The sequence below is a fragment of the Lactobacillus sp. OTU4228 genome (genome assembly GCF_001006945.1).
GTDB classification, from domain to species: Bacteria; Bacillota; Bacilli; order Lactobacillales; family Lactobacillaceae; genus Lactobacillus; species Lactobacillus amylovorus.
This window is the reverse complement of record NZ_CDLD01000038.1, coordinates 1-57,671: the sequence shown is the minus strand read 5'-3', so window position 1 is coordinate 57,671 and position 57,671 is coordinate 1. Positions and strand designations below refer to the sequence as shown.

Here is a 57,671-nt window from a genome sequence, read left to right as displayed (position 1 = left end):
CCGAGTGCGCGCGACGAAGTTTCGATGCTTGGGCGGTCGGTGAAAACCAACGACATGCTGTTTGTGATTTCGTTTGGCGGCTTTAACAAGACGATTCTGGAAGAGCTAAAGAAAATCGATGCGGTCAATAACCAATTGAAGCTGGTTTCTTTGACTAGTTGGCAGCCAGGAAAGATTGCCTCACTGAGTAATTACAGCTTTTTCTTTAAAACGACGCCATTTCAGTTTAGCAATCAGAATGCGGTCACGTTCAGCTCAGCCTATGTTTTGATCGATTTGTTGATGAATGAGTACGGCAAGCATTGCGGTTTGTAAAAAATAGAGGATATGGATTATGAAGAAATTATTATTGCTATCAACAGGGGGCACGATTGCTTCTGTAGCATCTAACGCTGGTTTGGTACCTAAGGAAACTGGCGAAGAGTTAATCAAGATGCTGGGTAAATTGCCTTATGACATTCACGTCGAGGATATCTTGCAGCTGGATTCATCCAACATTCAGCCGGAAGAATGGAAGTTTATCGCACAAAATATCTATAAATACCGCAATGATTATGATGGCATCGTCGTTTCACACGGTACGGATACGATGGCATATACCGCTTCAATGCTGTCTTTTATGTTGAAGAATATTAATATCCCGGTCGTTTTAACGGGGAGTCAGGTGCCAATTAACATCGTCTTAAGTGACGCCCACGACAATTTGCGTTTGGCCTTTGCGGCTGCCGCTACTTGTCCGCCTGATATTTATTTGGCCTTCCACAACAAGGTAATGTTGGGTTGTCGCTCAGTGAAGGTGCGGACAACCAACTTCGATGCCTTCGAAAGTGTGAATGTGCCACCTGTAGCCACTGTTTCTTCTGATGGTTTGGTCTTCAATACTGACGACCATTTTCAAAAGAAGCACGATGGCGAGCCGGTTTTGAATACCAAGATCAATTCACACGTTTCTTTGGTCAAATTGTTCCCTGGTTTTGATCCGAATTTACTGTTTGCGATGGTAAATAGCGGCTGTCGCGGGATCGTTATTGAGGCCTATGGTTTGGGTGGGATGAACTTTATTCGCCGCAATATGGTAGCCGCAATCGGTAAGTTAATCCGTCGCGGCATCCCCGTCGTCGCCAGCAGCCAATGTTTATATGAACGTAGCGATTTAACCAAGTACGAAGTAGGACGTGAGGCCTTGCTTGAAGGTGCGATCAGCGCCTGCGATATGACGTCTGAGAGTGCGATCACTAAGTTGATGTGGGCTTTAGGCCAAGGCATGGATGTCCACGAAATCGATGATTTCTTCAATACTAATGTCGCTGGCGAAGTAACTCTTAAGTAAGTTTAAAAATTGTTACAATTCGGTTAAATGTAAGCGTACCCATTCCCGCGATGGCAAGCTCCGTGTATAATATAGAGATAAAAGGAGCGGTGCCCGGATGAAGAGTAAAGTTTTAGAAAAAATATGGATTATTCTGGCAGCATTAGGTATTGGCGTTTCCCTTTTTATCAATAATTCCAACAAGCTAATCGAGTCTAATGCATCAAACTTTTCCAACGCAATAATTAGTAAAAAGTAAATTAATTCAGTCACGCAAGTGGCTGTTTTTTATATAATAAAGAAAAACATGAAATGGACGTGAATGAATTGGATAATTTTGAAGAAGTTAGAAACAATTTGCAAATGATTGAAGAAATGCTTAACCGCATGCCACTTGAACACGGTGGTGAGAATGATGTTTTTGCAGTGACTGCTAAGGATATGGACGATTTGCTCAGCAATGTAACCCCAGACATGAACGGCAAAGATGTTGTGGAAAAGGCTAAGCCAATTTTACACACTTGCCACAAGGTTTTGGAATTGCGCAAGAAGGAAAATCGTTTGACTCCAGAACAAGAATCTTTGCTTGAAGACATCGAAAAGCTTGACTAAGAGTTTAATTGGAAAAAAATTATAAAACGGCCTGAAACAGGTACTGCGTGAGCTTCTGTGTTAAAATGTAAGTATAGAAATCGCTTACATTTAATACAAAAAAGAGGTAAAAATTATGGAACTTTTAATTGCAACTCATGAGGGCCTTGCTTCAGGCCTTGTTTCTGCACATGACATGCTGGTAGGCAAAAACGATCAAATTATGACAATTGAACTTAACGACAGCGGCATCAGAGACTTCCGCAGACGTTTTGCTGAATTGATGGACAGACATCAATCAGGTCAAGTTTTGATTTTGACTGATTTAAGAAATGGTACGCCACACTTGGTAGCTAAGGAATATGAAGAAGCTCACCCGGACAGCGTAAGAGTGGTTAGTGGTGCTAACTTGCCAATGGTTTTGGAATTAGGCCACAATTTAATTAGCGCTAATTTAGATGATGTCGCAAGAAGAGCCATCCAAGTTGGTCGCGGCGACATCGAAGTTGATAAAATGCAATTGGCATAAAGAAAAGACGGTATTTCTACCGTCTATTTTTTTGCAAAAAAGTGTTTGATTTTAGTGAAGATATTTTCTGGTTTTTGATTAGAATCATCAATGTTAGTAGGTTGAGTATTATTCTCCTTATTTTCTTGTTTAGTAGAAGAATAATATTTAGCCTTTTTTAGATTCTTATTTTGATGATGATTAGTCTTTTTCTTAGTACTTTTATGATCAGATAAGCGAATATGCTGGGTGGTTATGCTCTTTGATTTTCGATTGAAATAATGCTTTTCATCGGTCTGAGCTTCCATTGCAATATCAGGTCTGATGTAGTAAAGATCCCTACTTTCATAGCTGTTGATCAAGAAGACCAAAATATCATGCAGGTCGCAAATGCAGTGCCAGGCCTGCTTTTTATCAGGTTCTAACTTGCTATCATGAATGGCGGCGTTACCCATACGGCGGACTTCGTCGAATAAATCCATGATGCTAAGCGGATAATTGACCTCTGAGCGTAAGTAATGTGTATCGTTTCGCAAATTGCGGTATTCGCCATCGCGGATCGGATAATACTGGTTTAAATTTTCTAGCTTAAAAATCTTCTTCACGATCGTTTCAAGCAGCAGGCGTGCATTACTGATAACATCGCGATAGTCATCGATCGTATATAACTTATAAATTTTTTCTGCAGCAGGATATTGTTCATTGAAGTACTTGCTGTCTTTTAAAAAATCAAAATTAATTTCCATTATGTTTCCCTTTGATTAATTCAAAAAAGATATTTGCTATTTTAGCTCAACTTGGTACCCTAGTAAAAAAAGGTATTTTCAAATAGGGTGTAAACATGAAAAAACATAAAAAAACTTGGGCAACGGGGATCATTATTGTCTTAATCGGTATTCTCGCTGCCGCTGGTAATTTTTATTATACAAAAGATCGGCAAATTAACCGTATTGTAACGAATTTACGCAATCCAAAAACTGGAATGGCAAAATACGTAACAGCTTCAACGCCAGATATGAACGTCACCGATAGCAGTTTAAAACCGCTCCAAAGCTATTTTAAAGAGCACAAGCAAGCTGCTAACCGTTTAGCTTATAACTTGCGTCACAACCGTGATAGCGGCGAAATTCAGTTGGTAGAATCCGGCAGATACTTCCTGTTCTTTCCAAAATACACGCTGCGTGTGCAAGTCTATCGTCCGCAGATTAAGACCAACCACGCTGGTTCAACTTTGATGATTAACCACAAAAATTATGGTCAAATGGAAGGTGGCAACCAGAACTACTACCAAGATTTAGGCATGGTTTTCCCAGGACGCTACCACATTTCAGTTAAATCAACGGTTAACGGCCGCAAGCTTGATGCCGATTCAATCGTCAATATTTGGTCCAACAAGACCGTCGATATGAATATCAAGACGGCTACGTTCCAAATCCGCAGCGTGCCTAACGGCGTCATCTACGTCAACGACCGTAAGGTAGGTAAGCTCAACAAGTACGGTAATTATACTTTTAAAGACTATCCAATTGCTAAGCGCATGGAAATCTACATCCAAAGCACCGTTAACGGCAAGAAGATCAAGTCCGAAACGGTTAGAGACTTGTCACAATCAATCAGCTCAGAATTTAGCGATAGTGAAGATGATGTGACCGACTACGACAATACCGCAGATACTTACCAAGGCAACAGCGAAAAGGACGTCTACCAAGATGAGGAAGGCGACTACATTGTCAATCCGATCTGGCCTGGTTTGATTCAGGCGGGGGATGCCGCTAGAATGCTCTACAACAACTTCAAGGAGCCAGACGCCGAAGCCTTTGAAAATGGTGAAGATAATGCCGACTACAAGAAGATTGCTAAGCAAGTTAAGGCTTGGAAGAAGAAAAAGAATCTTAAGAAGTACAGCGTGAAGGTGAAGGTAATCTCAGTCTTGCCAGGCGAACGCAATTACAGCAATGTGAACTATGAAGTAACCTTTATCAGAAAGTTTAAGGACAAGAGCAAAAAGAAAGAGAAGTTGTCATACCAGAACGCTATTTTCCATCAAGTCGATGGTCAACAAGAGATTCAAACTTTAGGAAAGTGCAGATTAATCAAAACAAAAACTAGCAATTAAAGCTTGATGTTATAGGCTTTTCCACTTGTTAAAAAGTGGGAAAGCTTTTTTTGTGCCAAAAACAGATTGACAAAATTGTAATATCATATTACTGTATTAATTGAATAATACAGTAAAACAAAAAGCAGAAAAATGAGGTTTTTAAAATGAATGAAATTCTTGTGGTGGACAATATCACCAAGACTTACGGGAAAAAAAGCGAAAAACAATACCAAGCTTTGAAAGGCATCAACTTCAAGGTCACCTCAGGCGAATTCGTCGCAATCATGGGTGCTTCAGGCTCTGGTAAGACTACCTTGTTAAACATTCTTTCAACGCTTGATAAGCCAACTACCGGCCAAGTTTTTATCAACGGTAAAGACATCAGCAATTTAAATGCCAACCAAATGGCTGACTTCCGTAGTAAGGAAATTGGATTTATCTTCCAAGACTTCAACTTATTGGAAAATTTGACCAACCGTGAAAATATTGCGTTGCCACTCAGCTTGCGCGGTATTTCAACTAATCGCATTAATCCACTTGTGGATAAAATTGCAGTTAAGTTGGGGATTAAAGAAATTTTGGACAAATATCCAGCTGAAATTTCTGGTGGTCAAAAGCAGCGTGTTGCTTCAGCTCGCGCACTTGTTCACGAACCAGCCATGCTGTTAGCCGATGAACCAACCGGTGCGCTGGACTCTAAGAGTGCCCGTGAACTTTTAAATACAATGGAAAACTTAAACAAAAACGATGGCGTAACTACTTTGATGGTTACCCACGATCCATTTTCCGCCAGCTTTGCCAACCGCATTTTATTTATCAAAGACGGTAAGATCGGTGAGCAAATGGTAAAGGGTAACAAGAGCAGAACTGATTTCTACCATGAATTAATTGCTCACTTAGGAACCGAAGAATAGGAGGTGAGAAGCATGATTTGGAAGCTATCCTTAACTGGGATTAAAAGCCGGTTAAAAGACTACACGGTGCTGTTTTCAGGGCTAGTTGTAGCCAGCATGATTTTCTACATGTTCTTGTCTTTGGCCATTAATCCCGGTTTTATGAGTCACGACGTTAACGCACCGGGAAATTACTTAAGCTTTATTTTCGGCTTTGGTATTGTCCTGCTCGCAATTATCACATTTGTTTATCTGGTTTACGCCAATTCGTTTTTGCTGAGCATGCGTCAGCACGACTACGGCATGTTTATGATGCTGGGGGCAAAGAGTTCCAGGATCGGTTTATTGATCTTCTGTGAAACTTTGCTTACAGGAATTATTGCAGCCGTACTTGGTATTTTTATTGGGTTTGGCTTAACTGCACTTATTTCTAAATTATTAATTGCTAACCTTGGTCTTAAAATTACACACTTCCAAGTAATTTTGCCTAGTGCGATTATTTGGACCTTGATCTTCTTTGTTGCAATTTTCTTCCTTGCTGCTTTAAGAAACGCGCATAAACTCGTTAGAAGTAAAGTCATTGACTTGCTTCACGAAAGTCAAAAGCCAATTAAACTTAGCCGTAAAAATGGTTTAAGAGTTTTTGAGGCAATTTTAGGTATTGTACTTTTAGCAGCTGGTTACTACATCATGAGGATGCCAGCTAGCGCAATTTTCTTCATCATTCCAGCTGCTTTAATCACTATTGTTGCTGGTACCTACTTCACTTTCGACTCTCTTTTCACTCTCATTATTAATTTCCTACTTAAAAGAAAGAACTTCGCTTACCGCGGTATTCGTATCTTCACTCTAGGTCAATTAAAATTCAGAATTCGCGATTACACCCGTATTCTTTCAGTTATCTCACTACTTTTCGCATTAGCACTTGGTGCCATTACTGTTGGTCTTAACTTCAACTCTTTGAATGACCAAGCTGTAAAAAGCACATACTATGACGCAACAATCATTGAAAACAGTCCGGCTGTTCAAAAGAATGTGGATAAAATAGACATCAAAACCAGATCGACATATCACTATGTTGAAACTAAAAAAGACGTTTACTTCGATAAAAGTGAATTTGAAAAGACACCATTAAGAGACGTTAAGTTTAAACAAAACGGTAATAACTTCCCGATTTATAAACCAGTTACGCTTAAAACTAGCGAACTCACTATGAAAGACAGTTACGCTGGCAATGTTTTGAGAATTCAAACTAATACTTTAGGTAAGACAGTCAAATTAGTTTCATCCAATCAGTTAAAGAATATCCAAGGACAAAAGAAGTTTATTACTTTAATTACAGTAAAAGACTTTGTTAAGGATTACCTAACTTTGATGAAATTGGAGAAGGTGCAACTGGCATCTAATCCAGCCATGGCTCAAGCTTTGTCACGAACCAAACCATTCTCATACCAAATGATTTTGGGTTTTACCAGTGGTTTCGAATTCATGGGGTTCTTCCTGGGAATCGCATTCCTCACCATGCTTGCATCCACATTGATGTTCAAAGTTTTGAGCGGCGCCGCCAGCGACAAGATGCGCTACGAAATGCTTTATAAGATTGGTACTAGAAGAAAGGGGCTCAAGCAATCCATTAGACACGAAATTGGCGTGTTATTCCTTCTTCCTGGGATCCTCGGTGTGATCGACGTCTTGTTTGGACTCAGATTATTTACAGCACTTTTGCCACATCCATACATGGGCTTCTGGGTACCATTCTCAATCTTCATTGTTCTCTACTTCATCTACTATGCCGTTACAGTTAAACTGTATGAAAACCTTGTTTTGCAAAAATAGATAAAAATAAAAAAAGCAGTTTTCCAATTGGAAATCTGCTTTCTTTTTGGCTATAAATGCATCTTGTTCCAGCTAGGGATCTTAATCTCGCCCTTGGCACTCATTGTCATAATGGTGATTGAAGCGTTTCTAGGACCCGGTACAAGAGGGATGTTATCACCGTAGCGGTACCACAAACTTCTAATAGTAAAGCCGTGTGTTACAAGCAAAATATTTTCGGCACCATCAAGTTGGCTGATCAACTTAAAACCTTTATCAAGACGTGCCCAATATTCTTCAGCGTTTTCTGCATCGTGGTATGGGTCGGCATCCTTAATCCAGTCCTTGATCGTATCGATACTTTCGTGGGCAAATAGTTCTTGTCTAGTTGCGTAGCCGTGGCTGCCACCGATCATGCGCCAGGCCATTTCAGAATCGAGGCCTTCGAAGTAGCCATAGAATTGTTCTCTAAAGAATGGGCTAGCAAGGTGTTGCAATTCATCCTTGTTGACGTTGTGCTTCATGATGATTTCACAGGTATCGCTAGCTCTCTTTAAGTCACTAGACAAAGCAATATCGAATGGGACGTCCTTTAAAGCTTCACCGGCCTTTTCAGCACCTTCAATGCCTGGTTCAGTTAATGGAGTATCGCACCAACCTTGCATCTTGTTGTAACGGTTAATATAAGTTTGACCATGTCGAACGACGTAAATTCTCTTCATTTCTGTCTCCTTATAAAAATAAAAAACTCACCGTTTATTTTATTTAAAAAAGGTGAGCAGATAAAGCTAATTATTTTTCATGATAAATTTTTCTGACGTTCTGAATATCTTGTGGTTGAATTGTGTAGATCGAACCTTTAGGATACATGACTGACACGGAATTGGTGTGGTTTAAACCAATTGCGTGGCCCAATTCGTGTTCAGCCGTGTTGACGATGCGTTTGTTGCTGTAGCCGTACCACTCGTTTTGCAAGTAGTAGCGGTTCAAGTGTACGTCGGCTTTTAACAAATGACCCGTTGATGGGTTATAAGTCGTTGCCGTTTCACCGGCTGCATTGGTATCGCTGTCGTCAACCGTGCTGATCACGATCTGGGCGCGACTTTTATCATCAGTTTGGTAGAAAGTGAAAGCACCCGTTCTGTTCCAGGCGTTCATCGCATCGATTGCGGCCGAACGCAACTGGAGGTTGTTTTTAATATCAACATAGACATTGGCTTCAGGCTTTGACCAAACACGAGTCTCAGAAGAATTATCATTTTCAGTTTTATCAGTATTAGTTTTTGTATTTGAATTAATGCCATTTTTGGGCGCTGTTGCCGTTCCCGTCGTGAGCAACTGGTTGATGCGATAGCTGAGTGTCACTAAGGAATCATTGGTTGCTATTTGGAAGTCAGGATTATTTTTATAAGTCCAAACACCAAAGGCGAGAAGAGCAAGCAAGAAAATATTTCGAATAAATCTAAAAAATGTTCTCATACTTTATTTTCAACTCCAATGCTGAAATTATAATCTTTAGAACTTAAATTTTCACTGATTTTTACTTATATTTTGGTTACGAGCATGAAAACTATCATGAAAGCGCTATTTATGGTAAAATAGATAGCAAATTTTTATGGGAAAGGTGATTAAATGGCTACAGCCAAAACTGAAAATAATGAAAAAGAACTTGAACAAAAGCACCTTGATAACATAATGGAACAAATCAAGGAACGCGAAAAGTCCTTAAAGAAATCTATCAAATCAGCTGAAGGCGAAGCAAGAGAGCTTAATTCACACTTTTTTGACGATGTGAAATTGGACTACGATGGCTATTCCACTTCAATGGAAACTGCCTTGTCAATTCACCAACAGCAACAATTATTAAGTGAACGTGAACATGCCTGGCAACATTCAGCTAAGCAGCTCGACACGGTAGAACGCCTTGAGAAGCGGCCATACTTTGCACGTGTAGATTTCAAGGAAAACGGCGAAGAAAAGCCTGAAACCATCTATATTGGCTTAGGTTCCTTTGCAGATAAAGATGATCATTTCTTGATTTACGATTGGCGTGCACCTATTTCTTCAATTTATTATGATGGAAAACTAGGCAAGGTTACTTATAATTCGCCAGAAGGCGAAATCACCGTTGATATGACCAAGAAACGTCAATTCATGATTGAAGACGGCAAGATCATCAACATGTTTGACACCAACGAATCAATCGGCGACCAAATGCTTTTGTCTGTTTTATCTGAAAAATCCAGTACGAAGATGAAGTCGATTGTAACGACGATTCAACGTGAACAAAACAAGATCATTAGAAATACGAGTGCTGACTTGTTGTTTGTTCAAGGTGCAGCTGGTTCTGGTAAGACTAGTGCTATTTTGCAAAGAATTGCCTTTCTTTTGTACCGTTACCGTGGCAACCTGACTTCAAGCGACGTCATCATGTTTAGTCCAAACCAATTGTTTAACGACTACATCAAGAACGTTTTGCCTGAAATGGGTGAACAAAACATGGTTCAAATGACCTACTGGCAATTTGTGGCTCGTCGTTTGCCAGGGATGAACGTTGAGAACTTGTTCAAGCAATTCGAAGATCAAACTGCCGATACCAACATCAGCAAGTTCAAGGATTCAGTTAACTTCTTTAACTTGCTTACCCGTTATGCAAAACGCCTTAATAAGCGCGGCGTGATCTTTAAAAACATCTACTTCCGCGACAAGAAGAAGCCATACTTTGATAAAGACAAGATCAAAGAAATCTACTACTCATTCAATGAAAATTATAATTTGGCTAACCGTATCGATGCTACGCGTGAAGAATTGATCAAGATACTTAACCGCAAGATTACGCCTGAAACTAAGAAGGCTTGGGTAGCTCACACCATTGAAGGGATGAGCCAACAAGAATTGAACGACTTGTACGATCGTCCTGACCAAGAATTCGAATCTGAAGCCAAAGAAGAGGCCTTCTTGGGTAGAAAGATTGTTTTAGCCGCTTTAAAGGGCGTACACAAGCGTATTTTGCACAACCACTTCTTTAACATGCGTGCACAATACCTGAGCTTTTTGCGTGCCGTGCCTAAGATGGTTGATTTAAGCAAGTGGGACATCGACGAAGACGAATGGATGAAGCACGTTGAAGAGGTAAAGAACAACTTCAAGAGTCATGATATTGCGATGAGCGACGTTTCCGCATACTTGTACCTCTACGACTTAGTTACTGGCCGCAGAACCGACTACGAGATGCGTTATGCCTTTATCGATGAAATTCAAGACTACACGCCATTCCAATTGGCTTACCTGAAGTACAACTTCCCACGGGCTAAGTTCACCATGTTGGGTGACTTAAACCAGGCTATTTTTACCAAGGACGAAAGCCGCAGCTTGCTTAAGCAGATTTCTGGTTTGTTTGATCCAGAAAAGACCGACGTAGTGCAGCTTACTAAGTCATACCGTTCAACTAAGGAATTGACCAACTTCACCAAGCAAATTTTGCGTCAAGGTGAGAAGATCGAAGCCTTTAACAGAAAGGGACCTAAGCCAGTTATCTGGGGCAGAAAGACTGACGAAGAAGCCGTCGCCGTTTTGAGCAATGTTTTGCGTGATAATGAAAAGCATAAGATGACAACTGCAGTCATCACCAAGGATTTAGCTAGTGCTGAATTTGTTCACAAGATGTTAGCTGACCGCGGTGAAAAGGCTACTTTAATTGCGACCGCTAACCAGCGTTTGGTTGATGGGACTTTGATTATTCCATCATACTTGGCTAAGGGGCTAGAATTCGACGCTGTCATCATGTGGGGCGCTTCAAAAGAAAACTACCACCGCGTCGATGAAACGCAATTGGTTTACACAATTACTTCACGTGCTATGTACAAGCTGGACATTATTTACACCGGTGAAAAGAGTCCATTACTCGATGCAGACAAGAGTACCTACGAAGAAAAATAATTGACAAATCAATTTTTGTCGTTTATTATCTTAATCAATATTAAAAACAACTTAGAACAGAAGCAGTAGTACCTATCGCAGTAATAGAGAGTTTCTGATGGTGGAAATGAAACATACGCTGGTATGAAGTCACATCTGCGAGTTGATTTTCTGAAACAAGTAGGAGAACCCGGGGTTAGCCCGTTACAACTAAAGGTTGATTATCGAACTTATTGAGGCAGACTGCGTGAGCAGTTTGTGAACATGAGGTGGAACCGCGATTTCATTCGCCCTCGTAGCCAATTAGGCTATGGGGGCTTTTTCTTTTCGATCATCAACCTAGTGAGGCATTTTGCGTGAGCAAGTGCAAACATGAGGTGGAACCACGATACAGTCGTCCTCTTAGGCTAGTCCTAAGAGGACTTTTTTATTAGGAAAATGGGTGAGAGTATGTCGCTGAAATACATTACAGAAATATTGCCAGCTTTATTTAGTGGAGCGGGAATGACGTTAAGCATCTTCTTTTGGACTTTAATTTTGGCTACGCCGCTGGGAATTTTAGTTTCATTGGGAGAAATGAGCAAGATCAAGCCGCTGAAGTGGATCGTTAACTTTTATGTCTGGATCATGAGAGGGACGCCGCTGCTTTTACAATTAATTTTTGTCTTTTATGGTTTGCCAATCATTCATATTGTCTTTCCACGTTACCAAGCTGCCTTATTTGCCTTCGTCTTAAACTATGCTGCTTATTTTGCTGAAATTTTCCGGGGCGGTTTTCAATCGATTGATCAAGGTCAATTTGAGGCGGCACAAGTTTTGCACTTGAATCGCTGGCAGACAATGACCAAGATCGTTATTCCCCAGGTGATCAAAATCGTGTTGCCATCAATCGGTAACGAAGTCATCAATTTGGTTAAGGATTCATCATTGGTTTACGTAATTGGTTTGGGCGACTTGCTTAGAGCAGGTAACGTTGCGATGGCAAGGGATGTAACCTTAGTGCCACTAGTACTAGTCGGCGTCATCTACTTGTTCTTGATCAGTATTTGCGCCTTTATTCTTAAGCGGCTTGAAAAGCACTTTTCTTATTACAAGTAGGGTCAGGTGAAAACAAATGTTAGAAGTAAAGAACTTATGCAAGGAATTTAACAACCGTCCGATTTTGAAGGATATTTCTTTCACTTTAAAAGATGGCGAGATTATGACGATCGTGGGCCCATCTGGCGCCGGTAAAACCACTTTGCTTAGAATTATCGCGGGCCTTGAAACTAAGGATAGCGGCGAAATTTTAATCGATGGCAAGCCATATGATCCCGGCAATGTCGGCGTCGTTTTTCAGGATTTCAACCTTTTCCCTAATTTAAACGTACTGCAAAACATTACGCTAGCACCAACGATGGTGCTTAAGGAATCCAAGGCTGAAGCGGAACAAAACGCCCAAAAGCTGCTGGACCAATTGCAGATGAATGGTCGAGAAAAACAGTACCCGTACCAATTATCAGGTGGGCAAAAGCAGCGGGTGGCAATTGCTAGAGCTTTGGCCATGAATCCAAGAATTTTGTGCTACGACGAACCAACTTCCGCCCTTGATCCTAATTTGCGTAAAGAAGTGGAAAAGATGATCTTGGATTTGAAGAAGTCAGGCTTAACGCAATTGATCATCACGCACGATTTAACCTTCGCTAAGAACGTGGCCGATCAGATGCTTAAGGTCCAGCCATTAAGTGAGGCGTAGCCTATGAAGAAAAGATGGATTTTCGTTTTATTAGCTACTTTAATGCTAGTGCTAACTGGTTGTGAAAGCGTGCAGGAACGCGCAAATACGCAAGACACTTGGAGTAAGATCGCACAGAAAAATCAGGTTGTGGTGGGTCTTGATGACAGTTTCGTGCCCATGGGTTTTGAGAAAAAGAATGGGCAGCTAACTGGTTATGACATTGATTTAGCTAAGGCTGTGTTTAAACAATATGGCATCCACGTTAGTTTTCAAACGATCGACTGGTCGATGAACGTCACAGAATTGCGTAACGGCACAATCGACTTGTTATGGAACGGCTACAGTATTACGCCTGAACGTAAGAAAAAAGTGGCCTTTAGTCGACCATATTTGCGCAACAGACAGGTACTGGTCGTTAAGAAGGACAGCGGCATTAATTCGTTTAAGCAGATGAAAAAGTATGAATTAGGGATGCAAACCGGTTCAACTGCCGAGCAGTGGTATGAAACTAAGCAAAATGTTTTGCACGCAAAAAAGACCGTGCTCTATGACACGATCTCTAATTCGTTCTTAGATTTGAATGCCGGTCGGATTCAGGGTATTTTATTAGATGAAGTTTATGCCAACTACTACATTGCCCACATGACTAAGAGCAAGGACTACAAGGTGATTCAAAATGATAATGTGCCAAAGGATTTGTTTGCGGTCGGAATGCGTAAGGGTGACAAGACTTTGCGTAAAAAGGTCAATGCCGGCTTAGTTCGCTTGCAAAAAAATGGTACACTAGCTAAGTTGAATAAAAAGTGGTTTGGCAAGGAAAGCAATTATTTAGGTAGATAGCAATGAAGCAGATAAATGATTTTACCCTGAAAAAGATTGATGAAATGAGCGGCCGTGAGCTGTTTTGCACGGAAAGATTGCGTGAAGAAACGTTTGTGACCGAGCAAAAGATTACTTTGCCTGAACTTGATGACCAAGATTTGATCGCAATTCAAGCGTACCGTTTGAACGATGATCAAACGAATGCGCTGGCTACTTGTCGGATTTTTGAAGAAGATGGCAAGTGGATGTTGGGCCGCGTTGCGGTGTCAAAGGCGGCTAGAGGGATGCACCTCGGCAGCAAGATGGTTGAAGCGGTACAAGAATACTTACGCGAAAAGGGCGTAGCGGCGTTATACTGCCATGCCCAAATGCGGGTTGAACCGTTTTATGCCAAATTAGGCTATCAAGAAATCGGCGAGCCATTTGAAGAAGCTGGCATTCAGCACATCATGATGAAAAAGGACTTGAACTAATCGAGTTCTTTTTTAATTGTGGGCACAATCTGGTTAACCAGAAATCCGTTACCTTTATCAGTTAAATGCTGGCCATCTGCTTGGTAATATGTCGATATGTGTTTGAGCTTTCTCATGGCCGGAAGAATATCCACAAATGGTGATTTGTGCTCAAAAGCAACTTTTTTGGCGATCGAGTTAAACAAATCGAGGCGCTCATCACCATAAAATTGATTGATTTCGCTATTTGTGGGATCGGGATAACAAAGTCCCACAACGACGCTTTTACCTACAGCATCAAGGATTTGATCTAGATTTCTTTCATAGTTTTCAGGACTAATGCCCCATGCCGTTGCGGCGTCGTTATTACCGTATTCAACAACAGTTAAATCTTTTTCTGCAGGAATCTGCACTAAATAATCAACGCCTTCGATGGTAGTTGCACCACTTTTAGAGATGTTTTCCACCTGTGCATAATTTTTAAGCTGTTTTTTAAACAAATTAGTTACAAGATTGGTGTCACAGCCGTCACGATAACCGTTGAAAATTGAATCGCCAAATAAAATTATTTTTTTCATAGTTTCAGCCTTTCCGTTATAATAAGTAAGTTAGAGGAACAGGATATGAAGAATTATACAAGCTTTGAAAGAAATGAATGGGCAAAACTTGCGCCCAAAAATAAAGTAAACATCACTAAAGAAGAACTAGCTAACATTAAGTCTTTAGGCGATGTAGTTGATTTAACCGACGTCCACGAAATTTACACTAGTTTGATTAGCTACTTACACTTAGTTTATCAACAAAAAAAGAATGAACAAAAGGCTCAGATTGAATTTTTACATAAGGATTTTAAGCCGGCTCCATTTATTATCGGTATTTCTGGCTCCGTTGCGGTAGGAAAATCGACGACGGCTCGTTTATTGCAGTTACTTCTTAAAAGAATGTACCCGGACTTAAAAGTGCATTTGATGACCACTGATGGCTTTCTATATCCCAATGAGGAATTGAAACGTCGTGACCTCATGCCACGCAAGGGATTCCCTGAGAGTTACAACATGACGATGCTCAGCGATTTCTTGAGCGACGTGTTAAGCGGGAAAAAAGACATCGTGTATCCACTGTATTCACAGGAATTGAGCGACATTGTCCCTGGAAAATATGGTCATGTGAAGAATCCTGATGTTTTGATTATCGAAGGCATCAACACTTTGCAGCTGCCGGAAAGCGGCCAAGTCGTAACGAGCGACTTCTTCGATTTCTCTATTTACATCGACGCTGACGAAGATTTGATTGAAAAATGGTACATGCAACGCTTCAAGAAGGTCTTGAAACTAAACAAAGATAAGCCAAATAATTTCTACTATGAAATGGCTAACGGTCCGCTAGATGATGCTTTAAAGCTAGCTGAAGAGACCTGGCAAATGGTCAACTTGGTCAACCTGCGTGAATATATTGCGCCAACAAAGAAACGAGCTAGTTTGATTTTGCATAAAACAAATGGACATTTAATCGATCGAATTTACCTAAGACATATTTAATTTGGTATACTGTAAATTATGAATACGATTTATTTATTATTAATTAAAAAATTTGCTTTGCCCCCAGCGTGTTAAAAAAGAGAAAAACGCAAAAATTAAAAAAAGAGATTGAAGAAAATTAAGGGAGAAAAAGCAAATGGTACAAGCAATTAATTTGAAAAAAGGTATGATTTTTAGTCAAGACGGCAAGTTGATCAAGGTTTTGAAGGCTAACCACCACAAGCCAGGTAAGGGTAACACCGTTATGCAAATGGACTTGCGTGATGTTAAGAGTGGTGCCGTTGTTCATAAGACTATGCGTCCAACTGAAAAGGTAGACTTAGTTGAAGTAACTAAGAAGAACGCACAATACTTGTACAGCGAAGGCGACACTTACACCTTTATGGATACTGAAACTTACGACCAATACGAAGTTTCAGCTGATCAATTAGGTGACGACGTTAAGTTCTTGATTCCTAACACTGTCGTTGACATGGACTTCACTGATGACAACAAGATAATCGGTATTGAATTACCAGCAACTGTTGAATTGACTGTTAAGGAAACTCAACCAGGTATCAAGGGTGCCACTGTTGCAGGTGGTGGTAAGCCAGCTACTATGGAAACTGGTTTGGTTGTTCAAGTTCCTGACTTTATCAACGAAGGCGAAAAGCTTGTGATCGGTACTGAAAACGGTGATTACAAGTCACGTGCCAACAGCCAAGCAAGATAATTAAAAATTGCGAAAAAATAAGCATTACCTCAGGGTAATGCTTATTTTTCACATCACATGTTTAGTGACGGCATTAATTTTTACGACACGTTTTTGACTGTTTTCGACCAGATTGATCTTCCAAATAGCTTGATCATTGTCGTCTTTTAGTTCCCATGATAATGGCGTAGCACCAGGAACTTCGCGCAAGGCAATGGAAGTAGCTTCTTTACGAGAAATAGTTTTCTTTAAGTTCAGTGAAGATTCTTTATCATAGTTGTAGTCGAGTACCTGGGTTGATTGCCCGATGATTTGATTATTGGTAGCGTCGACTTGAATCATGCAGTCCTTGTAGTTATCGTAGCCGATAATGTTGTAGACATAGATGCCGTTGTCTGGCACTAAGGAAATGGATTTAATTTCGGCACTAGAATAAAGTGATTTGAATTTACGGATGGCGGCGGCTTGACTGGTTTGGATTGCAGGCAATTTATCGCTAGAATAGCTGACCTTTTGTGTCTTGTTTAAAAAGTCACCTACGCTAACAGTTACGTTGTTTGTTTGGGGCTCAAGTTGCGTCATGTAATTCTTTGCAATAAAGATACCTAAGCCTATACCAATGCCAATATTTAATATGGCCAAAAAGATTTTTTTCATTAGTCACCTACCTGTAAAAATATAGTTGTGTTTTAGTTTATACTTAATTATAAACTATATTTTAGATAGTGACATATTGTCAATAAATTATTATTGAATTTGTCTTATTTCTGTAATGTTACGAAAATCAAGGCAAGTAGAGCTGGTAACATTTGCACCAAGAAGATCTTTTTAGTTGCGGTAAAACCACCAAAAATTGCGACTACGACGATCAAAGTAAGCAATAATTGCCAAACAGTGAAAGCAATTGAAGCCTTAAAAACGAAGTAGACCAATATCAATAATAGGCCGAGCATCCCGTTGTAGATGCCTTGATTTGCCATAGAAATTCTGGCAGCAGGCTGCTTTACAAAATCAAGGTCCATGTCGAAAGCCTTAGCTTGCATTTCTGGTTTACCAAAAATTTCTAGAAAACAAATTCCGATATGTTCAATCCCTACGAGAAACGTTAATACAGCAGCAATTACATTCATTTTTTCTCCTCCTTTTTTCGTTAATAATTATACCTGAAAAAAGGATTTTGCAAAATAAAATGTTGACAGCTGTAAACTCTCAAGTTAAGATAGGCTTATTAAAAGTAAGAAGGAGATGAATCACATGTTATTAGCACGTCAAATGCAATGTCAAAACTGCCAATGTTGTTGTATTAACAACATCTATTTGTCGTGCTCTAATGTGTGATCATCAAAGACTATTACTGAATAACTAGTTATCAAGTTGTGGTTCTTTTTGGGATGTATTCCGCGTTGGAGTACATCCCATTTTTTGTTGCAAAAGAAAGGAAAAATCATGTCGAAATTAAAGGTAGTTTTAGCAGGTATTGTCACAGTTTCAGTAGGATTGCTTCTTGCTGCTTGTGGCAATAACAATGCTTCGACAGCAGAAAAGAACACATTGAATTTAAGCACTACAGCACCACTGGACACCATTGACATCAGCAAGTCTACCGGTTTTGGTCAAACGGGCAATGTCTTTGAAAGCTTTTATCGTTTGGGCAAAAACGGTAAGCCTACTGCGGGTCTTGCTAAGAGCGGTAGTGTATCAAAAGATGGCAAAACTTGGACTTTTAAGTTGAGGGATGCCAAGTGGTCAAACGGTGATCCAATTACCGCGCAAGATTTTGTTTACTCATGGCGCAGAAGCTTGAATCCTAAGACCGCTTCACCATATTCATATCTTTTTAGCGGCGTAAAGAATGCGGATGCGGTTGCAAAAGGCAAGATGAAGCCAAGTGCAGTTGGTATTTCTGCACCAAATAAGCAAACTGTAGTCGTTAAGCTGAACAGACCGATCGCTTACTTCAAGGTTCTGATGGCTTATCCATTGTTTGGACCACAAAACGAAAAGGTCGTTAACAAGTACGGCAAGAAATATGCGACTAAGGCACAATACCAGGTTTACTCAGGTCCATTCAAGATTAAGGGCTGGAACGGTACCAATGATACTTGGTCCTTTGTTAAAAATAATGATTATTGGGATAAAAAGGTGGTTAAGTTAGACAAGATTAACTACCAAGTAGTGAAGTCTAACAACACCGGCTACCAGATGTATCAACAAGGCAAGCTGGATTTAATCCCACTTTCAAGCGAGCAAGTGAAGAATTTGAAGAGCAATAAGGACTTTACTCAATACCCATACTCATTGGTTAGATTCTTGCTTTATAACTTCAAGGACAAGAACGCAGTTAACCGTAAGGCTTTGAATAATAAAAATATTCGCTTGGCCTTGTCACTTTCAATTGACCGTGACATTGTGACTAAGAAGGTTTTAGGCAATGGCTCAACCTTGCCAACAGGTTTTGTCGCAACTGATTTAGCTAAGAATCCAACAAATGGCCAGGACTTTGCTAAGGAACAAGCGGTAAAGAATACCGTTGATTACAATCCTGCTTTGGCTAAGAAGTACTGGAAACAAGGCTTGAAAGAAATCGGTGAAAGCAGCTTAACCTTTAACATTTTGGCTTCAAACGATGAGTCTGATAGTGATCAATTAACGCAATACTTGCAATCACAATGGACCAAGGAATTGCGTGGCATCAAGGTTAATATTACAAATGTGCCAGAAAAATCTTCGGATAGTCGTGCACAAGAAGGTAACTTCGATATTTACTTGTCACACTGGGGCGGTGACTTCAACGATCCAATGACCTTCATGCAAATTCCGATGACTGGCACTTCATACAACTATGGTAAGTGGTCAGATGCTAACTACGATAATTTGGTTAGAAAAGCTGGCAATCAGGATGCTAACGATCCTGCAACGCGCTGGAACGATTTGGTTTCTGCCGCTAAGATCGTGAACAAGAACCAAGCAATTACGCCAATTTACCAACAAACTACGGCATATTTGCAAAAGCCACGCGTTCATGGTTTGATTCATAATACTGCTGGTACGCAATGGTCATACAAGTATGCTTATGTGAAGTAGAAAATAAAGCCATGATTGTAATGATCGTGGTTTTTATTTTTAATAAAATTATTGTTGCATTTGCAACAATAATCAATATAATAATTTTAGGTGAAAAACATGAAAGAAGGTATTTTAAGACAAATTAGCACGATTGCGCGGGCACTCGATTCAATTGCTAACATTGAATTCAAAGAGATGCAGCTGAATCGCGGTCAGTATTTATATTTGGTTAGAATCAAAGAAAATCCTGGTATTATCTCTGATCATTTGGCAGGGATGCTCAATGTAGATCGCACGACGACGGCACGGAGTATTAAAAAGCTAGAAGATAATGGCTTGATCGAAAGAAAAAATGATCAACAAAATAAGAAGATTAAGCACCTGTTTGTAACTAAAAAAGGTGACGAATTAGCTGAAAAAATTGAAAAAGAAAATACTTATTCAAATGAGCTAGTTCTAACCGGTTTGAATGAGAAACAAAGACAAGAATTGGCCAAACTTTTGCAACAAGTAGAAGATAATGCGAGTGAGAATTGGCACTTTGTTAAAAATGGCGGGAAGAGGGAGTATTAATGGATTACACAATTAGACCAGTCACCACTGACGACGTAGCAGAATTACAAAAGATTTCACGTGAAACATTTAAAGTAACTTTTGATCCTTTTACGGCTCCAGATGACATGGCACACTTTTTGGACGAAGATTATGCGACCGATGTCTTGATTAGCGAGATTGAAAATCCAAATAGCCGTTTCTTCTTTTTACTGGTGGGAGATAAAATCGCTGGCTATTTGAAATTCAATGTGGGGGATGCACAAAAAGAGCATCTGAAGGAAAATGCTCTTGAATTGCAAAGAATTTATTTGCGTTCTAACTTCCAGCATAAGGGACTAGGCAACGTCTTGTTTGATTATGCGGAAAAGATTGCTAGAGATGAAAAGAAGGACTACATGTGGCTTGGCGTGTATGAAAAGAACATCAACGCGCAGCACTTTTACAAGCGTCATGGTTTTAAACGGGTAGGTCAACACGTCTTCCAAGTTGGTGATGATCTGCAAATTGACTGGCTTTTACTTAAAAAATTGTAAACAAAAAAATGGTGAGGAGAATTTCTCTTCACCATTTTTGTTTGCATTTAGTTATTAATCATCGTGTTCAGTTTCAAGAATTTTCTTACTGTGAGCGTCAATCTTCACCTCAGTAGATTGGTGACCATTGACTACTTCAACTTCCCAGTAAGTCTTACCGTGTTCTTGGTCCAGCTTCCATTCTTGGCTAGTGCCTTTAGCATGTTCTTCTGCGATTACGCTAGCTTCATCGCGGCTGATAATGCCGTCAAGGTTCAAAGCTTCATTGCGGTCATCGTGATCTAAGCGCTCTGAGTGAACGCTGCTGGCATGACCAGTTTCTGCGTTGATTTCGGCAGAGTATTCATGGGTACTATCGAAGCCTTCGATTTCGTAAACGTATTGCTTGCCTTCAAGAGATAAATCGATGCTCTTAATTTGCTTGCCAGAAAATTGGCTATGGAATTTATCAATGGCTTCTTGTTGGCTTAATTTGATCTTGCTAATTTCGGTCTTAACACTGTTAGTAGTCTCTGTGGAGGAATCGCTTGTTTGACTACTTTGACTGTTGTCGCTGCTTTTAGCTGCAGTAGACTTGTGTGATGTGGTTTGGCTAGTTTGAGCAGTGCTGTTATCCTGCTTTGAACAAGCCACGGTTCCAGTTAATAATGTTGCACCTAATAAAATTGCACTAGTTAATTTAGTGAGTTTCATATCTTATACCTCTTTCAAAAATTAGTCGCGTTCTACGCTGATTACTTTTTTAGTTAAAGCATTGATCTTTACTTCGCTCTTTTTGCCGCTCTTTGAGACAGTTACTTCCCAAACAGTTCTTGAACCGTCACGGTCTAAGCTCCATTCGATAGCCTTGCTGTCAGGAACTTTCTTTTGAGCAATCTTAGTGGCAGTTGAGCGTGAAATTACTTTTGACAAGTTGATTGCCTTCTTGTTGCGGTTTTTTTCAGCTTCTGAATGAGCGGAAATCACTTTACCAGTCGAAGCGTTAATCCTCATGTCGTATTCTCTGGTTGAAGTAAAACCTTCAATTTCGTAAACGTAGCGACCATTTTCTTTTTCTAAGTTGATGAAGTCAATCTTAGCACTTGGATATTTGGCTCTGAATTTCTTAACTGCTGTACTTTGTGAAACCTTAATTTTGCTGGAAGCTGCTTGAACAGTAGTAGGTTCCGTATTTTTGTTAACAGTAGTGATAGCTGCAGTGCCTAAGCCAATTAAAGCTGCACCTGCGATGGCGAATTTCTTTAAGTTGATAGTCTTCATAATAGTTCTCCTTTGGTTTTCTTAATTCCTAATTGCTTGACTTGATATATTTATCTTACTAAGAAAGGACGTTAGAAAAACCAAAATTAGATGGAGTTTAAATGAAGATTTCTTCATTTTTCTTTGGGCAGATAAACGGAAAAGATCGTCCCTTGAGGAGTGTTGTCTTCCACCGTGATTTGGCCGTGATACTTGTCGACTTCGGCTTTGACGATGGCCAAGCCTAGGCCATAACCACCGACTTTGCTGGAGTGCGACTTATCTTCGCGGTAAAAACGTTTGAAGATCTTTTCACGGTTTTCCTGGGAAATGCCAATACCGTGGTCTGCGACTTGGAAGAGTAATTTGTCAGCTTGTTTTTTCAAAACGACGTTAATTTCGCTATCTGCAGGTGAATATTTAGCCGCATTTTCTACCAAGTTGTGGGCGATATTGCGAAAATCGGTTGGCTTGATCGGGAAGAGCAGTTGTTCAGGCAAGTTAGAAATAATTTTTTGCGGATAAACAGTCTGCACTTCATTTACTACATCAGAAACAATTTTAACCAAATCAATTGGCGTTACGTCGTCGTTATTCTGATCGATTCTACCCAAAGTAAGCAGCTCGTTAACGATCAACTGCATCTTCTTCGATTCTGAATCAATATAGTCTAATGAAGTAGAAATAATCTCTGGGTTGCTTTGCCCGCGACGTTTGATCAAATTAACGTGGCCGCGAATGGCCGCAATTGGCGTCTTTAATTCGTGTGAAGCATCGCTGACGAATTGTTGCTCGCGCTTTAACGCATTATTTTGAAAACTCAGCAGATTGTTAAATGACTGCGCCAGGTTCCTGATTTCAAGTGGATTATCGGGAATAGTGACCTTTCTCTCAGGCGTTTTATTCTTGCGAATATCCTGGATTTCCGCGTTCATCGTTTGAATCGGCCTGCTCCATTTATGAGCAAAACGGCGAATGAGCAGGATGCTGATCAAGATAGCTACTAGGTTGATGCCTAGCATCGTAAGTAGAAGCCAGGTGATTAGATTGAAGAGTTCGTCGACATTTAAGGCAACGTGAATGCGATAGCCATGGTGTCCTTCACGTGCTAAAAAATAGATATGCTTGTGTGAAACAACAAAGTTTTGATAATGGCGTTTATGGTTAATATCCTTAAAAGTCTCGTGTGCATCTTCAGAATAATAGGTTCGGCCCTGCGGCGTAGTTAAAATAATTGCATCGTCGTCTTGCTTTGCTAAATAGGCATCAAGTAGTGCCGACCAGTCGTATTGCGGTTCCAGATTTTCTTCTACGGCGGTAATAAGCTGTTCACTCTGACTTTTGGCACTGTAATAAATGTAGCCAGAAGAAATAACTAAAAAGGCGATATTGACGAGAACCAAAATAGCCACGAATAGACTGACGAATAATTTGGTTAATTGGCTAGTGGTAGTTTTAGCTTTATTTTGCATGTTAATCGTCTTCTCTTAAACAATAGCCGAGGCCGCGCACCGTTTTGATGAGCTTCTTATATGGTTCGCCCAACTTGTTGCGGATGGTTCTAATGTAGACATCAACCGTGTTGGTTTGGCCCACGAAGTCATAGCCCCAGACGACGTCGAGCAGTTCATCACGGCTTTTTACTTTTTCGGGATCCTGCATCAGTTCGGTCATTAAGGCGAATTCTTTTGGCGTTAAATAAATCTTTTCGTCATTGCAGTAGAATTCGTGCTTTACCAAGTCGATTTTTAATGGACCAAAAGTAAAGGTGGAAGTAGGGGCTGCATTTTGTTCTTGGGTCTTTTTTAAGCGACGCAAAATAACCCGAATTCTGGCAAAAAGTTCCTCAATTTCAAAAGGTTTGGTAATGTAGTCATCTAAGCCTTGATCAAGAGCAGAACTAATGTCAGAAGCGGAATTTTTCGCCGTTAACATAATGATTGGCACATCGCTTTGTTTGCGGATTCTACGCAATACAGTGATGCCGTCATAAACTGGCAGCATCCAATCAAGCAGGATTAAGGTAGGATCTTCTTTTTGAAAAAGCTCGAGTGCCTCCTTACCATCTTGTGCCCAAATTACCTGGTAGCCTTCAAATCCCAGCTCTGTTTTCACAAAGCTAGCCACTGCTTCTTCATCTTCAACTAGCAGAATTTTGACATCTTTTTCATCCATATCATTTACCTCTAGAAAAAAACGGCTGGAAAATTCCAACCGTTTTGTTAATTAATTTTGACCTTTGAAGGTGCCGTTTTCTACTTCACGAATGAAGTCAGCCAAGTGTTTGTAGTAAACTGCAGGATTATCAACCATGTGGTGGTGTCCACCATCTGGAGTAGTAACTAAACGTGAGTTAGGAATTTCCTTTTGCATAATCTTAGCAGTTGAAATAGGCATAGTTTCGTTTTCACCAAAAGTAAGCAAAGTTGGAACATTGATCTTGTGTAATTGATCTCTGAAGTGCCAGTCCTTTAACTTACCGGTGATAACGAATTCGTTGTCACCTTGGAATGCGTGATAAACGGCGCTGCCACCAATGTCCTTTAAGTGGTAAAGCTTAGAAGGTTGCTTACGGTCAACGAAGTTAATATTCAAGATTTGAACGTCATCTTGGTAACGCTTGTTGTCGTAATCATTGTTCTTTTCACATTCATGCATAAAGTCAATTTCAGTCTGTGGTAGAACTTCTTGTCTTCTTCTATTAACTGAAGCAACGTATTCATCGATTTCATCAACCATGGATGAAATGATGGCGCCCTTTAAATGTTGACCATATTTAACTGCATATTCTTGAACAAGAAGTCCGCCCCAAGATTGACCGATTAAATAAAAGTTATCGAGGCCAAGCTTTTCACGCACTTCATCAACTTCGTCTAAGAAGTATTCATAAGTCAAATATTTTTTAGCGATTTCAGGATCAGAATAATCAGGTTGATCTGAATAAAGAGAACCCAATTGATCGTACATGGTAACTTGAACGTTAAGACCTTGCTTCTTCAATTGTTCAGCAGTGTCTTCCCAGTATTCGTGGTTGCCGCCAGGACCGCCGTGAAGAGCTAATAAATGAATATCGCCTTCACCTTGAGTGTTGGTCCATAAGTGATAACCGTTGTCTAAAGTAATAATTTTAGTACCAGTTTTCATAGAATTTCCTTTCAGCCTTTATTAAAAATAGAATGTATTACATTAATTATCGTATCAGATTGAGAAAAAGACAAGTATGCGAGTATAATGGTTCAAGTATATAAAAAAGGAGAGTTTATGAGTCTTAAATATGCTAAAAAAAGCCAAATAATTAGCTTTACCATTTTGGCGGCAATTAAAGCCTGCAACATCGTCTTTGTAGCTTATATGATTCAAGTCATGTTGAACGTTGCTTCTTCTGGCTCTCATGACTACATGCACTTAATTAGATTGGCTTTATTAACTGCATTAGGTCAATTGTGCTTTATGGCCAGCAACTTTGTTTACGAAACGGTTAAGATGGGAATTATTCGTGACGTAAACATGACATTAAAAAAGGCCAATCTTCGGTATCTAGTTGATCAAGGCGATCCGGATATAAAAAGCGGTTTGTCGCTGATGACTAATGATTTAAAACAAATTGAAACTAATCGTGTGACCGCTCAACTAGATATGATTTTCCAGGGGTTGTCATTTATTGGTGCCATTAGCTTTGCTTTTTATAGTTCTTGGCAAATGACTTTAGTATTTGTAATAGCAACGATTGCACCTGCTGTAGTGCAGATGATCACTAGTCCAATTATTACTAAAAAGTCAAAGATTTGGGCAAAAACTAATGCTAATTATACGCAGCATGTTTCAGATTCATTAAATGGTGCTCAGGCTACCAAGCTTTATAACGTGCGAACAAATATTGTAACGCGTGCGGCAAATGCTGCCCAGCAAATGGAAAACGCGTTAAGAAATATGACTTTGACGCAGGCATGGGCACTAGAATTAATTTATTCTGCAGCTGAGCTTTTCTGTTTCATCATTCCATGTACCGTAGGTGGGATCTTGATGATGCAAGGCAACTTAAAAGTAGGTACTTTGGTAATGATGGTTGATTTGGCAATGAATTTTATCACGCCAGTTGTTACATTGTTTAACGAATTTAACCAAGTTAAGTCAACCGTACCGATGTGGGAAAAGACTCAAGAAGCTTTGAAACATGTGATGAAAGATGACAAGCAAAAGATCGATCATTTTGAAGGAATGAAAATTGATGATTTGTCTTATGTAACAAGTTCTGATCATAAGCGAATTTTTGATGGAGTTAATTTAGAAGTTAAACCTGGTGAAAAAGTATTGCTTATGGCGCCAAGTGGCTGGGGGAAAACAACGTTGTTGCGCCTTCTTTTGGGATCAAAAAGACCTAAAGATGGGAAGATTTTGCTTAATGGCAAAGATGTAACTGGTAATTGGGATGCAGCGCATAATTATTTCTCCTATGTTAATCAAAAGCCGTTCATGTTTGACGATACGTTACGTTTTAACATTACGCTTGGCCGGAAGGTGAGCGATGAAAAGCTGAAGCAAGTAATCCATGAAGCTGGACTTGATAATTTGGTTAAGAGCCAAGGCCTAGATAAGCAAGTGGGTGAAAATGGTAGTGAATTGTCTGGTGGGCAGATTCAAAGAGTAGAAATTGCTCGTGCTTTATTATCGGGCAGACCAATCTTGTTGGCTGATGAAGCAACGAGTGCGCTTGATCCTAAATTGTCACTAGATATTCATAAAACATTACTTGAGAATCCTAATGTTGCGGTAATAGAAGTAGCCCACAAAATCTCACCTGAGGAAAAAGCAATGTTTGATGTGATTATTCATTTGGATAAGCATACCGTTGAAACAAAGATGTAGTGAAATTAATAGGAAAAGTACTACTTTGTAAGTGGTACTTTTTAAAAAAATAAAATATATAAAATTTTATATAATAGAGTCTGGAAAAATATTGCTAAATTTATATCAATCCAATTGAATTAAAACCGCTTACAAATTATAATTAAAATTAAGAAGATTCTTTATTAGTAGGAGGAAAAAATTATGGCAGAACCTAAATGGCTTAAGGATATGAATCCTGATGAATACTTAAAAGAAGATTTTGAAGCTAAGGGTAAATCTAAATATACAGTTGAAGGAATCGATAAAAATGATCCTGAATGGCTGGATAAGGCAGCTAAGAAGGTCCATGCTGCAGAAGGTGACGATTATGTGAAGCTGGATGCGGGGTTACTTACTGTTAACCAACTTAATTGGATGCTTAGAAATACAATTGGGGAAATGACTTTTGTTGACGATAATAATGAATTTCTATGGTACAATCGTCCAACTGATCCAAATTATAAGATGCTTGCTAAACGTACACCAGATCAAGTCGGTGATACTATGAAGGCAATTCACCCCGATGTGCGTGATGTTATTCCTAATGCTAAAAAAGTAGTTCATGCTTTACGTACTAAGCAAGATGGACATGATGATGTCTATATGCCTGTTCCAACTGGTAATTTGAAGAAACTTGTTTTGCACTACTATAAGCGTGTTGAAGATGATAATGGAGATTACGCAGGTATTTACGAATGGGTTCAAGATTTGTATCCACTCGTTAAGTATTTCTGTGAAACTACTGGTCAAAAGTTGGTAGTAGATGATGATACCACAACTGGTGCAACTTATCGTAGAAATTCAGATCCTGATGCTGTAAGTGGTGCTTCAACTAAGGCTGAAAAGGTAGAAAAAACTAAAAAAACAGAAGAACCAGATACTACAACAGGTGCTTCACAACATTAATATTTATCAATAGAAAAACTCATCAATTGACTCAATTTTAGAATCATTGATGAGTTTTTTGTTAATTAATAGGATTGATTTATTTTACTGCAATCATTATTTCTTCAGTAGTGTTATCGCTAGTGATGTCGTGCTGTGGATATGCAAAGTAAGGAACTATTTGATGATTTTCAGGAATATTTGCATCGATAATTTCTTTTAATCTTTTGTTGCTAATAAATATTGCAGCATTAGCTGGTGCAGAATAATATGCACCAACTTTATTACCATAGGGATCGTAATAATTAATCTCTAAACAGTTAGCTGAATTAATATTTTTAGTAATAGAAGAATTTTGTTCGCTTTTTAGCATATTAAAGCCTCCACTTTATTAATGCGGTTACATTTAAATCTATAGTAACAGTAATTTTTAGTTAATTTTTCTTGTTGATGAATGAGCCTAATGCCGTGATTGTTGCAGCAATACTTGCTAAAACAATGCCTGTAGTAATGAGGTTAGTCTTATCTTCACCGGTTTCTGGAAGTCCAACTTCTTTTGAGGTTTCAGTTACATTTTGATTTTCTACTTCTGCTTTCGGTTTAGTTGTTGTTTCATTAGATTTCTCGGTTACAGCAGTAGGAGTTACCATAAACTTGGAAGAAGTTACTTCTTTTTGATTTTTTTCGATTACATTTTCAGGAAGTGGAGCAATAGCTTCTTCTGTTGATTCTTCTCCAGCTGGTGTTTCATTTTCATCTGTACCATCTAGATCCGATACATCTACAGTTAATGGAGGAGTAAAATCTTCTGTATTGTCAGGAGTTTCCTCTGTTTTAGGTTGTGGAGCAGGAGTATCTGGAGTTGGATTTTCAGGCGCCGGCTCTGGTTCAGGTTCAGGTTTAGGCTCCGGCTTAGGCTTTTCAGGTTCAGGTTTAGGCTCCGGCTCTGGTTCAGGTTCAGGTTCAGGCTCCGGCTTAGGCTTTTCAGGTTCTTCAAATTCTACGAATGGTGGTGTTAAGTCCCAACGGTGTGTTTCACCACTAACAGTAACTTTGTTACCAATAATATTACCGTCAATGTTAACAGCATTTGTAATATGAGCGTTGGTTGCTAGAACACTTCCCAAATGGTAGTCTCCAGCAAAATGTAATTTATTAACATCTGTACCGAAGTTCCAGAGCAATTTATTAAATTGATTTGGAGTTTCAGAAGAACCGCCAATATTATTACCATCAGCATATTCCAGTACAAGGTGAGTTTGAACTGTTAAATCTCCACCTTGAATATTAATTACATTTAAAATAATCATTGGAGCTTCAGCACCAGCAGGAATACCTTTGATCGTAATATTACGTTTGTCGCCTGAAAGGTGTGCGGCATCAATTGTTACATAAATAGGTTCCTTACTGTCGCCAGCATTCTTTATAGCCTCAGAAACATCGGTCCAACTATTGTTGAGATCATTAAAATCGGCTTTAACTCCTTCAGTCTGTGCTTGACTAGCCCAGTTATCTGACTTTTGACTTAATTTATCTAGTTCGCCTTGAATATCAATTTTTTGATCGGCTTGAACAATGTGGTTATAAGGAATATCTACTTTTCTCCAGTCAGGTTTTTCTGCAGTTCCATAGTTAACTTCAATTGCTCCATCATTTTCAAATGAACGGTATTCAATGTCTGGTCCAAAGATGACTACTTTGTTGTCACCATCGATTTTGTTAAGTCCATTGAGATTGCCAACATAGTGGATATCACCGTTGGTTAAATTATTGGTTGCATTTGAATTGGTACCAAAATTTGTACCAGAAAGTTTATCTGCAGCAATATTACCTGCAATATGACCATTTTGGGTCACTTCATTACCGAAAATATGGAAGATACCAGCGATACCTAAAGGATGTTTATCTGCCAAATCTTTAATATGATCTGCCAATTCTTCCTTGGTCATTTCATTGATATTTGGTTTATCTTTTTTATTTGTACCTTCTTTAGAAGTATTAATATTATTATTTTGAGATACATTTTCTTCAGATTTTGAATTTATATCTTCAACTGGAGTAGTACTTTCAGCTTCTTCTGTTTGAATTGGTTGCTCAGTATTAACAGATGTTTCTGGATCTGTTTTTTCTTGAGTAGATACATCTGTATCAGTTTGCACAGTAGTTGTAGTACTATCATCAGTATTTTCAGAGTAATTAGCTGAAACTTCAGTATTATCAGTAGTTAAAGTGTCTGCTGTATTATTTTCTACAGGAACACTTTCTTCTACTACTGAAGTTGTATCACTTGTTACTTCATTTGAAGTTGTATCATCAGTCATTTCATTTTGAATTGCTTCAGAGGCTGCTGAGACAATTGGCGCACTAGGACCAGCTAGTATGCCGAAACTTAATAACACTGCAACAGCACCCTTAGCCAATTTGCGAATAGCAAATTGCGTTTTCTTTGTCTTGAACATTTTTAGTACCTCCGTAGCACATAATTAATATATTATTTTTCCTTTCTTGTATACATTATATGACATGATGTCATTTATGAAAATAAAAATAAAAGCGCTTTAAAAAACTTAACAAATAAAAAATTATGGTACTAACGCAAATCAAAAAAATGTCAATCCTTGTATTTAATTTTGAGTCCACTATACTAGATAGCGATGCTTTTTAAATAAAAGAGCGGATAAGGCACAATATATAGTATATTGTGAACCTAAAATAAAAAGGGAGTAGTTTGTATATATGGAAAGACATGAGAATTATTTTGTTTGGCTGTTTAATCAATTAAAGGGGTGGCCAGTACAAAACTATTGTTTATGGTTTTTCGCATTTGGTTTTCAGTTAGCGTTACTTATTCAAGCAAAGGTTACTAGCGTAACTTTGATCACTTTTATTGGTACTCTTTTGGGTACGCTTTGTGTATTGGCAATTAATGCCACTAAGGCAATTAATGGATGGTTAGGATTGATTTCAGCAGCATGTTTCATCTATGCTGGTTGGTCAGCCAAGAATTATCTTTCTATTTTTGAACAAATTGCTTATATCGCAACTTTGGATTTGCCAGTTATCTTGTCAGTAAGATCATGGAATGATGATACTAAGAACCACTTGAGAAAGTTTGGTGGTAGAGAATGGGTCATCGCCATCGTTGGTACATTGGCCGTTTACTTGGTATCAGGCTTCTTAATTGGTAAGTTCACTAATGACCCACGTCCTTGGGTTGACGCTATCAGTTTTGCTATTTCACTTACTGCTGGTATCATGTGCTTCATGCGTTACAACAACCAATACTTCTGGTGGACTGCAAGTGGTATTTTCCAATTGATTCTTTGGGGTATCACTTATGCGCAAGGGGATGCCAACTTGGCAATGGCTATCAACTCATTGATTTACGTCATTAACGATGTTTTGGCGTTTACTGTTTCACCATGGTTCAACATGGGCCGTCGTAAATCTGGACTTAAGGAAATTAGAAACTAGTAATCAGCTAAGAATCAATTCAATATAAAAAGGAAACGTTATCGAATTTCGGTGGCGTTTTTTTGTACATAAGTGTTTTCTGAAAAGCTTTAAGAAATTTTAAAAGAGACGATATGTCACTATTAATGAAAGCGGTTTCATGATAATGTATACGTATCAAAAGTATAATTAATTTGATACGTATACACAATAGGAGGCCATGAAAATGACATCTAAGAAAAATTTTAAAAAGAAGATGAAGAGATATCACAAGAATCACGAAGATCATAAGGAAATGAGCCCTAGAGCTAAGAAAGCTGCGGCTGGTGCGGCTTCTGCACTTTTGGGTGTTGGAATTATGACAGGCGCAAACACTCATGTTGTTAAGGCTGCAGGATATCGTGAAGATGAGATTGCTGAAGTAGAAAGCGCAAATGTTCTTAGTTCTGAAAAGACTAAGGTAAGAATTAGCGTGCAACAAAGAACTAATAGTACTGAAGATCAAAATGGTGAAGTGATTTCAGATGAAAGTACTGAAACTTCAAATGATGTAGTAACAGATACATCAACTGAAACTGCATCTACCAATCCTGAATCTGTAGCAACTAATGACACAACTGTTGATACAACTTCAACTGAAGGCACAAGTCAGCTCGAAACTCAAAGTACTGAGACGACTACTGAGCAAGTATCAGCAACTGGTGATACTTCAAATGAGGAAACTCCTAAGGAAAAGACTAAAACTCCAACTTATGATGATGCTAAAAATGAAGTTGAAAACATCAACAATACAAATAATGGCAAGTTAGATGAGGCTATTGAAAATGCCAAAGGCGAAGGCGTAGAAGTTGATGTCGCAAATGGAGAAGACATCACAACCAATGTTAGTGGTATTAAGGATGCTGAAGGAAAACTTGAGGAACATATTCAAAAGCAACTTGATAAGATTAATAAAGCTTTAGAACAATATAGGACCGAACTTGAAAAATACAATAAGGAATCTGCAGAATATGAGATAAAATTGGCTGAATATAACCAAAAGAAAGCAGACTATATTGAAGAACTAAAAAAATATGGGCTTTGGGATGAAAATAACGTTGATATTGATAAAGTATCGCAAGATTTAATTTTGGATCCAAATGAAAGTTCAAAAGTTACTGTAGTGTATAAAGGCGATAATGTAACAGTAGGAACTGGTAATAAAACTATAGGAACTAATCCGGATACTCAAGTAGTACTAGATCAATTTTATAAAATTAATAAAGAAACACTTGGTGAATTTCTTAGACTTGAATATACAGGTTTTCAAAATTCAAAATATGGCAATGTTGATATTGGAAAAATTTCAGTTTCATTTAGTGGTTGGAAGCCAAACTATGAAAGAGATAAATATGATCCATCAGGTATTTATTTCAACAATAAATTAACGGATGGTTTCTGGTATGTTCATAGTGATGGTGTAACCGTAGATATTACTTTGTACGATAAAAAAGATAATCCGATTGATTTGAAGGATGGCACCGCATATATTACGGCAGGCTCTTTGAACAGTAAGGGTACAGGTAGTAAGTACATTGAAAAAGCCGAAATTATTAATGACAAAGAACATAATGAGTATGGCGGAAGCGGTCTTGCTTTACCTGAATCTACGGTAAAAGTACATGAGGGTGCCGGAATTTATGGTGGCGATGTTCTTTATTCAGAGAAGAACAATGAAGTGTTGGTAATCTATGGAGACGTTAACGATAACACCATAAGAAAACAAACTCAAGCAGCAATAAATGCTTGGGGAGACACTGAAACTAATAGAGCCATTATTAATAAGTATATTAATTGGGATAACTCTAACGATAATAAAAAAGCAATCTTTGGTGCCGGCTTATTCAAAGTTCACGGTAAGAAAATTAAGATTAGATTCAGTACAGATACAGGTTCAGCTTGGGCAACTTATTCAACTTCTATTCCTAAAATGACTTTGGATGCAGTGCATCCAGGTAAGGCCCCTGAAAGACCAACGTTAAAAATCGAAGTTGAAAAGAAGCAAATATTATTAAATAAAAATTCTAGTGTACATATTCACTACGTTGATGTATATAATGATATTCAAAATGGTGTAACAAGTGGCTTTGATCATGTAAGTCTAGGACATGGTACTGAGTTGGGTGAGCATGTTCAACATATTGAATATTTGGCTATTGGTGATGACTACCAAAACACATTGTGGGATTGGGCGAGTGCTGGTTATGTTTTGGCTGAAATGTATGTACCTGAAGCTTTGAGGGGTACTATTAAGGATGACCCACAACACCACTATGTTTACTTGACTCATAACACTGAGACAGAGCATCGTCATATGGATGTTAACCAAGTAATTCACTACACTTATGAAGACGGTACTACTGCTCACGAAGATTATAATAAAACATTGCACTTTGTTCAAACAGGTACTAAAGATTTAGTAACTGGAGAGATTACTTGGGACGGTGAATGGACAAAGACACAGACATTTGTAACAGTTGTAAGTCCTGTAATTGAGGGCTACACAGCTGATCGTCTAGAAGTAGGTCCATACGACATTATAGTAACCAATGTTAACTATGGAAATAATCTGGATAAAGAAGATACTGTGGTCTACAGACCAAATACTACAACTCCAGATCTTGATCCGGACCCTACTCCAGCCCCAGACCCAACACCTACTCCTGATCCAGAACCTGAACCAACTCCAGCCCCAGACCCAACACCTACTCCTGATCCAGAACCTGAACCAACTCCAGGTCCTCTTCCAGAAGAAGAACCAGATAAGGAAAACAAGGGTACAGGTACGGCTAAGGTAGCTCCAGTCAAAGCTGCAACGGTTTCTGATGAAGCTCAAACTCCAGAAACAGTTTCAACCACAGAGAGCATTTCAGACGAATCAACCGAAGTAGCTGAAAAGAGTCAAAATGAAGAGACTTTACCTGAAACAGGTGATAAGAAGGCTGAAGCTGCAGGAGTTCTTGGAGCGTTGGCAGCCACAATGGGTATCACAGGCTTGGACGCTTCAAGAAGACGTAAGGCTAGCGCAAAAGTTAACAGAAAAGATAAGAAGAACGGTAAGTAGATTTGAAAAGTAGTGCGAAAGCACTGCTTTTTTTGCGTATGTTAGAATGAACCAAATTAGAAAGGAGTCTCTTAATGACCTTTTATACCCTAAATTACATCCAAAATAATCAGAATACGGATCGGGCCATTTTCTACATTCTGATGTTAGTCGCCGCATCGGCAATGATTATTTTTACCGTCCTTTATCTGCGCGATCGGTTTAACACCAGATACCGCGATCTAGGAATTATTGCCCTATTATTTTTACTCATGTTTGTGGGGACACAGTATGAGAAGTACACACAGATTAACATGCAAAAGTCCCAGGCAACGCAGATCATTCCCTTTATCAAATCTGTTGCCCGCGATGAAAATGTTAAAACCTCCGATGTGTTGGTCAATTCTACTACCTTAACAGATGGCATGATCGTGCGCATCGATTCCAAAAATGTGGATTATCAATTGAATCTGAATGAAGATCGCAATACTTATACGCTGACTCAAGCACACGTGATTGATCATAGGGTGGATGTGAAGAATTAATATGCAACTAGACTATACTCAACTTTTTATCAAATTTGCCCTCGGCATTTTAACTTTAATTATTCAAATCAACGTTTTCGGTAAAAGCAACTTAGCTCCAACTACGGCACTGGACCAACTACAGAACTATGTTCTTGGTGGAATCATCGGTGGTTTAATTTACAATTCCAGCATTAGTATTTTGCAATTTTTACTAGTTTTGATTGTTTGGACACTAGTTGCCTTCATCCTGAAATTCAGCCGCGACCACAACAGCTGGATTCGTGGCATTATTGACGGCAAGCCCGTTCAAGTGATCAAGGATGGTAAAGTCTTAGTCGGCAACTGTATGAAGGCAGGAATTTCCGCTAATGAATTGATGTTTAAACTCAGAAGCCGCGGAATTTATTCTGTTGAAAAAGTGAAGAACTGTATTTTTGAACAAAACGGGCAATTAACTATTATTGAAAATGATGAGGCTAATATCCGTTTCCCAATTATTAGCGATGGGCAGTCCAACGTCGATGTGCTGGAGTTGATTCACAAAGACGAGTCTTGGCTCGAGCATGAAGTAGAAAAAGCAGGTTATAATAATATTAATGATGTCTTTTTAGGCGAATACATTGATGGAAAACTGCATTTTACAGGTTATACAAAATAATTAGGAAAAGAGAATCATAATGACAGATTTAACTAAGGTAAAAGAATGGCTGAAAGATGCTGGTGCCGTGATCGTCACTGCTGGTAATGGCATGGCTAAAGAGGAAGGCCTCGACATTTTAAGCGAGGAAAACTTTGATGATGAATATGGCAAGGTTGCTGACAAGTACGATGTGCATACAATCGGGGATGCCCTCGACAAGAAGTTTGATACTTGGGATGAACAATGGGCTTTCTGGAGTCAACTGGTCAACGAATATTCGCTTGAATATGAGCCAAGTGAAACTATGTTGGCTTTAAAGGAGCTGCTCAAAGATAAGCAATACTTCATCGCTACTAGCACTTTCGGTCACTTCTTTGAAAATGCTGGTTTTAACGAAAAACGCATCTTCAATGCCTTCGGTGACTGGACCAGAATGCAATGTTCTAGCGGCGTGAACCATGGTCAAAAGGATGATCGTGAAGTCGTTAAGAAGTATTTAGAAGGAAAAGGTGAAGTGCCAAAGTGTGAGGATTGTAATTCTCCAATGGAATTGCACATGCCACTTAACGCCAATTTCTTCCCAGACACCGATGCCAATACGCGCTTCCGTTGGTTCTTAACCGGTAACGAAGACAAGAAGGTCGTTGTCTTAGAACTCGGCGTTGATGAAACCAGTCCACAACTGCTTGATCCAATGGTTAAGCTAGTTGAACAGTTCCCTAATTGGCATTACGTTGCTGCAGATTTAGCCGATAATGATTTACCAGACGATATTCAAAAGAGATCAGCTGGTTTTGCCACAGATTCACACGATATGATGATGAAATTAACTAAATAGGTGAGAAATGAGTATTTACGTAAAAAACGGGATTCTGCATGTTCCCGGTGCCCAAGATAAGTTGCGGCAAAAAGGGCAAGAAATACCTGACTTTTTGTCTAATTACACCATGCTGGATATTGAAACGACTGGCCTGAGTCCATACAGAGACCGCATTACAGAACTTGGTGCAGTGAAGGTCAGAAACGGCCAAATCGTTGACCAATATACTAATTTGATCAAGTTCCCTAAGAACAATAAGGTGCCTGCTTTTATTACCAAATTGAATGGCATTACTGAAGAACAAATCGTTAATGAGGGGATTCCTGCTGAACAAGCGATTAAGGAATTCCGTGAGTTCATCGATGACGACATTATCATTGGTTATAACGTCAACTTTGATCTGAACTTTTTATATGATTTAAGTCAAAAGTACAAGTTGCCAATCTTAAATAATGATTACGTCGATGTGTTACGCTTAGCCAGAGCGTACTATCCACGCGAACGCCACAATCGTTTGATTGACTGCATGCAGCGTGCTGGTATCGCGCAAGTAGAGGAGCACCACGGTTTAGCCGACTCGCTTGATACGATCAAGGTCTATAACGACTTTAGTGCGCACTTCACCGATGATTTGCTTGAAGCGACACGTAACAAGATCAAGAACGTTGATTTAACTGGCGACGATGTCGATTACATTGATCTCGGTTTTAGAAATCCGGTCCAAAATAAAAACATCGTTTTATCAGGTCACATTCATATGGATGAACAAGACGCCGACAAGATGATTGGCAACATGGGTGGTAAGGTCGAAGATAAGGTTAACCCAATGACCAATTATCTGATTATGGGTGACCATGATTTCTTTAGAAAAGACAACGAAGATTTGAATACGGCACGTGATTTGATTAAAGATGGTGCCAAGATTAAGCGTTTGTCAGAAAGCTTCTTTTTAGGGATGCTTGATGACTGGGCACGAAGTTAGAGGATTTTTATGGCAAGAAGAAGACGACGCAGAAAGCAGAGTACTGTTTTTTCATCGATTATTGTAATTATCGCTATTGCCTGGGGAGTATTTACTAAAGCTGGCAGCGATCCTAATGGTAGCCAATTTATTAAAAATGTAACTGGCAATAGCAATGACCAAGTAACCAATACTATCAAGAGTGCTTCAAAAAGCAATAAGGTCTATGGCGGGCTATCGCAAAGCGATTATAAAAAGCTAGCTGATTTGAATTTCAAGAGTGGCTCTAGGGCATATACCGAAGTGAACCATAATCGTTCGACCTTAGTTAAAAGCTCTTGGAAGATCAACCGAGTAATTTATTCAAACCTTGATTCGCTGAATAGAACTTCACGTTCCAATACTGCCTTTTTGGAGCGGCGCAACGTGGCTAATGATAGTTTGCGTGTGCGGCAGTTCGTAGAACCGACTGGTTGGCATTACAACCACAGAAACGGCACGCAGATTTATAACCGTGGTCACCTGATCGCTTATTCGGTTTCCGCTGGTATCGACCAAAGCGGTAACTACGATCCAAGCAACCAATCCGGGGACCAGAACAACCCTAAGAACCTGTTTACCCAATCGGCTTTTTCTAACCAACGAATTCAAACCATTTTTGAAGCTAAAGTTAGAAAAGCTCTGAGAGAAAATAAACGCGTGATTTATCAAGCCACTGCTGTATTCAGAGGCAATGAACTAATGGCGCGCGGAGTTAACCTGCAGGCCGTTTCAACTGATGGCACGCTGGACTTCAATGTTTATCTGTATAATATTCAACCTGGCTATCAATTTAACTATAATAATGGTAGAGCTAAAGTTGATCGCCAAATGCAGGTCAATGAAGAGTAAAATGTAGATATAAATTTTTAAAAGGGAGTACATATTAATGAAAAAAGATAACTGTACCGCAATGCTTGTCGGTAAAGATGCTTCAATCGATGGCTCAACTATGATCGCTCGTGACGAAGACGGTTACGGCGGCATTAACGAAAAGCTGTTTGTCGTAAACAAGGCTCGCCACTACGATGAAGATTATGTTTCAAAATACAACGGCTTCAAGATGCACCTTGAAGGTGATGGCTGCAAGTGGACTGCTGCTCCAACTGCTGATGATTCAGAAGGTCGTTGGGACGAACAAGGTATCAACGAATATAACGTCGCTATGTCAGCTACCGAAACTGAAGCAACCAACGCTCGCTGCCTAGGTCACGACCCACTCGTTGAAGACGGTATTAACGAAGATTCAATGGTTTACATCACTTTGCCATTCGTTAAGACTGCACGTGAAGGTGTTAAGCGTTTAGGTCGTTTGATTGAAAAATATGGTACTGGTGAAAGCAACGGTATCGCATTTTCAGACAACAAGGAAGTTTGGTACCTTGAAACTGGCGCTGGTCACCAATGGGTAGCTGCTCGTGTTCCTGACGATTCATACGCAATTTGTCCTAACATTATGGTTATCCAAAACGTTGACTTTAATGATCCAGACAACTTTATGTACAGCAAAGGCCTCCAAGAATTCGTTGAAAAGAACCACTTGAACAATAGTACCGATGGTAGTTTCAACTTCCGTGATATCTTTGGTACTAAGGATGAAGCTGATGCTTTCTACAACACCCCAAGAACTTGGTACGGTCAAAAGTTGTTTAACCCAAGTATTGAACAAGATCCAACTAGCCAAGAAATGCCATTTACTCGCGTTCCTGAAAAGAAGATTGGCGTTGAAGACGTGCAAAGATTTTTGACTAGTCACTACAACGGCACCCCATATGATCCAATGGATACTTTCTCATCCGGCACTGAAAAAGAACAAAAGATGTTCCGTTCAATCGCATTAGACAGAAACCAAGAATCAAGCATCTTGCAAATCAGAAACGATGTTCCAACTAAGATGGCTGCTATTCAATGGATCAACATGGGCTTTTACGCATACTCACCATACGTTCCTTTCTATACCAACATCGAAGATACGCCACTTAACTACAAGGTTGCCGAGCACATGGTTGATCCAGACAGCAGTGCTTACTGGCTTTACAAGACTTTGCAAGTAATCGTTGAACCACGTTACCACCAATACATTTATGAAGTAAATGCTTACCGTGACGATTGCCAAAGCTACGGTATCGGTCGTATCGATGCCATTGATGAAAAAGCCAAGGAGCTTGACGGTACTGAATTAATCAAGTATTTGACTAACGCCAACGATGTTACTGCCGGCGTAATTACCAAGAAGACCAAGGAATTAATGAGCAAATTGGTAAGACAAGCTTTGAACAGTTCTAAGTACCAATTTGAACGCGGCGACAATTTATAAAAAAATAAATAATTTAGAAAAAATAGGTCATGAAAATTAATTTCATGACCTATTTTTTGGGTACGTACCACAATATTTAGCAAACCCGAACAAAAAAGCAAAATACAACTATGCAAAGGCTTGAATACAAATAAAACGCGAATACTGAGAGAGGTTTATTTCACCAACACTGAGAAACCACGAATTTTTTTACTGAATTATTTGTTTTTTGTGTCTTTTTAGCTTAAAATTAATAGATAAATTTATAAACTTAAATCAATATATAGTGGTGTGTGAAACTTATGAATGATGATAAATTTGTTGAAGTAAAGAACCTTAAAAAGGTTTACGACAATGGTCACGAAGCAATCAAGGACGTTAGCTTCTCAGTTAAGAAAGGCGACCTTGTTTGTTTACTTGGACCTTCAGGTTGTGGTAAGACAACCATTTTGAACATGCTTGCTGGTTTACTTAACCCAACCAGTGGCGATATTCTTTTTGATGGCAAGTCTGTCGTTAACGTAGCACCTAAAGATCGTCAAATTGGCTACGTTTTCCAGAACTATGCTTTATACCCACACATGACAGTCCTTCAAAATGTTATGTTTCCTTTAACTGTGGGCAAGCAAAAAATGCCTAAAGATAAGGCTAAGGAGATTGCGGAAAAGTACATGGAAACCACGCAAATCACCGAACTTGCCGACCAAAAGCCAGGTAACTTGTCAGGTGGTCAACAACAGCGTGTCGCAATCGCTCGTGCCTTGGTGCAACAACCTAAGATCTTGCTCATGGACGAACCTTTGAGTAACCTTGATGCACGTCTTCGTTTGAAGATTCGTGAAGAAATCCGTAACTTGGTTAAAAAAGTGGGCATCACTACTTTATTCGTTACCCACGACCAAGAAGAAGCTTTATCCATTGGTGATAAAATCATCCTCTTCAACAATGGTGTGATCCAACAAGACGATATGGGTCAAAACTTCTATCTTGAACCAAATAACTACTTCGTTGCTAATTTCGTTGGTAACCCTGTAATTGATAATTTCAAAGTTACTGTTAAAGACGGCAAGATTACCGGCTCGGACTTTGAAATCAACGTAGATGACTTAGAACAAAGTCGTTTCAAACATGATTTAACTGATGGCGAATACACATTATCTGTTCGCCCTGAAAATATTTTGCCAGCTGATAGTGGTCACGTTTCGGCTAAGATCGACGATGTTGAATTAATCGGCCGTGAATGTATTTTAAAATTTACTCATGATGGCGTTCAAGCTCGTTCACTTGTTGATCTTGAAACCCCAATTAAGAGGGGAAACACCGTTAACTTAAAGATGCGCCTAGATCGCGTATTCCTCTTTACTAAGGAAGGAGAGCGTGTCTACTAATGAAGAGCAATCAAAAGAAAGCTTGGCTCTTTTTAGCGCCAACAATTATCTTTGTTACTTTCTTTAGTATTTACCCAATTTTACGGGCATTTGTGATGAGTTTCCAAAGCGGTCCATTAATCAATTTGAACTGGACTGGCTTTAGCAACTATCAATACATCTTTAGTGATCCCGAATTTTGGCGCGCAATTAGAAACACCATTCTTTATGCGCTAATTTCGGTGCCTGTAGCATTAGCTATTTCAATCATGCTCGCATGGTTTATTTTCAGTAAGGTAAAGCACAAGTCATTCTTTGAAACGACTTTCTTTATGCCTTACGTTACTTCAACTATTGCGATTGGTATCGTGTTCCGTTACATCTTTAATGGTGAATACGGGATGCTTAACTTCCTATTAAGAGCACTTCATTTGCCAGCTCCTAACTGGATTGATGATCCATCAATGTCACTGACAACCATCATTATCTTTGGTGTTTGGACATCACTTGCCTTTAACATCGTTATCTTGATGGGTGCTCTTCGTAACATTGATCCAAACTACTACACTATTGCCGATATGTACGGCGCAACCGGTACTGAAAAGTTCTGGCGTATTACTATGCCACAACTTGTACCAACGATCGCCTTCTTATTGACGATGAACATTATTGCGGCATTCAAGATTTATACTTCCGTATATGCATTGTTCAACGGACAAGCAGGTGTCGGAAACTCAGCTACAACGGCAGTGTTCTACATTTATAACAAATTTCAAATTGTAGGTACGCCAGGTGTAGCGATGGCCGCAACGGTAATTTTATTCCTCATCATTATGTTCGTAACCTTCTTACAACGTAAGATGATGAAAAAGATTGGGGGACGGTAAAAAATGAAGAAGATTCGTTGGGGTGCTTTGGTTGCTTACATCGTTTTAGCAATCTTTGCGATTATTACTGTCTTTCCATTCGTTTACATGATTTTGGGCGGACTAATGAGTTTTAGAGAAACGACAACGATTCCGCCAACATTAATTCCTAAGCACTTTGAATGGTCAAACTATGCTAAGGTCTTTGCCCAAGCACCATTTGCTCGTTACTTCTTAAACACCTTTATTACGGCTAGTGTAACGACTATCGTAAGTTTGTTTAACGCACTTCTTGGTGCTTTTGCCATGGTTAACTTGAAGTTCAAGGGTAAGGGCGTTGTACAAGTCGTTCTTTTGTCACTCTTGATGGTGCCAGGTGAAGCAATCATCTTCACTAACTACAACACCATTGCCAGAATGGGCTTACTTAACACCTACATCGGTTTGGTATTACCATTCTTGACTTCAATTTTCTACATGTACTACTTACAAAGCTACTTCGGCTCAATCTCACAAACCATCTACAAGGCTGCGATGATTGACGGGGCTAGCGACTGGGAATACATCTGGAGAATTTTGGTACCAATGTCTAAAGGTGGTTTGTTCACTGTGGCGCTTTTGAGCTTCATTTCAGGTTGGAATTCATTCCTATGGCCATTATTGGTAACCAATGAAGACAGCATGAGACTGTTGAACAACGGTTTAACTTCATTTGCCTCAGATGCAGGTAGTGAAACGCAATTGCAATTAGCAGCTGCTACATTAACCGTTTTGCCAATCTTGATCTTATACTTCATCTTTAGAAAGCAAATTATTCGAGGAGTAGTACGTAATGACCTTAAAGGATAAAACAACCGTTACCTTTTATAACGGTTTAACCACAATTGGTGGACCAATGATCGAAGTGGCTTATAACAAGTCACACGTTCTGTTTGACTTAGGCGAAGTATATCGTCCTGAGTTAAAGCTGCCAGATGAAAGTTACCAAACTTTGATTAAAAATCAGTTGATTGGGGATGTGCCTGATTTTTACGATCCAAAAATTACGGGCAAGCCAATCGATACTGAACGCTGGGAACACTCTGCAGCTTACATTTCACACTTACACTTGGACCACAGCAAGGTCCTAAACTTGCTTGCACCTGAAATTCCACTTTATGCAGGTCCAATTACTGCTCATTTACTTCCTGCTTTGAATGAAAATGGCGACTTTCTTTTACCAGCCGCTGGGCACGAGAAGAACTACACTCGTCCAATCATTGCGGCTGAGTATAAGAAGCCGATCAAGGTGGGAGATATTACCCTGGAAATATATCCTAGTGACCACGATGCTTACGGTGCAACTGGCTTACTAGTTAAGACACCGGACAAGCAAATCGCCTACACTGGTGATATTCGTTTGCATGGCTACCACCCAGATTTGGTTCGTGCCTTCATGCAAGCGGCCAAAGGTAGCGATATGTTGATCATTGAAGGTACTGGCGTTTCTTGGCCAGAAGAAAAGCACGATGAAAACAGCGAAGAATTCACTGGTCCTAAGAACGAAGTGGAGTTAACTGAAGAAATCGTGCGCTTGCAAAACGCCAACCCTGATCGCCAAATCACCTTTAACACTTACCCAACTAACGTGGAGCGTTTGCTTAGAATTGTTTCTGATTCTCCACGTAAGGTGGTTTTGCATGCTAAGCGTGCGCATTTGATTAAGGACAGTCTTAACGAAGATTATCCATATTACTACTTGCCAGAAGACAAGAAGTATTCTGATTTGAATCCAGAGCTTGAAGTCAGCTACGACGAGCTTTTGGCGGATAATCATAAATACTTATGGCAAGCTGTAAGCGATTATGATAAGCTTCAAATGGGCGGTCTTTACATCCATTCAAATGCCGAGCCATTGGGTGACTTCGACCCTACCTACAAGCCATTTGTAGAGCAATTCGCTAAAAATAAAATTGAGTTCATTGCATTGCGTTGCTCAGGCCACGCCGATGAAAAAGAACTCAAAGAAATAATTGGTGGGATTCAGCCAGCTATTTTGGTACCGGTGCACACATTGCATCCGGAGCTGGAAGAGAATCCATTTGGAGAACGTATTTTACCTAAACGTGGTCAAACAGCCACGCTTTAGTAAAATTAAAGATTATTGTTGTTTAGCTTTATTTTTTAGGAGGATTTATCCAAATGAAGTTTAGTAAGAAACTTGCTATGGCTGCCGTTGCTGCTTTAGCCTTAGTAGGAACTGCTGCTTGTTCAAATGGCGGTAGCAACTCTTCATCAAGTTCATCAGAAAAGATTCCATCAAAGATTACTAAGAAGACTACAGTTGTCTTTTGGAACGCTATGCCTGGTGTACAAGGTTCTACTTTGAAGCAATTGACTAACGAATTCGAAAAGAAGAACCCTAAGATTAACGTTAAGTTGGAAAACCAAGGTACTTACAATGATTTGCAAGCTAAGATCAACTCAACTTTGCAATCACCAAACAACTTGCCAACTATTACCCAAGCATATCCAGGCTGGCTTTGGAATGCTGCACAAAACAAGATGCTTGTAAACATGACTCCATACATCAACAACAAGAATGTTGGTTGGGGTAGCGCTAAGGCATCTGGTATTAGAACCGAACTTCTTGACGGTGCTAAGATCAAGGGTACCCAATATGGTATTCCATTTAACAAGTCAATCGAAACTTTGACTTACAACGCTGACATGTTCAAGAAGTATGGCATTAAGAAAGTTCCAACCACTATGGAAGAACTTAAGCAAGTGTCAGAAACTATTTACAAGAAGAGTAACCACAAGGTTGTAGGTGCTGGTTTTGACTCACTTTCGAACTACTACACTCTTGGCTTGAAGAACGAAGGTGTTAACTTCTCAGACAAGGTTAACTTCAGTGGTGCTGCTTCAAAGAAAGTTATTAACTACTACGCAGATGGTATCAAGAAGGGTTACTTCAGAGTGGCTGGTTCAGAACACTACCTTTCAGGTCCATTTGCTAACGAAAAAGTTGCTATGTTCATCGGTACTTCAGCAGGTGAAGGTTTCGTTAAGCAAGGTGTAGGCAACAAGTTCACTTACGACGTTGCTCCACGTCCTGGCAAGTACACTATGCAACAAGGTACTGACATTTACATGTTCAACCACGCAACTGCTGATCAAAAGGCAGCCGCATTTAAGTACATTAAGTTCTTGGTATCTAAGTCAAGTCAACTTAAGTGGGCTAACGCTACTGGTTACATTCCAGTTAACGAAAGCGTTGTAACTTCAAGCGAATACAAGAACAACAAGAGCACCAAGCTTCCTGCTAAACTTGAAGACTCAATGAAGCACTTGTACAGTGTTCCTGTTTCAAAGAACTCAAATGCTGCATACCAACAATTGAACAGCATTATGCAAAACATTTTGTCCGCAGCACAAAAGGGTCAAAATGTTAACAGCCAAATTAACGCTGGTAAGCAAAAGTTTGATGCTGCTTGGAAGCAATAAAACTAAATAGCAATTAATGTTAAAAGCAGACCGTGCTGGGTCTGCTTTTTTTATGGAAAAATGGTAACATTTATAGGTAAATAAAAATGCAGAGGTGAGCCAGTTGATAAGACAACAAAATTTCCCGGTGGAAACAAAATATAAATGGTACGACATCAACAATTTAAGCGAGGAAGACAGCGATAAGTTGCAAAGTGAGTTCAATTTTACGCCGGATATTATTTCATATATTTCCGACCGTCACGAACGTCCTCGCTACGACTATGACTTGCATACCAAGAGTCACTTGCTAGTTTATGATGTACCAATCTGGCCCACCAATACGATTAAGCACTTCACTTCCCACCCAATTACATTCTTGGTTGTCGGTGAAAATGTCTTCACTTTCCATACCGAATCAACCAGTTATGTTTTTGACGAATTCAACGACGAACATATGCGGGAAAGATTATCTGAAGCAAAGGATGTAACGGAACTGTTGATGCTGTTCTTTCTTTACTCTTCACAATATTTCCAGCGTGCCGTTACGCAGCTTGATGTTGAGCGTAACAGCTTGGATCAAAAATTGTCTGATAACATTAACAACAAGGATTTGGTCGAGCTTTCTAATATTGAAAAAAGTTTGGTTTATTTGTCCAGTTCTATTCAAACTGATCTGATCATGTTGCACAGCTTGGACCACAGTAAATTGAACTTCACTAAGGAAGCTAAAGAACGACTCGATGACGTGTTAATTGAATCAAGCCAGTCAGCAGAAATGGTTAGGATTTCACAACAAGTTACGAAGACTTTGTCAGCAACATCCAACAACATGATGAACAATAACCTGAACGACACGATGCAGTTCTTAACTGTGTGGTCATTGGTTTTGACGATTCCAACTATTTTGACTGGGTTCTATGGGATGAACGTTTCTTTGCCAATCTTGAAAACCTCGTTTGACTGGATTTTGATTATCCTATTGATGGCGGTTTTGATGATCTGGCTAGTAATTCTGATGAAGCGACACCATTTCTTCTAAGATTGAGGCAAATAAATGAAACATAAAGTATTAATAGGTGCAATTATTACGACCTTGGTGGCCTTTCTTTTGTACACGACTAACTTAAAACGCGTGGATAACGCCAAATTAAAGGTTGTGGGACCAACAACCAGCAAGGTTAATAAGACGAAAAAAGCCAAGGAACCAAAGGTCAAGACGCTGAAGGAACCTAAGGTTAACTCAATTGAATATACCAACCACGTTAAGGCTAAGAGCGGTAGCAACAAGAAGCTGGTTAAGATCATTAAGAAGACGATGGGCGTTGATGACAGCTACCAAGTTGCCGTCCAAGATTTGACCAATTCTAGCCGTTATGCCGTAGTCGCTAATACGCAAAAAGCACATGATGCTAAAAAGGCGATGAAGCTGTTCTTGCTTATTGCGCTATATGAACAAGAACAAAACGGTAAGATTAATTCTAGAACCGCGATTAAGATTAAGAAGTCAGACAAGGCCAAGGGCGATAAGATGTTCCAGGTTAATATGGCTTATGGCATTGCTTACTTGCGTGAAGGGATGCTTAAAGGCAATAAGACTGCATCAAACGCTTTGCTTAGAAAAGTTGGCGTAAATAATGTTGACTCTGTAGCTAAGAGAATGGGTGCAACGCAAACGTCGATCGCCAAGAACTTTAACGGTGATTCATATGGTAAGACGACTGCTAACGATTTGACTAAGACGATGGTCGGTCTTTACCAAGGTAGAGTGCTTAACCGGCAACATGCTAGTCGTGTGCTTAGCACAATTGCTAGCTCACGTCCTTTGCCAAGCATGGTGAACGGCATCAGCGGCGGCGTTTATGCGATCGGTGATGATGATTTTGCGACAGCAATCGTCCAAGGCAACGGCCATGCTTACAGCATGTCTGTTTGGGGCAGCAACAATAAGAACTTTAATAAGCTAGGCAAACAAGTTAATAATTGGTTTAGTAAAAGAAAATAAATAGGCATAAATAATAAGGCGTTTCGCCTTATTATTTTTTTGCATTATTTACACTATGTAGATTGTATTCTTCACTTTGTAGTGATATATTATGCTAGGAGAAGGAGGGATGAGAATGACACAAAAAAGAAATCTTGATCTGGACAAGATCATCGATCAGGCAACTGAGCTGATTTGTGAGAATGGCTTAGATAAGATGACGATGCCAGCTTTGGCTAAGTCATTAGATGTTCGCTCGCAATCACTTTATCACTATGTTTCAGGCCGAAAGCAGTTATTATCCTTAATTGGTGCAAGACAAGTGAAGATCTTACGGCACAAGTTAATGGATGATTTGATTGGGATCTCCGGTAAGGGGGCCTTGCTTAAGTTTGCGGACACGGTGCGTGACTTTTTGTTGAGTGATCGGGCTTTGTCCAGTATCGTGTATCATTTGAACGAATATCCAAAGGATGCTGAGATTAGTCAGGAGATTTTTAATCTAATAAAATTAGGTGAAAAGCTTAATTTTAGAAAAGAGAGTGTCATTTCATTCCATGCTTTAATTGGTGCTGTATTGGGTTATGTGTTTTTAGACAATTCATCTTCTTTTGTTGATGAAACTAAGGATGAATCTAATCGTAATTATCACGAAATGATTCTGCGTCTCGTAGAACCAGAGCCTGATTTACAAAAACTAGGGAGGAAATAGGAAAGTGCAGAAATTTCTGAAAAATCATGTTTTTTCTTTAATTGCATGGGTTTTGATATTGATTATTTCCGTTGTTGCTTTGCCTAATATCACTGAGCTAACTAACGCTCACTCAGATATTACATTGCCAAGCAATGTTGAAAGCAACGTCGCACAATCAATTGAAAACAACTGGGGTGCAAAGAAGAAAAACACCTATGCGATAGCACTTGTTTTTAACAAGGAACATGGCAAGCTGACTGATGCTGATAAACAAGCTATCAACAATACGCTTGACAAGTTTACTAATGATAAAAGTAAGTACGGAATTAAGGACACGTTGCTTCCTGATTCCAATATTGCTACTAGAAAGAAGCTTCAATCAAAGGACGGTACGACTTGGGTAGCACAATTCAACGTATCTAAGAAGGGCCGTACGGTTGAACAAGTTTATAACCAAATGAATAGGGATGTTAAAACGCAAGGCCTTCGCACTTATGTAACTGGTGCTGACGTTTTGCAACATGACTTCTCTGCTTCAATTCAGGAGGGAATTAAGAAGACTGAGGCAATTACAGTTGTCTTCATCTTTATCGTCTTAATTATCGTATTTAAGTCACCAATTGTGCCATTAATTTCATTATTGACTGTTGGTGTATCATTCCTTACTTCCTTCTCAATTGTTACGAACTTAGTAGAACATGCTAATTTCCCATTCTCAAACTTTACTCAGGTGTTCATGGTTATCGTGCTATTTGGTATCGGTACCGACTACAACATCCTGCTGTATGACAAGTTTAAAGAGGATCTGGGGAAAGGGATGGACAAGTACAAGGCGATGCACGATGCGCTTCGTAACGCTGGTAAGACCATCCTTTACTCAGGTTCATCTATCTTAATCGGTTTTACAGCTTTAAGTTTGGCTAAATTCTCTATTTACAGATCAGCTGTTGGTGTTGCCGTTGGTGTTGCCGTACTTCTGGTAGTACTTTTAACACTCAACCCATTCTTTATGGCTGTTCTTGGTAAGAAGATGTTCTGGCCAGTTAAGAAGTTCACTGGCGAAAGTGATGATAAGCTTTGGCATGGAATTTCAGCTTCAACTTTGAAACACCCAATCATTTACTTGGCTGTTTTAGCCGTGGTTACAGTTCCATTTATGTTGATGTACTCAGGCCACTTGAATTACGACGATACTGATGAAATTGCTGATTCAGTTCCATCTAAGCAAGGTTTATTGGTAGTTCAAAAGCACTTCTCAAAGGGTATGGCTGAGCCATCATACTTGTACATCCAAAGTAAACATAGATTAGATAACGAAGAAAACTTGAAGTTGATTGATCAATTGACCAGACAACTTCAACAATCAAAAGACGTTTCATTTGCAACATCTGTAACCCAACCTTACGGTCAACCAATTGATATGCTTTATGTAAACAATCAATTGAACACTGTTAACGATGGGGTAGATCAAGCTCGTTCCGGTTTAGGTAAGTTAAGCAAAGGTGCTAATAAAGTAGCAAACGGTGCTAACAGATTAAGAGACGGTGCTGATCAACTTCAAGATGGTACGGGTCGTCTTCAAAGTGGTGCCCAACAATTAGTTGGTGGCACTAGTCGTTTGCAAAATGGTGCGCAACAATTACAAAGTGGTGCCGTTCGTTTACAAAACGGTTCAAATCAATTAGTTAGTGGTGCTACTCGTCTTGAAACTGGTGCAGGTCGTTTGGCTAGTGGTACTCACGCACTTCAAAGTGGTGCAAGCAGCTTACAAAGCGGTGCTAACAAGTTGCAAAATGGTGCTAACAGTTTACAAGCTGGTACCAAGACCTTGCAAAATGGTACCCAACAAATGGCTAACCAATTGCAACAATTGAGTACACAACTTTCTAACCAATTGAGTGGATCAAACAAGCAACAACTTGCTGCATTGCAAACTGCTTTGCCACAAATTAATAGCGGTATTCAACAATTGAATCAAGCTGTTGGTGGTATAGATGTTGCTCAAATTAAAGGCTTAACTGAACAATTAAATGGTCTTCAATCAAAGGCTAGAGAAGCACAAGCTCAAGCAAAGAAGGCTGCAGAAACAGCTTCGAATGCAGCAGTTAGTGCAGCTGTTCAAAATATAAAAGAACAATTAGCCAAGCAAAATGTAAAGGCAACAATTGATCAAAGTGCAGTTACTGCTGCTGCTACTCAAGCTGCTTATAATGCAGTTGGTAGTCAAGGTGGTTCAGCTTCAGCAGGTATTGATCCTAATACTTTAAGCTCTTTAACTTCATCACTTCAACAATTATCAACTCTTCAAGCTCAAGTAGCTAAGTTAGCTCAAGCTTCAAACCAAGCACTTCCGGGTGCCGCAACTGCTTTGAACCAATTAAGCTCAGGCTTAAGTCAAGTTCAATCAGCTGCTAGTGCAGGTGTTGCCGGTGCAAACAAGCTTAACTCAGGTGCTGCTGCTCTTAACAGTGGTGCAGGTCGCTTGAGTACTGGTCTTGGCAGTCTTGCAAGTGGTGCAGGTCGTCTTAACGCTGGAGTTGGCCAACTTAACAGTGGTGCAGGTCAACTTCAATCAGGCTTAGGTACTCTTGCCAACGGTGCAGGTACTCTTAACACTGGTCTTGGTACTTTAGCTAACGGTGCTGGTCAACTTAACAACGGTGTTGGTCAATTAGCTAGCCAAGCTCCACAACTTATCTCAGGTGTCGGCCAACTTAACAGCGGTGCCGGTCAACTTGCAAGTGGTGCTGGCAAGTTAGCTTCTAGAGTTCCACAACTTACTACTGGTATTGATACTGTCAACAGTGGTTTGGGTCAAGGTGAAGCTTACCTTAGAGGCTTAGGTTCATCTGCTGCCGCAGATACCTTCTACATTCCAAAGGAATTCTTGAAGAATGAAATGTTCAAGAAGTCAATGGATGTATACCTCAGCCCTGACAAGAAGTCAGCTCAAATTATCGTTGTCTTCAACTCAAACCCAAGTGCAACTGAAGCTACTGACGAATCACAAGAATTGAGCGCAATGGCTAAGAAGACCTTCCAAGGTACTGCTTTGAAGAATGCAACTGTTGCTATGGGTGGTCAAAGTTCAAAGATCAAGGATACTAAGTCAGTTGCTAGTGGCGACTTCATCAGAACTGCCGCAATCATGTTAATTGGTATCGGTATTGCTTTGATGTTCGTAACTCGTTCACTTCTTCAACCTGTTTACATTCTTGGTACTTTGCTTATTGCTTACCTCTGCTCACTTTCAATCAACCAATGGATTGTTAAGGTAGTTCTTGGCAGAAGCATGCTTACTTGGAATACACCATTCTTCAGCTTTATCATGTTGATTGCCTTAGGTGTTGACTACAGTATCTTCCTCATGACTCGTTACAACGAGCTTAAAGAAGAGGGCTTTACTACTCCAAGTTCAAGAATCTTGAAGGCATGTGCCATCATTGGTACGGTTGTTATCTCAGCCGCAATCATCTTGGGTGGTACTTTCGCAGCCCTCATTCCATCAGGCATTCCAACCTTGATCGAAGTTGCCTTGACTGTGGACGTTGGTTTGTTAATCTTGGTATTCATTTTGCCAATTACCTTATCAGCTGCAGTTAAGTTAACTTATGAAGGTATTGATTTCAGTAAGTACTTTAAGAGAAATAGAACTAACAATAATTAGTTAAAAAGATAAAGAGCAGTCCTATGATGTCGTAGGACCGCTCTTTTTTTGCTCTCGTCTTTTTGCTTGTATAAGCATGGTATAATAATACAAAAAAGAAGGGACTTTTGAATATGACTACATGCCCAAACTGCGGACACGAGATTAGTGATACAGATGACATCTGTCCAAACTGCGGCTTCAACCTGAAAAAGTATCGTGATGACTTTTTCACGGATCAACACAAGCAGGCTAAGTATGAACAACCCGATGAAGGAAAGAAGATAGCTAGCCGTGCCGCATACCGCGAAGAATTTTATCCAGAAAAGCAAAATTCCACTGTACAAAGAATGATTGCCTGGATTAGACAGAATGCAACCATCGTCTTTTTGCTGGGCGTCTTTTTACTGATACTGATGAGTTTTTCTAGAGCAGCTGGTTGGATTTGCTTCCTAGCTTTGATGGTCTGGCTCTTCATCGTCTGCGATCGGAAAGATAAAGTTGAGCAATATACTGCTGATAAGCGATTAACGGAAAAGATTAATCAGGTAGGTTCGAATATATTTAACCGCGTTGATGAACGTGAAGATAAGGTGAGAACACGCAGTAAGGAATTTGCGGAGAAGCACCCTAAGGTAGAAAGCCAAGTTAGAGAGATTAAAAAGCAACGCAGTCACCGTTATAGCTATATTCAACTATCTGTAATCTTGACGGCTTTGATCAGTTTGATCGTTTTATTCACCGACTCTGGTGCTTCCGTTTCGGCTGTAAGTTATACACAAAAGATGTCCATTTCGAATGTGATCTTTAGTTTGGCTGGTCGACTTTTATCAACCAATTCACTTCAAGCGCTTATTTTGTACATTGTATGGCTACTTCTGTTGATGTTCCCAATCTTCATCATTTACAACGTTTTGAAGAATACGAAAAGTAGTCAGATTTTGGCATTTATTTTGTCACTAATTGAAACGATCTTCTTGATTTACATCGTTTATATGATGTCTAGTTCAGTCCATGCATCAAATGGTGTTGTGGCACAGATTACTAGTCAGTTGATTTCATATGCTGTTTCAATTGGAACTTCTGCATACTTCTTGCTATTAGCCAGTGTTTTAACCACAGGTCTTTCAGGATTCAACATTTTTAAGCACAAAGATAATCAATAATACTTTTTGAAGCACAGTTTGACACACGTCAGGCTGTGTCTTTGTTTTGCAATAAAAAAGCACCTAAAAACTACGGTGCTCTTTTTTAAGACTTTGATATCTTATTTATCGAACCATTACATAGATTTTAGGGATGTTACAATAGCAAATTGCCAGATTTTAAAAAAATAAAATTATTTCAATTTTTTAAAATGACACTAAAAAAACTTTGAATATAAAAATAGCTGAAACCTCTACAGGAATAGCACTTTTTGCAAAATATGTGTTATTTTAACGCCTACAAAGCCCTCTACACCGCATATACTGACAATTGTTAGGACTAATAGGGAGGATAGGAAGATGTTATCCAAAAATAATTTCAAAGAAAGATTAAGAAAAATGGAGCCTCGTAAAGAGCGCTTCTCAATTCGTAAGTTTTCTGTAGGGGCAGCATCCGTTTTAATTGGCTTTTTCTTTATGGGAATGGATCAAGGCCAAACTGTTAGAGCTGCTGATACTACACAAAATGATGTGAATGTAGAGCAATCAAGTTCAACTCAGAAAGAGGATGCTAATAAATATCAACCGGAATATGGTGAAAAGACTGTTACTCAAGGTTCTAGTGTAGATGATCCAGCAACTTGGTCAACTGCAGATGGTAACCAAGGTAACCCAGTGGACCATGGTAGCAGTGCAAAATTTAAGTCGATGACTGGCACACCTGAATGGGCAACTGGTGCTGCCACTGATGGTACGATTACTTTAGCACCAACTACCTCTGTTGAAGCAGGTACTTATGTCATCCCAGTACTAGTAACTTATGGAGATGGTACTTCAGAAAAGGCTTATGCTCCTGTAACCATTACTGGTGTTAAGCACGATGACGACAATAATATCTGGGTTTATGGTCAAAATACTCAGAGTTCATTCAGAATAGGTACGTTTGACACTCACAAGACTAATGATGGTAGTGCCAACGCTATGGAGATTGTTGCAGCACCAAAGCTTGATCTGATTAAGTTTACAAATCAAGCTTATAATAAGGACACTCATCAATATAAAGATGTTTCATCAGTCACATACACTTTAAATCCTGATAAGACACAGTATGTTGCAACCTTAGTAACTATCAATGGTCAAACTTTCACTGGTAATGCCATAACACGTGATCTACTTTGTCAAGTTAAGAGTAGTGCAGTATTATCCTTTGATGTTGATCAAGTACAAACTTCTTGGATGCCGGCTTCAGATCAATGGGCACAAGGCAAGGATCGTCGTGCCAACACTGATGCTTCTAACTTTGCTTCTGGTACTGGTACATCATTTGCTAACTCACAATATGGTGATCCTAACGGTGATCAACGCTCTAAATCACCAGAACAATTAGCTGGTAACTCACGTGCACGTGCAAATATTAACTTGAGTGGTGATGCTGCTGGCTGACGATCAACTTAACCGAATTAGTTCGCAATAGTTTGCTTTGATAGTGGTTATTGTTGATCGGGCTCAGCGAATTGAGCAGCGCAATATCGATTTCACCATTTTTCAATTTGGCACTCAAATCATTAGAACCTGCCTCAGTAATTTCAATATTGTGGTTCAAGTTTTCTTGATCAAGTTCAGTCAATATTTTGGCTAAATAAACTTTACCCACAATCGGCGACACACCCCCACGCAACTGTGGATAATTTGCCTCCGCTACCTCATTTTTCGTCATTTCAAATAGATTCAAGATTTCACTGCTGCGGTCGTAGAGAATCTTCCTCGCGGCGTTTTCTGAGTAATTAGTGTAGTTCTGAACTCTTTAGATAATCGCTTAACAGCCGCTGAAATAGAAGGCTGGCTCAAGTTGAAGAATTCTGCTGTTTTAGTATAGCTGTGCGTTGCAACTAATTTTTGATAATATTCTAGATCCTTGATGTTCATTTTTATCCCTCGTTTTACTTAGTATAGTTAAATTTTCTCCTTTTATAAAAATAACTTATAAAAAATATTTTTATCTGTGGAAAAACAGTGAATTTGTTGCCCTTAATCATTAATTTTATTAATCAAAAGGCCGTTCACAAAATTGTCTGCTGTGAAAACTAGCGTTTTAATGAAGATAGTTAGTAGAAAAATGAAGGGAAAACAATGGCATCATCATTAATTAATTCAGAATTATTCAAAGATCAATACAGTACAAAAGAAATGCGCGCCGTATTTAGCGGACGCGCTCAAATTCAAAGTTGGCTCGATTGCTGGGTAGCTTTAGCCCAGGCCGAAGCAAAGAACGGCGTTATCCCAGAAAGTGCCGCCGAAGAAATCGCCCAAAAAGCACACGCCGAAGACATCGATATGGATTATGTGCGTGAAGGTTTTAAAAAGACCTCGCATCCCCTAATGCCACAGATTCGTGCTTTTACCCAGCTTTGCTCACCCGAAGCCGGCGGCTACATTCACTGGGGCGCCACCACGCAAGACATCACCGACACAGGGATGATTTTGCAATTAAGAAATGCCCAAGACATTTTAGAAAAACAATTAGAGCACTTATTAAATCAAGTTTTAGACAAAGCCGAAAAATACAAGGCTCTGCCAGAGGCTGGTAGAACGCATGCTCAGCACGCCGTCCCAATTACCTTGGGTTATAAGTTTGCCATTTGGGCAGACGAACTGGGTCGCGATCTCGAAAGACTGCAACATGATCGCAAGACTTACTTTGCTGGCAACTTCGGTGGGGCAGCCGGAACCTTGGCTTCTCTTTTTGATAAAGGCATTGCCGTTAGAAATGATTTTTGTAAAAATCTCGGTTTAGCTATTCCAACGATTACCTGGCACGTTTCAAGAGATCGCTTGGCTAACTTCTCCAGCGATATTGCGATTGCTGCAAGCACGATTGGCAAGATGGCTAACGAAATCATTAACCTGCAAAGAACCGAAATCGAAGAGGTCGAAGAAGGATTCCAAATGGGCAAGGTTGGTTCCAGCACGATGCCACAGAAGCGGAATCCAATGATCTGCGAAAACATCTATGCTAATGTCCGTTTGGTTAAAAATAATGCCAACTTAGGCCTTGAAGCAATGGTGCAAGAGCACGAACGCGACATGTCCTTCTGGCAAACTGAATGGATGTACTTGTCAGAAATGTGCTTAGTCTTTAGTGCCGCCATTAAAATGATGAGCCAAGTAATGGATCAAATGATCGTTCATGAAGATAACATCAAACGCAATTTGAACATGACGCATGGACTGATCGTTTCAGAACGCGTGATGCTCGATCTTGGCCGTTACATCGGTCGACAAAACGCCCACGAAGTCATTTACGAGGATGCGCAAAAAGCGTTTAACGACGGCATTGATTTTCTTGATGTGCTTTTAGCTGACGAGCGAGTAACCAAGGATGTCGATGAGGCTACTTTAAGAGAAATGCTTGATCCAGCCCGTTATGTTGGTTCATGCGTGCAAATGGTCGACGACGTAGTAAAGAAATGGCGCAAGTAAAAAAGATTGGTTTTTAGCCAATCTTTTTCTTTTTATACAGTTAAAGTAATTAACTATTGATTATTTTTAGTAACGTCGATAACTAAGTGTTCGTTAACAAATGCCATCATACCAAGTTCGCTTAATTCACAACCATAGCCTGACTTCTTCACACCACCAAATGGCAATTCACCAGAAGTGATCCAGCGACCGTTGATGACCGTCATTCCAGTTTCGATTTGAGCGGCAATCTTTTGTGCACGTTCGATATCGCTGCTGATTACTGATGAACCCAAGCCATAGCTTGAATCGTTTGCCAATTGAATAGCGTCATCGTCATCGTTAACCACGAAGACTTCGGCAACAGGGCCAAACAATTCTTCATCGAAGATTGGGTTGTCCTTGTCAATATTGGTCAAAACGATTGGTCTAAAGAAGGCACCCTTAGAGTCAATTTCTGGGTATTGGTAGAAGACCTTAGCACCTGCGTCAGTGGCTTTCTTTACTTGAGCTTCAAGCTTTTCCTTAGCTCTTTCGGAGTTCATTGGTGGCAAAGTGGTGTCGTCTTCAAGTGGATCACCAGCCTTCAAGCTTGAGAAGACGTTCTTCAATTCGTGCAATACTTCGTCGTAACGGGACTTTTCAACGATGATGCGCTTAGATGAAGTACATACTTGACCATCGTTATAAGTTCTAGCATCCCCTAAAACGTTACGGAGTAGTTGTGGATCTGCGTCATCCAAAACGATAAAGGCATCGTTACCACCAAGCTCCATCGTTGACTTCTTCAAGTTTTTACCAGCAGCTTCAGCAACAGCAGAACCGCCACGTTCAGAACCAGTTAATGCAACGCCTTGGATGCGTGGATCGGCAATAATATCGCCTAATTGATCATAGCTTGGGTAAAGGTTGATTAAACTGCCTTCAGGAGCACCAGCACGTTTGATGATCTTAGCGGTGAGTGCGGCAGAACCTGGAACGTTATGAGCATGTTTAAGCAAAACTGGGTTACCCACGATGAAGTTAGGTGCAAAGACACGAATAACTTGGTAAAGTGGGAAGTTCCATGGTTCACAAGCCATGATGACACCAGTTGATTGCTTCAAGTAGTAGGCGTTACCTAAGCCGGTATTTAATGGGGTAGGCTTAAGCATTACTGGACCATTTTTAGCATAGTAATCACAGATTGAAGCACATAATTCAACTTCTTCTCTTGATTCGCGTAAAAGTTTACCCATTTCAAGGGTCATCATTTTAGCTAATTCATCTTCATGTTCATGCAAAGCATCGGCAACGTCGTGTAAAATTTTTGCACGACTTTCAGGCGTTTCATGACGCCACTTTTTATAAAGTGCATAGGCTAAGTTGATGGAATCTTCGATTTGCTTAGCAGTTGGATTATCATAACTAGCAAATTCTTCATTGGTATATGGATTGATTGACTGATATCTAGACAAAGTGTTTCCCCCATTCATAAATTTTTATTCTTCAAGTCACATAATTTATTATAAAGCGTTTGCAAATAAAACACATCGATTTGTACTTTTAGTTAGTAAAAATGCATGATAAACTTTTTATATGTAATACGCGTGGTGCTAGTTAAATCGTTTTAGTTAACAAAAAAAGTCCAATCTTGTTAGACTCGACTTGTAAACATATTAATAGAAAAGAGTCTGACTAGATTGAACTACCCTAAGCTTAAGCGTTTTT

Annotated in this window: 56 protein-coding genes and 1 other annotated feature (1 of these 57 running past the window's edge); of the genes, 40 read left to right on the top strand and 16 right to left on the bottom strand. The window is 39.5% G+C overall.

Annotated features, from left to right (window positions below):
• The 5 genes from BN1206_RS07900 to BN1206_RS07885 form a co-directional block, all read left to right on the top strand.
• Nucleotides 1-315, top strand: the final stretch of a protein-coding gene (locus tag BN1206_RS07900) for a MurR/RpiR family transcriptional regulator (RefSeq protein WP_052543189.1). It extends 456 nt beyond the left edge of the window; the window shows 315 of its 771 coding nt (coding positions 457-771); the start codon falls outside the window, past its left edge; it ends in the stop codon at nt 313-315.
• Nucleotides 316-334: 19 nt separating this feature from the next.
• On the top strand, nt 335-1,330 hold the full coding sequence (locus BN1206_RS07895) for an asparaginase (protein ID WP_052543188.1): 996 nt from the start codon (nt 335-337) through the stop codon (nt 1,328-1,330).
• A 97-nt stretch (nt 1,331-1,427) separates the two neighbouring features.
• Nucleotides 1,428-1,568: a hypothetical protein gene (locus BN1206_RS09930; RefSeq protein WP_013438570.1), complete on the top strand. Its 141-nt coding sequence runs from the start codon at nt 1,428-1,430 to the stop codon at nt 1,566-1,568.
• Between the two features lie 53 nt (nt 1,569-1,621).
• Nucleotides 1,622-1,921, top strand: coding sequence for a hypothetical protein (locus tag BN1206_RS07890; protein WP_013438569.1), 300 nt, complete (start codon nt 1,622-1,624; stop codon nt 1,919-1,921).
• A 115-nt stretch (nt 1,922-2,036) separates the two neighbouring features.
• Nucleotides 2,037-2,429 carry a PTS sugar transporter subunit IIA gene (locus BN1206_RS07885; protein ID WP_013438568.1) on the top strand — a complete coding sequence of 131 codons (393 nt, stop codon included), beginning with the start codon at nt 2,037-2,039 and terminating at the stop codon, nt 2,427-2,429.
• A 23-nt stretch (nt 2,430-2,452) separates the two neighbouring features.
• On the opposite strand, the gene BN1206_RS07880 is transcribed toward BN1206_RS07885, so the two are convergent.
• Nucleotides 2,453-3,154, bottom strand: coding sequence for a hypothetical protein (locus tag BN1206_RS07880; protein ID WP_013438567.1), 702 nt, complete (start codon nt 3,152-3,154; stop codon nt 2,453-2,455).
• A 95-nt stretch (nt 3,155-3,249) separates the two neighbouring features.
• On the opposite strand from BN1206_RS07880, the gene BN1206_RS07875 reads away from it, so the two are divergent.
• From BN1206_RS07875 to BN1206_RS07865, 3 genes are all read left to right on the top strand, one after another.
• Nucleotides 3,250-4,524, top strand: a complete 1,275-nt coding sequence (locus BN1206_RS07875; protein ID WP_052543187.1) for a TcaA 3rd/4th domain-containing protein — start codon at nt 3,250-3,252, stop codon at nt 4,522-4,524.
• A gap of 146 nt (nt 4,525-4,670) precedes the next feature.
• Nucleotides 4,671-5,420: an ABC transporter ATP-binding protein gene (locus BN1206_RS07870; protein WP_052543186.1), complete on the top strand. Its 750-nt coding sequence runs from the start codon at nt 4,671-4,673 to the stop codon at nt 5,418-5,420.
• A 12-nt stretch (nt 5,421-5,432) separates the two neighbouring features.
• Nucleotides 5,433-7,235: an FtsX-like permease family protein gene (locus tag BN1206_RS07865; RefSeq protein WP_052543185.1), complete on the top strand. Its 1,803-nt coding sequence runs from the start codon at nt 5,433-5,435 to the stop codon at nt 7,233-7,235.
• Nucleotides 7,236-7,285: 50 nt separating this feature from the next.
• On the opposite strand, the gene BN1206_RS07860 is transcribed toward BN1206_RS07865, so the two are convergent.
• Together BN1206_RS07860 and BN1206_RS07855 are read right to left on the bottom strand one after the other, a co-directional pair.
• Entirely contained in the window at nt 7,286-7,936 is a 651-nt protein-coding gene (locus BN1206_RS07860; protein ID WP_013642401.1) for a histidine phosphatase family protein, read from the bottom strand.
• A 70-nt stretch (nt 7,937-8,006) separates the two neighbouring features.
• Nucleotides 8,007-8,693 carry a matrixin family metalloprotease gene (locus BN1206_RS07855; protein ID WP_052543184.1) on the bottom strand — a complete coding sequence of 229 codons (687 nt, stop codon included), beginning with the start codon at nt 8,691-8,693 and terminating at the stop codon, nt 8,007-8,009.
• Between the two features lie 153 nt (nt 8,694-8,846).
• On the opposite strand from BN1206_RS07855, the gene helD reads away from it, so the two are divergent.
• From helD to BN1206_RS07830, 5 genes are all read left to right on the top strand, one after another.
• Complete coding sequence (helD, locus tag BN1206_RS07850; RefSeq protein ID WP_013642399.1) at nt 8,847-11,153, top strand: RNA polymerase recycling motor HelD; 2,307 nt, start codon at nt 8,847-8,849, stop codon at nt 11,151-11,153.
• Between the two features lie 43 nt (nt 11,154-11,196).
• Nucleotides 11,197-11,430: a binding site (T-box leader), on the top strand.
• A gap of 152 nt (nt 11,431-11,582) precedes the next feature.
• A complete protein-coding gene (locus BN1206_RS07845; RefSeq protein ID WP_014566125.1) occupies nt 11,583-12,230 on the top strand; it encodes an amino acid ABC transporter permease in 648 nt (215 codons plus the stop codon).
• Between the two features lie 16 nt (nt 12,231-12,246).
• Nucleotides 12,247-12,867, top strand: a complete 621-nt coding sequence (locus BN1206_RS07840; protein WP_013438559.1) for an amino acid ABC transporter ATP-binding protein — start codon at nt 12,247-12,249, stop codon at nt 12,865-12,867.
• A 3-nt stretch (nt 12,868-12,870) separates the two neighbouring features.
• Nucleotides 12,871-13,689 (top strand): amino acid ABC transporter substrate-binding protein, encoded by an 819-nt coding sequence (locus BN1206_RS07835; RefSeq protein WP_013438558.1) that lies wholly within the window; start codon nt 12,871-12,873, stop codon nt 13,687-13,689.
• Nucleotides 13,690-13,691: 2 nt separating this feature from the next.
• The gene (locus BN1206_RS07830) at nt 13,692-14,144 is read left to right on the top strand and encodes a GNAT family N-acetyltransferase (RefSeq protein ID WP_013438557.1); all 453 of its coding nucleotides are present in this window, start codon (nt 13,692-13,694) and stop codon (nt 14,142-14,144) included.
• Here BN1206_RS07830 and BN1206_RS07825 read toward each other — a convergent pair.
• Entirely contained in the window at nt 14,141-14,701 is a 561-nt protein-coding gene (locus BN1206_RS07825; protein WP_046433608.1) for an SGNH/GDSL hydrolase family protein, read from the bottom strand. The two genes, BN1206_RS07830 and BN1206_RS07825, sit on opposite strands and share 4 nt — an antisense overlap.
• A gap of 45 nt (nt 14,702-14,746) precedes the next feature.
• Here BN1206_RS07825 and coaA point away from each other — a divergent pair, with 45 nt between their 5' ends.
• Nucleotides 14,747-15,661 (top strand): type I pantothenate kinase, encoded by a 915-nt coding sequence (gene coaA / locus BN1206_RS07820; protein WP_052543183.1) that lies wholly within the window; start codon nt 14,747-14,749, stop codon nt 15,659-15,661.
• Nucleotides 15,662-15,797: 136 nt separating this feature from the next.
• Entirely contained in the window at nt 15,798-16,373 is a 576-nt protein-coding gene (efp, locus tag BN1206_RS07815; protein ID WP_013438554.1) for an elongation factor P, read from the top strand.
• Between the two features lie 48 nt (nt 16,374-16,421).
• On the opposite strand, the gene BN1206_RS07810 is transcribed toward efp, so the two are convergent.
• Nucleotides 16,422-17,009, bottom strand: a complete 588-nt coding sequence (locus tag BN1206_RS07810; protein WP_014566121.1) for a PepSY domain-containing protein — start codon at nt 17,007-17,009, stop codon at nt 16,422-16,424.
• A 104-nt stretch (nt 17,010-17,113) separates the two neighbouring features.
• Complete coding sequence (locus BN1206_RS07805) at nt 17,114-17,482, bottom strand: DUF1304 domain-containing protein (RefSeq protein WP_052543182.1); 369 nt, start codon at nt 17,480-17,482, stop codon at nt 17,114-17,116.
• 316 nt (nt 17,483-17,798) lie between these two features.
• On the opposite strand from BN1206_RS07805, the gene BN1206_RS07800 reads away from it, so the two are divergent.
• From BN1206_RS07800 to BN1206_RS07790, 3 genes are all read left to right on the top strand, one after another.
• Nucleotides 17,799-19,436 (top strand): peptide ABC transporter substrate-binding protein, encoded by a 1,638-nt coding sequence (locus tag BN1206_RS07800; protein WP_052543181.1) that lies wholly within the window; start codon nt 17,799-17,801, stop codon nt 19,434-19,436.
• 99 nt (nt 19,437-19,535) lie between these two features.
• Complete coding sequence (locus tag BN1206_RS07795; protein WP_052543180.1) at nt 19,536-19,991, top strand: MarR family winged helix-turn-helix transcriptional regulator; 456 nt, start codon at nt 19,536-19,538, stop codon at nt 19,989-19,991.
• Nucleotides 19,991-20,506, top strand: coding sequence for a GNAT family N-acetyltransferase (locus BN1206_RS07790; RefSeq protein ID WP_052543179.1), 516 nt, complete (start codon nt 19,991-19,993; stop codon nt 20,504-20,506). The genes BN1206_RS07795 and BN1206_RS07790 overlap by 1 nt, the downstream gene beginning before the upstream one ends.
• A gap of 54 nt (nt 20,507-20,560) precedes the next feature.
• Here BN1206_RS07790 and BN1206_RS07785 read toward each other — a convergent pair whose 3' ends face one another.
• The 5 genes from BN1206_RS07785 to BN1206_RS07765 form a co-directional block, all read right to left on the bottom strand.
• Nucleotides 20,561-21,199 (bottom strand): PepSY domain-containing protein, encoded by a 639-nt coding sequence (locus tag BN1206_RS07785; protein ID WP_013438548.1) that lies wholly within the window; start codon nt 21,197-21,199, stop codon nt 20,561-20,563.
• Between the two features lie 21 nt (nt 21,200-21,220).
• The gene (locus tag BN1206_RS07780) at nt 21,221-21,766 is read right to left on the bottom strand and encodes a PepSY domain-containing protein (protein ID WP_046433615.1); all 546 of its coding nucleotides are present in this window, start codon (nt 21,764-21,766) and stop codon (nt 21,221-21,223) included.
• A 113-nt stretch (nt 21,767-21,879) separates the two neighbouring features.
• Complete coding sequence (locus BN1206_RS07775) at nt 21,880-23,217, bottom strand: sensor histidine kinase (protein ID WP_013438546.1); 1,338 nt, start codon at nt 23,215-23,217, stop codon at nt 21,880-21,882.
• Between the two features lies 1 nt (nt 23,218).
• A complete protein-coding gene (locus BN1206_RS07770; RefSeq protein ID WP_013438545.1) occupies nt 23,219-23,920 on the bottom strand; it encodes a response regulator transcription factor in 702 nt (233 codons plus the stop codon).
• A gap of 51 nt (nt 23,921-23,971) precedes the next feature.
• On the bottom strand, nt 23,972-24,889 hold the full coding sequence (locus tag BN1206_RS07765; RefSeq protein ID WP_013438544.1) for a prolyl aminopeptidase: 918 nt from the start codon (nt 24,887-24,889) through the stop codon (nt 23,972-23,974).
• A 117-nt stretch (nt 24,890-25,006) separates the two neighbouring features.
• Here BN1206_RS07765 and BN1206_RS07760 point away from each other — a divergent pair, with 117 nt between their 5' ends.
• Both BN1206_RS07760 and BN1206_RS07755 read left to right on the top strand, forming a co-directional pair.
• On the top strand, nt 25,007-26,611 hold the full coding sequence (locus tag BN1206_RS07760; protein ID WP_013438543.1) for an ATP-binding cassette domain-containing protein: 1,605 nt from the start codon (nt 25,007-25,009) through the stop codon (nt 26,609-26,611).
• 183 nt (nt 26,612-26,794) lie between these two features.
• Nucleotides 26,795-27,538 carry a PAS domain-containing protein gene (locus BN1206_RS07755; protein ID WP_013438542.1) on the top strand — a complete coding sequence of 248 codons (744 nt, stop codon included), beginning with the start codon at nt 26,795-26,797 and terminating at the stop codon, nt 27,536-27,538.
• Nucleotides 27,539-27,617: 79 nt separating this feature from the next.
• On the opposite strand, the gene BN1206_RS07750 is transcribed toward BN1206_RS07755, so the two are convergent.
• Nucleotides 27,618-27,890 carry a hypothetical protein gene (locus tag BN1206_RS07750; protein ID WP_013642387.1) on the bottom strand — a complete coding sequence of 91 codons (273 nt, stop codon included), beginning with the start codon at nt 27,888-27,890 and terminating at the stop codon, nt 27,618-27,620.
• A gap of 61 nt (nt 27,891-27,951) precedes the next feature.
• Nucleotides 27,952-29,976 carry a collagen-binding domain-containing protein gene (locus BN1206_RS09810; RefSeq protein WP_156172743.1) on the bottom strand — a complete coding sequence of 675 codons (2,025 nt, stop codon included), beginning with the start codon at nt 29,974-29,976 and terminating at the stop codon, nt 27,952-27,954.
• 277 nt (nt 29,977-30,253) lie between these two features.
• Here BN1206_RS09810 and pnuC point away from each other — a divergent pair, with 277 nt between their 5' ends.
• The 19 genes from pnuC to BN1206_RS07650 all read left to right on the top strand — a co-directional run bounded on the left by pnuC (nt 30,254) and on the right by BN1206_RS07650 (nt 53,945).
• Nucleotides 30,254-30,991: a nicotinamide riboside transporter PnuC gene (gene pnuC / locus BN1206_RS07740; RefSeq protein WP_013438538.1), complete on the top strand. Its 738-nt coding sequence runs from the start codon at nt 30,254-30,256 to the stop codon at nt 30,989-30,991.
• A 205-nt stretch (nt 30,992-31,196) separates the two neighbouring features.
• Nucleotides 31,197-34,073: a mucin-binding protein gene (locus tag BN1206_RS07735; RefSeq protein ID WP_052543178.1), complete on the top strand. Its 2,877-nt coding sequence runs from the start codon at nt 31,197-31,199 to the stop codon at nt 34,071-34,073.
• A 74-nt stretch (nt 34,074-34,147) separates the two neighbouring features.
• The gene (locus BN1206_RS07730) at nt 34,148-34,597 is read left to right on the top strand and encodes a DUF3290 domain-containing protein (RefSeq protein WP_013642383.1); all 450 of its coding nucleotides are present in this window, start codon (nt 34,148-34,150) and stop codon (nt 34,595-34,597) included.
• Between the two features lies 1 nt (nt 34,598).
• On the top strand, nt 34,599-35,237 hold the full coding sequence (locus tag BN1206_RS07725) for a DUF421 domain-containing protein (RefSeq protein WP_052543177.1): 639 nt from the start codon (nt 34,599-34,601) through the stop codon (nt 35,235-35,237).
• A 19-nt stretch (nt 35,238-35,256) separates the two neighbouring features.
• Nucleotides 35,257-36,057: an SIR2 family NAD-dependent protein deacylase gene (locus tag BN1206_RS07720; protein ID WP_014566114.1), complete on the top strand. Its 801-nt coding sequence runs from the start codon at nt 35,257-35,259 to the stop codon at nt 36,055-36,057.
• Nucleotides 36,058-36,064: 7 nt separating this feature from the next.
• A complete protein-coding gene (locus BN1206_RS07715; RefSeq protein WP_013438533.1) occupies nt 36,065-37,021 on the top strand; it encodes an exonuclease domain-containing protein in 957 nt (318 codons plus the stop codon).
• Between the two features lie 9 nt (nt 37,022-37,030).
• Entirely contained in the window at nt 37,031-37,891 is an 861-nt protein-coding gene (locus BN1206_RS07710; RefSeq protein ID WP_013438532.1) for a DNA/RNA non-specific endonuclease, read from the top strand.
• Between the two features lie 37 nt (nt 37,892-37,928).
• Nucleotides 37,929-39,356 carry a C69 family dipeptidase gene (locus BN1206_RS07705; protein WP_014566113.1) on the top strand — a complete coding sequence of 476 codons (1,428 nt, stop codon included), beginning with the start codon at nt 37,929-37,931 and terminating at the stop codon, nt 39,354-39,356.
• Nucleotides 39,357-39,637: 281 nt separating this feature from the next.
• A complete protein-coding gene (locus BN1206_RS07700) occupies nt 39,638-40,723 on the top strand; it encodes an ABC transporter ATP-binding protein (RefSeq protein WP_052543176.1) in 1,086 nt (361 codons plus the stop codon).
• Entirely contained in the window at nt 40,723-41,589 is an 867-nt protein-coding gene (locus BN1206_RS07695; protein ID WP_013438529.1) for a carbohydrate ABC transporter permease, read from the top strand. Before BN1206_RS07700 ends, BN1206_RS07695 begins: the two co-directional genes overlap by 1 nt.
• A 3-nt stretch (nt 41,590-41,592) precedes the next feature.
• The gene (locus tag BN1206_RS07690) at nt 41,593-42,417 is read left to right on the top strand and encodes a carbohydrate ABC transporter permease (protein ID WP_013438528.1); all 825 of its coding nucleotides are present in this window, start codon (nt 41,593-41,595) and stop codon (nt 42,415-42,417) included.
• On the top strand, nt 42,401-43,696 hold the full coding sequence (locus BN1206_RS07685; RefSeq protein ID WP_013438527.1) for an MBL fold metallo-hydrolase: 1,296 nt from the start codon (nt 42,401-42,403) through the stop codon (nt 43,694-43,696). The genes BN1206_RS07690 and BN1206_RS07685 overlap by 17 nt, the downstream gene beginning before the upstream one ends.
• 53 nt (nt 43,697-43,749) lie before the next feature.
• On the top strand, nt 43,750-45,054 hold the full coding sequence (locus BN1206_RS07680) for an extracellular solute-binding protein (protein ID WP_013438526.1): 1,305 nt from the start codon (nt 43,750-43,752) through the stop codon (nt 45,052-45,054).
• Nucleotides 45,055-45,157: 103 nt separating this feature from the next.
• Nucleotides 45,158-46,075, top strand: coding sequence for a magnesium transporter CorA family protein (locus BN1206_RS07675; protein WP_013642377.1), 918 nt, complete (start codon nt 45,158-45,160; stop codon nt 46,073-46,075).
• Between the two features lie 15 nt (nt 46,076-46,090).
• The gene (locus BN1206_RS07670) at nt 46,091-47,038 is read left to right on the top strand and encodes a serine hydrolase (RefSeq protein ID WP_013642376.1); all 948 of its coding nucleotides are present in this window, start codon (nt 46,091-46,093) and stop codon (nt 47,036-47,038) included.
• A gap of 115 nt (nt 47,039-47,153) precedes the next feature.
• The gene (locus BN1206_RS07665) at nt 47,154-47,729 is read left to right on the top strand and encodes a TetR/AcrR family transcriptional regulator (protein WP_013438523.1); all 576 of its coding nucleotides are present in this window, start codon (nt 47,154-47,156) and stop codon (nt 47,727-47,729) included.
• 4 nt (nt 47,730-47,733) lie between these two features.
• Nucleotides 47,734-51,378 (top strand): MMPL family transporter, encoded by a 3,645-nt coding sequence (locus BN1206_RS07660; protein ID WP_052543175.1) that lies wholly within the window; start codon nt 47,734-47,736, stop codon nt 51,376-51,378.
• A gap of 113 nt (nt 51,379-51,491) precedes the next feature.
• Nucleotides 51,492-52,523: a zinc ribbon domain-containing protein gene (locus tag BN1206_RS07655; protein ID WP_052543174.1), complete on the top strand. Its 1,032-nt coding sequence runs from the start codon at nt 51,492-51,494 to the stop codon at nt 52,521-52,523.
• Nucleotides 52,524-52,862: 339 nt separating this feature from the next.
• Complete coding sequence (locus tag BN1206_RS07650; protein ID WP_052543173.1) at nt 52,863-53,945, top strand: YSIRK-type signal peptide-containing protein; 1,083 nt, start codon at nt 52,863-52,865, stop codon at nt 53,943-53,945.
• Here the strand turns inward: BN1206_RS07650 and BN1206_RS07645 are convergent.
• Entirely contained in the window at nt 53,917-54,219 is a 303-nt protein-coding gene (locus BN1206_RS07645) for a LysR substrate-binding domain-containing protein (RefSeq protein ID WP_231575998.1), read from the bottom strand. The two genes, BN1206_RS07650 and BN1206_RS07645, sit on opposite strands and share 29 nt — an antisense overlap.
• A gap of 11 nt (nt 54,220-54,230) precedes the next feature.
• Nucleotides 54,231-54,428, bottom strand: coding sequence for a helix-turn-helix domain-containing protein (locus BN1206_RS07640; RefSeq protein ID WP_013438518.1), 198 nt, complete (start codon nt 54,426-54,428; stop codon nt 54,231-54,233).
• Nucleotides 54,429-54,632: 204 nt separating this feature from the next.
• Between BN1206_RS07640 and purB the strand changes: the two genes are divergently transcribed.
• Complete coding sequence (gene purB, locus BN1206_RS07635; RefSeq protein ID WP_052543172.1) at nt 54,633-55,982, top strand: adenylosuccinate lyase; 1,350 nt, start codon at nt 54,633-54,635, stop codon at nt 55,980-55,982.
• 53 nt (nt 55,983-56,035) lie between these two features.
• Here the strand turns inward: purB and BN1206_RS07630 are convergent, their stop codons facing one another.
• A complete protein-coding gene (locus tag BN1206_RS07630; protein WP_052543250.1) occupies nt 56,036-57,418 on the bottom strand; it encodes an NAD-dependent succinate-semialdehyde dehydrogenase in 1,383 nt (460 codons plus the stop codon).
• Between the last annotated feature and the right edge of the window lie 253 nt (nt 57,419-57,671).

What these genes read in the sequence shown, in the direction of transcription:
- BN1206_RS07895 (WP_052543188.1), top strand. Translation starts at nt 335, where the DNA reads ATGAAGAAATTATTATTGCTATCAACAGGGGGCACGATTGCTTCTGTA.
- BN1206_RS09930 (WP_013438570.1), top strand. Translation starts at nt 1,428, where the DNA reads ATGAAGAGTAAAGTTTTAGAAAAAATATGGATTATTCTGGCAGCATTA.
- BN1206_RS07890 (WP_013438569.1), top strand. Translation starts at nt 1,622, where the DNA reads ATGGACGTGAATGAATTGGATAATTTTGAAGAAGTTAGAAACAATTTG.
- BN1206_RS07885 (WP_013438568.1), top strand. Translation starts at nt 2,037, where the DNA reads ATGGAACTTTTAATTGCAACTCATGAGGGCCTTGCTTCAGGCCTTGTT.
- BN1206_RS07880 (WP_013438567.1), bottom strand. Translation starts at nt 3,154, where the DNA reads ATGGAAATTAATTTTGATTTTTTAAAAGACAGCAAGTACTTCAATGAA.
- BN1206_RS07875 (WP_052543187.1), top strand. Translation starts at nt 3,250, where the DNA reads ATGAAAAAACATAAAAAAACTTGGGCAACGGGGATCATTATTGTCTTA.
- BN1206_RS07870 (WP_052543186.1), top strand. Translation starts at nt 4,671, where the DNA reads ATGAATGAAATTCTTGTGGTGGACAATATCACCAAGACTTACGGGAAA.
- BN1206_RS07865 (WP_052543185.1), top strand. Translation starts at nt 5,433, where the DNA reads ATGATTTGGAAGCTATCCTTAACTGGGATTAAAAGCCGGTTAAAAGAC.
- BN1206_RS07860 (WP_013642401.1), bottom strand. Translation starts at nt 7,936, where the DNA reads ATGAAGAGAATTTACGTCGTTCGACATGGTCAAACTTATATTAACCGT.
- BN1206_RS07855 (WP_052543184.1), bottom strand. Translation starts at nt 8,693, where the DNA reads ATGAGAACATTTTTTAGATTTATTCGAAATATTTTCTTGCTTGCTCTT.
- helD (WP_013642399.1), top strand. Translation starts at nt 8,847, where the DNA reads ATGGCTACAGCCAAAACTGAAAATAATGAAAAAGAACTTGAACAAAAG.
- BN1206_RS07845 (WP_014566125.1), top strand. Translation starts at nt 11,583, where the DNA reads ATGTCGCTGAAATACATTACAGAAATATTGCCAGCTTTATTTAGTGGA.
- BN1206_RS07840 (WP_013438559.1), top strand. Translation starts at nt 12,247, where the DNA reads ATGTTAGAAGTAAAGAACTTATGCAAGGAATTTAACAACCGTCCGATT.
- BN1206_RS07835 (WP_013438558.1), top strand. Translation starts at nt 12,871, where the DNA reads ATGAAGAAAAGATGGATTTTCGTTTTATTAGCTACTTTAATGCTAGTG.
- BN1206_RS07830 (WP_013438557.1), top strand. Translation starts at nt 13,692, where the DNA reads ATGAAGCAGATAAATGATTTTACCCTGAAAAAGATTGATGAAATGAGC.
- BN1206_RS07825 (WP_046433608.1), bottom strand. Translation starts at nt 14,701, where the DNA reads ATGAAAAAAATAATTTTATTTGGCGATTCAATTTTCAACGGTTATCGT.
- coaA (WP_052543183.1), top strand. Translation starts at nt 14,747, where the DNA reads ATGAAGAATTATACAAGCTTTGAAAGAAATGAATGGGCAAAACTTGCG.
- efp (WP_013438554.1), top strand. Translation starts at nt 15,798, where the DNA reads ATGGTACAAGCAATTAATTTGAAAAAAGGTATGATTTTTAGTCAAGAC.
- BN1206_RS07810 (WP_014566121.1), bottom strand. Translation starts at nt 17,009, where the DNA reads ATGAAAAAAATCTTTTTGGCCATATTAAATATTGGCATTGGTATAGGC.
- BN1206_RS07805 (WP_052543182.1), bottom strand. Translation starts at nt 17,482, where the DNA reads ATGAATGTAATTGCTGCTGTATTAACGTTTCTCGTAGGGATTGAACAT.
- BN1206_RS07800 (WP_052543181.1), top strand. Translation starts at nt 17,799, where the DNA reads ATGTCGAAATTAAAGGTAGTTTTAGCAGGTATTGTCACAGTTTCAGTA.
- BN1206_RS07795 (WP_052543180.1), top strand. Translation starts at nt 19,536, where the DNA reads ATGAAAGAAGGTATTTTAAGACAAATTAGCACGATTGCGCGGGCACTC.
- BN1206_RS07790 (WP_052543179.1), top strand. Translation starts at nt 19,991, where the DNA reads ATGGATTACACAATTAGACCAGTCACCACTGACGACGTAGCAGAATTA.
- BN1206_RS07785 (WP_013438548.1), bottom strand. Translation starts at nt 21,199, where the DNA reads ATGAAACTCACTAAATTAACTAGTGCAATTTTATTAGGTGCAACATTA.
- BN1206_RS07780 (WP_046433615.1), bottom strand. Translation starts at nt 21,766, where the DNA reads ATGAAGACTATCAACTTAAAGAAATTCGCCATCGCAGGTGCAGCTTTA.
- BN1206_RS07775 (WP_013438546.1), bottom strand. Translation starts at nt 23,217, where the DNA reads ATGCAAAATAAAGCTAAAACTACCACTAGCCAATTAACCAAATTATTC.
- BN1206_RS07770 (WP_013438545.1), bottom strand. Translation starts at nt 23,920, where the DNA reads ATGGATGAAAAAGATGTCAAAATTCTGCTAGTTGAAGATGAAGAAGCA.
- BN1206_RS07765 (WP_013438544.1), bottom strand. Translation starts at nt 24,889, where the DNA reads ATGAAAACTGGTACTAAAATTATTACTTTAGACAACGGTTATCACTTA.
- BN1206_RS07760 (WP_013438543.1), top strand. Translation starts at nt 25,007, where the DNA reads ATGAGTCTTAAATATGCTAAAAAAAGCCAAATAATTAGCTTTACCATT.
- BN1206_RS07755 (WP_013438542.1), top strand. Translation starts at nt 26,795, where the DNA reads ATGGCAGAACCTAAATGGCTTAAGGATATGAATCCTGATGAATACTTA.
- BN1206_RS07750 (WP_013642387.1), bottom strand. Translation starts at nt 27,890, where the DNA reads ATGCTAAAAAGCGAACAAAATTCTTCTATTACTAAAAATATTAATTCA.
- BN1206_RS09810 (WP_156172743.1), bottom strand. Translation starts at nt 29,976, where the DNA reads ATGTTCAAGACAAAGAAAACGCAATTTGCTATTCGCAAATTGGCTAAG.
- pnuC (WP_013438538.1), top strand. Translation starts at nt 30,254, where the DNA reads ATGGAAAGACATGAGAATTATTTTGTTTGGCTGTTTAATCAATTAAAG.
- BN1206_RS07735 (WP_052543178.1), top strand. Translation starts at nt 31,197, where the DNA reads ATGACATCTAAGAAAAATTTTAAAAAGAAGATGAAGAGATATCACAAG.
- BN1206_RS07730 (WP_013642383.1), top strand. Translation starts at nt 34,148, where the DNA reads ATGACCTTTTATACCCTAAATTACATCCAAAATAATCAGAATACGGAT.
- BN1206_RS07725 (WP_052543177.1), top strand. Translation starts at nt 34,599, where the DNA reads ATGCAACTAGACTATACTCAACTTTTTATCAAATTTGCCCTCGGCATT.
- BN1206_RS07720 (WP_014566114.1), top strand. Translation starts at nt 35,257, where the DNA reads ATGACAGATTTAACTAAGGTAAAAGAATGGCTGAAAGATGCTGGTGCC.
- BN1206_RS07715 (WP_013438533.1), top strand. Translation starts at nt 36,065, where the DNA reads ATGAGTATTTACGTAAAAAACGGGATTCTGCATGTTCCCGGTGCCCAA.
- BN1206_RS07710 (WP_013438532.1), top strand. Translation starts at nt 37,031, where the DNA reads ATGGCAAGAAGAAGACGACGCAGAAAGCAGAGTACTGTTTTTTCATCG.
- BN1206_RS07705 (WP_014566113.1), top strand. Translation starts at nt 37,929, where the DNA reads ATGAAAAAAGATAACTGTACCGCAATGCTTGTCGGTAAAGATGCTTCA.
- BN1206_RS07700 (WP_052543176.1), top strand. Translation starts at nt 39,638, where the DNA reads ATGAATGATGATAAATTTGTTGAAGTAAAGAACCTTAAAAAGGTTTAC.
- BN1206_RS07695 (WP_013438529.1), top strand. Translation starts at nt 40,723, where the DNA reads ATGAAGAGCAATCAAAAGAAAGCTTGGCTCTTTTTAGCGCCAACAATT.
- BN1206_RS07690 (WP_013438528.1), top strand. Translation starts at nt 41,593, where the DNA reads ATGAAGAAGATTCGTTGGGGTGCTTTGGTTGCTTACATCGTTTTAGCA.
- BN1206_RS07685 (WP_013438527.1), top strand. Translation starts at nt 42,401, where the DNA reads ATGACCTTAAAGGATAAAACAACCGTTACCTTTTATAACGGTTTAACC.
- BN1206_RS07680 (WP_013438526.1), top strand. Translation starts at nt 43,750, where the DNA reads ATGAAGTTTAGTAAGAAACTTGCTATGGCTGCCGTTGCTGCTTTAGCC.
- BN1206_RS07670 (WP_013642376.1), top strand. Translation starts at nt 46,091, where the DNA reads ATGAAACATAAAGTATTAATAGGTGCAATTATTACGACCTTGGTGGCC.
- BN1206_RS07665 (WP_013438523.1), top strand. Translation starts at nt 47,154, where the DNA reads ATGACACAAAAAAGAAATCTTGATCTGGACAAGATCATCGATCAGGCA.
- BN1206_RS07655 (WP_052543174.1), top strand. Translation starts at nt 51,492, where the DNA reads ATGACTACATGCCCAAACTGCGGACACGAGATTAGTGATACAGATGAC.
- BN1206_RS07650 (WP_052543173.1), top strand. Translation starts at nt 52,863, where the DNA reads ATGTTATCCAAAAATAATTTCAAAGAAAGATTAAGAAAAATGGAGCCT.
- BN1206_RS07645 (WP_231575998.1), bottom strand. Translation starts at nt 54,219, where the DNA reads ATGACGAAAAATGAGGTAGCGGAGGCAAATTATCCACAGTTGCGTGGG.
- BN1206_RS07640 (WP_013438518.1), bottom strand. Translation starts at nt 54,428, where the DNA reads ATGAACATCAAGGATCTAGAATATTATCAAAAATTAGTTGCAACGCAC.
- purB (WP_052543172.1), top strand. Translation starts at nt 54,633, where the DNA reads ATGGCATCATCATTAATTAATTCAGAATTATTCAAAGATCAATACAGT.